At 56.3% G+C, this 57,671-nt stretch carries 47 protein-coding genes and 8 pseudogenes (1 of these 55 running past the window's edge); 22 read left to right on the top strand and 33 right to left on the bottom strand.

What is annotated here, in order from left to right; genetic code table 11:
* Positions 1–288: 288 nt before the first annotated feature.
* Positions 289–1,587, top strand: a complete 1,299-nt coding sequence (repC, locus tag RTCIAT899_RS20705; RefSeq protein WP_004125935.1) for a plasmid replication protein RepC — start codon at positions 289–291, stop codon at positions 1,585–1,587.
* Between the two features lie 265 nt (positions 1,588–1,852).
* Here the strand turns inward: repC and RTCIAT899_RS20700 are convergent, their stop codons facing one another.
* A complete protein-coding gene (locus tag RTCIAT899_RS20700; protein WP_004125932.1) occupies positions 1,853–2,320 on the bottom strand; it encodes a helix-turn-helix transcriptional regulator in 468 nt (155 codons plus the stop codon).
* Between the two features lie 905 nt (positions 2,321–3,225).
* On the opposite strand from RTCIAT899_RS20700, the gene RTCIAT899_RS33230 reads away from it, so the two are divergent.
* Complete coding sequence (locus tag RTCIAT899_RS33230; RefSeq protein WP_135488301.1) at positions 3,226–3,534, top strand: hypothetical protein; 309 nt, start codon at positions 3,226–3,228, stop codon at positions 3,532–3,534.
* A gap of 284 nt (positions 3,535–3,818) precedes the next feature.
* On the opposite strand, the gene RTCIAT899_RS20690 is transcribed toward RTCIAT899_RS33230, so the two are convergent.
* The 5 genes and pseudogenes from RTCIAT899_RS20690 to RTCIAT899_RS20670 form a co-directional block, all read right to left on the bottom strand.
* Positions 3,819–4,478, bottom strand: a complete 660-nt coding sequence (locus tag RTCIAT899_RS20690) for a helix-turn-helix domain-containing protein (protein WP_004125929.1) — start codon at positions 4,476–4,478, stop codon at positions 3,819–3,821.
* 364 nt (positions 4,479–4,842) lie between these two features.
* On the bottom strand, positions 4,843–5,577 hold the full coding sequence (istB, locus tag RTCIAT899_RS20685) for an IS21-like element helper ATPase IstB (protein WP_015341995.1): 735 nt from the start codon (positions 5,575–5,577) through the stop codon (positions 4,843–4,845).
* Positions 5,510–7,078: pseudogene (gene istA / locus RTCIAT899_RS20680) on the bottom strand (IS21 family transposase). Before istA ends, istB begins: the two are co-directional and overlap by 68 nt.
* Positions 7,079–7,397: 319 nt before the next feature.
* Positions 7,398–8,018, bottom strand: coding sequence for a response regulator FixJ (gene fixJ / locus RTCIAT899_RS20675; RefSeq protein WP_004125927.1), 621 nt, complete (start codon positions 8,016–8,018; stop codon positions 7,398–7,400).
* Positions 8,005–9,501, bottom strand: coding sequence for a PAS domain-containing sensor histidine kinase (locus tag RTCIAT899_RS20670; protein WP_184462165.1), 1,497 nt, complete (start codon positions 9,499–9,501; stop codon positions 8,005–8,007). Before RTCIAT899_RS20670 ends, fixJ begins: the two co-directional genes overlap by 14 nt.
* A 234-nt stretch (positions 9,502–9,735) precedes the next feature.
* On the opposite strand from RTCIAT899_RS20670, the gene hemN reads away from it, so the two are divergent.
* On the top strand, positions 9,736–11,088 hold the full coding sequence (hemN, locus tag RTCIAT899_RS20665) for an oxygen-independent coproporphyrinogen III oxidase (protein ID WP_004125924.1): 1,353 nt from the start codon (positions 9,736–9,738) through the stop codon (positions 11,086–11,088).
* A 153-nt stretch (positions 11,089–11,241) separates the two neighbouring features.
* Here the strand turns inward: hemN and RTCIAT899_RS20660 are convergent, their stop codons facing one another.
* Positions 11,242–11,466 carry a hypothetical protein gene (locus tag RTCIAT899_RS20660; RefSeq protein WP_004125917.1) on the bottom strand — a complete coding sequence of 75 codons (225 nt, stop codon included), beginning with the start codon at positions 11,464–11,466 and terminating at the stop codon, positions 11,242–11,244.
* A gap of 133 nt (positions 11,467–11,599) precedes the next feature.
* Between RTCIAT899_RS20660 and RTCIAT899_RS20655 the strand changes: the two genes are divergently transcribed.
* Positions 11,600–12,796 (top strand): IS256 family transposase, encoded by a 1,197-nt coding sequence (locus RTCIAT899_RS20655; protein WP_004110519.1) that lies wholly within the window; start codon positions 11,600–11,602, stop codon positions 12,794–12,796.
* A 561-nt stretch (positions 12,797–13,357) separates the two neighbouring features.
* On the opposite strand, the gene thiS is transcribed toward RTCIAT899_RS20655, so the two are convergent.
* The 11 genes and pseudogenes from thiS to ccoN all read right to left on the bottom strand — a co-directional run bounded on the left by thiS (position 13,358) and on the right by ccoN (position 24,157).
* Positions 13,358–13,555, bottom strand: a complete 198-nt coding sequence (gene thiS, locus RTCIAT899_RS20650) for a sulfur carrier protein ThiS (protein WP_004125916.1) — start codon at positions 13,553–13,555, stop codon at positions 13,358–13,360.
* Entirely contained in the window at positions 13,546–14,526 is a 981-nt protein-coding gene (thiO, locus tag RTCIAT899_RS20645; RefSeq protein ID WP_004125914.1) for a glycine oxidase ThiO, read from the bottom strand. Before thiO ends, thiS begins: the two co-directional genes overlap by 10 nt.
* 359 nt (positions 14,527–14,885) lie before the next feature.
* Positions 14,886–15,566, bottom strand: a complete 681-nt coding sequence (locus tag RTCIAT899_RS20640; RefSeq protein WP_004125911.1) for an OmpW/AlkL family protein — start codon at positions 15,564–15,566, stop codon at positions 14,886–14,888.
* A gap of 347 nt (positions 15,567–15,913) precedes the next feature.
* Positions 15,914–16,054, bottom strand: a pseudogene (gene ccoS / locus RTCIAT899_RS34185) (cbb3-type cytochrome oxidase assembly protein CcoS); the annotation flags it as partial.
* A complete protein-coding gene (locus RTCIAT899_RS20630; RefSeq protein ID WP_004125906.1) occupies positions 16,051–18,336 on the bottom strand; it encodes a cation-translocating P-type ATPase in 2,286 nt (761 codons plus the stop codon). The pseudogene ccoS and the gene RTCIAT899_RS20630, both read right to left, overlap by 4 nt.
* Positions 18,333–18,827, bottom strand: a complete 495-nt coding sequence (locus tag RTCIAT899_RS20625; protein WP_004125905.1) for a FixH family protein — start codon at positions 18,825–18,827, stop codon at positions 18,333–18,335. Before RTCIAT899_RS20625 ends, RTCIAT899_RS20630 begins: the two co-directional genes overlap by 4 nt.
* Positions 18,824–20,398 (bottom strand): cytochrome c oxidase accessory protein CcoG, encoded by a 1,575-nt coding sequence (gene ccoG / locus RTCIAT899_RS20620; RefSeq protein WP_004125904.1) that lies wholly within the window; start codon positions 20,396–20,398, stop codon positions 18,824–18,826. Before ccoG ends, RTCIAT899_RS20625 begins: the two co-directional genes overlap by 4 nt.
* A gap of 376 nt (positions 20,399–20,774) precedes the next feature.
* Positions 20,775–21,638, bottom strand: a complete 864-nt coding sequence (gene ccoP, locus RTCIAT899_RS20615) for a cytochrome-c oxidase, cbb3-type subunit III (protein ID WP_004125903.1) — start codon at positions 21,636–21,638, stop codon at positions 20,775–20,777.
* 1 nt (position 21,639) lies between these two features.
* A complete protein-coding gene (locus tag RTCIAT899_RS20610; RefSeq protein WP_028755102.1) occupies positions 21,640–21,792 on the bottom strand; it encodes a CcoQ/FixQ family Cbb3-type cytochrome c oxidase assembly chaperone in 153 nt (50 codons plus the stop codon).
* Positions 21,793–21,801: 9 nt separating this feature from the next.
* A complete protein-coding gene (gene ccoO / locus RTCIAT899_RS20605) occupies positions 21,802–22,533 on the bottom strand; it encodes a cytochrome-c oxidase, cbb3-type subunit II (protein WP_004125901.1) in 732 nt (243 codons plus the stop codon).
* 7 nt (positions 22,534–22,540) lie between these two features.
* The gene (gene ccoN, locus RTCIAT899_RS20600) at positions 22,541–24,157 is read right to left on the bottom strand and encodes a cytochrome-c oxidase, cbb3-type subunit I (RefSeq protein WP_004125900.1); all 1,617 of its coding nucleotides are present in this window, start codon (positions 24,155–24,157) and stop codon (positions 22,541–22,543) included.
* A gap of 344 nt (positions 24,158–24,501) precedes the next feature.
* Here ccoN and RTCIAT899_RS20595 point away from each other — a divergent pair, with 344 nt between their 5' ends.
* The 7 genes and pseudogenes from RTCIAT899_RS20595 (at position 24,502) to RTCIAT899_RS20570 (ending at position 31,145) form a co-directional block, all read left to right on the top strand.
* Positions 24,502–24,945, top strand: a complete 444-nt coding sequence (locus RTCIAT899_RS20595) for a pseudoazurin (protein ID WP_004125898.1) — start codon at positions 24,502–24,504, stop codon at positions 24,943–24,945.
* 23 nt (positions 24,946–24,968) lie between these two features.
* Entirely contained in the window at positions 24,969–26,321 is a 1,353-nt protein-coding gene (locus RTCIAT899_RS20590) for an STM4012 family radical SAM protein (RefSeq protein WP_004125896.1), read from the top strand.
* A complete protein-coding gene (locus tag RTCIAT899_RS20585; RefSeq protein WP_004125894.1) occupies positions 26,318–27,286 on the top strand; it encodes a class I SAM-dependent methyltransferase in 969 nt (322 codons plus the stop codon). The genes RTCIAT899_RS20590 and RTCIAT899_RS20585 overlap by 4 nt, the downstream gene beginning before the upstream one ends.
* A 92-nt stretch (positions 27,287–27,378) precedes the next feature.
* A pseudogene (locus tag RTCIAT899_RS34615) lies at positions 27,379–27,837 on the top strand (MFS transporter); the annotation flags it as partial.
* 151 nt (positions 27,838–27,988) lie between these two features.
* Positions 27,989–28,357 (top strand): MFS transporter, encoded by a 369-nt coding sequence (locus RTCIAT899_RS34180; protein WP_240535516.1) that lies wholly within the window; start codon positions 27,989–27,991, stop codon positions 28,355–28,357.
* 549 nt (positions 28,358–28,906) lie between these two features.
* Positions 28,907–29,599: a carbonic anhydrase gene (locus tag RTCIAT899_RS20575; protein WP_004125890.1), complete on the top strand. Its 693-nt coding sequence runs from the start codon at positions 28,907–28,909 to the stop codon at positions 29,597–29,599.
* 4 nt (positions 29,600–29,603) lie between these two features.
* Entirely contained in the window at positions 29,604–31,145 is a 1,542-nt protein-coding gene (locus RTCIAT899_RS20570; RefSeq protein WP_004125887.1) for a SulP family inorganic anion transporter, read from the top strand.
* 465 nt (positions 31,146–31,610) lie between these two features.
* On the opposite strand, the gene RTCIAT899_RS20565 is transcribed toward RTCIAT899_RS20570, so the two are convergent.
* The 5 genes from RTCIAT899_RS20565 to RTCIAT899_RS20545 form a co-directional block, all read right to left on the bottom strand.
* Positions 31,611–33,050, bottom strand: a complete 1,440-nt coding sequence (locus tag RTCIAT899_RS20565) for an amino acid permease (protein ID WP_004125885.1) — start codon at positions 33,048–33,050, stop codon at positions 31,611–31,613.
* 174 nt (positions 33,051–33,224) lie between these two features.
* Positions 33,225–34,433, bottom strand: a complete 1,209-nt coding sequence (locus RTCIAT899_RS20560; protein ID WP_004125883.1) for a beta-ketoacyl-[acyl-carrier-protein] synthase family protein — start codon at positions 34,431–34,433, stop codon at positions 33,225–33,227.
* The gene (locus RTCIAT899_RS20555; protein WP_004125878.1) at positions 34,434–34,715 is read right to left on the bottom strand and encodes an acyl carrier protein; all 282 of its coding nucleotides are present in this window, start codon (positions 34,713–34,715) and stop codon (positions 34,434–34,436) included.
* Positions 34,716–34,810: 95 nt separating this feature from the next.
* Positions 34,811–36,736: an acyltransferase family protein gene (locus tag RTCIAT899_RS20550; protein ID WP_004125873.1), complete on the bottom strand. Its 1,926-nt coding sequence runs from the start codon at positions 36,734–36,736 to the stop codon at positions 34,811–34,813.
* Between the two features lie 172 nt (positions 36,737–36,908).
* Positions 36,909–37,499: a NodA family N-acyltransferase gene (locus RTCIAT899_RS20545; protein ID WP_004125869.1), complete on the bottom strand. Its 591-nt coding sequence runs from the start codon at positions 37,497–37,499 to the stop codon at positions 36,909–36,911.
* A gap of 491 nt (positions 37,500–37,990) precedes the next feature.
* Here RTCIAT899_RS20545 and RTCIAT899_RS20540 point away from each other — a divergent pair.
* Positions 37,991–38,210, top strand: a pseudogene (locus tag RTCIAT899_RS20540) (hypothetical protein).
* Between the two features lie 603 nt (positions 38,211–38,813).
* Here the strand turns inward: RTCIAT899_RS20540 and RTCIAT899_RS20535 are convergent.
* Both RTCIAT899_RS20535 and RTCIAT899_RS20530 read right to left on the bottom strand, forming a co-directional pair.
* The gene (locus RTCIAT899_RS20535; RefSeq protein ID WP_004112928.1) at positions 38,814–39,863 is read right to left on the bottom strand and encodes an AraC family transcriptional regulator; all 1,050 of its coding nucleotides are present in this window, start codon (positions 39,861–39,863) and stop codon (positions 38,814–38,816) included.
* A 205-nt stretch (positions 39,864–40,068) separates the two neighbouring features.
* Positions 40,069–41,007: a LysR family transcriptional regulator gene (locus RTCIAT899_RS20530; protein ID WP_004112925.1), complete on the bottom strand. Its 939-nt coding sequence runs from the start codon at positions 41,005–41,007 to the stop codon at positions 40,069–40,071.
* 1,179 nt (positions 41,008–42,186) lie between these two features.
* Here RTCIAT899_RS20530 and RTCIAT899_RS20525 point away from each other — a divergent pair.
* Both RTCIAT899_RS20525 and RTCIAT899_RS20520 read left to right on the top strand, forming a co-directional pair.
* A complete protein-coding gene (locus RTCIAT899_RS20525; protein WP_004112919.1) occupies positions 42,187–42,639 on the top strand; it encodes an SgcJ/EcaC family oxidoreductase in 453 nt (150 codons plus the stop codon).
* Positions 42,640–43,553: 914 nt separating this feature from the next.
* Positions 43,554–44,570 (top strand): annotated as a pseudogene (locus RTCIAT899_RS20520) (radical SAM protein); the annotation flags it as partial.
* A 97-nt stretch (positions 44,571–44,667) separates the two neighbouring features.
* On the opposite strand, the pseudogene RTCIAT899_RS32275 reads toward RTCIAT899_RS20520, so the two are convergent.
* Positions 44,668–44,856: pseudogene (locus RTCIAT899_RS32275) on the bottom strand (transposase domain-containing protein); the annotation flags it as partial.
* Positions 44,857–44,933: 77 nt separating this feature from the next.
* On the opposite strand from RTCIAT899_RS32275, the pseudogene RTCIAT899_RS34175 reads away from it, so the two are divergent.
* The 3 genes and pseudogenes from RTCIAT899_RS34175 to RTCIAT899_RS20510 form a co-directional block, all read left to right on the top strand.
* Positions 44,934–45,050 (top strand): annotated as a pseudogene (locus RTCIAT899_RS34175) (hypothetical protein); the annotation flags it as partial.
* Between the two features lie 106 nt (positions 45,051–45,156).
* The gene (locus tag RTCIAT899_RS34170) at positions 45,157–45,333 is read left to right on the top strand and encodes a hypothetical protein (RefSeq protein ID WP_240535395.1); all 177 of its coding nucleotides are present in this window, start codon (positions 45,157–45,159) and stop codon (positions 45,331–45,333) included.
* Entirely contained in the window at positions 45,326–47,281 is a 1,956-nt protein-coding gene (locus RTCIAT899_RS20510) for a recombinase family protein (RefSeq protein WP_004112912.1), read from the top strand. Before RTCIAT899_RS34170 ends, RTCIAT899_RS20510 begins: the two co-directional genes overlap by 8 nt.
* Here RTCIAT899_RS20510 and tnpC read toward each other — a convergent pair.
* A pseudogene (gene tnpC, locus RTCIAT899_RS20505) lies at positions 47,172–48,004 on the bottom strand (IS66 family transposase). The gene RTCIAT899_RS20510 and the pseudogene tnpC overlap by 110 nt on opposite strands.
* Before the next feature lie 304 nt (positions 48,005–48,308).
* Here tnpC and RTCIAT899_RS20500 point away from each other — a divergent pair.
* The 3 genes from RTCIAT899_RS20500 (at position 48,309) to RTCIAT899_RS20490 (ending at position 51,162) form a co-directional block, all read left to right on the top strand.
* Entirely contained in the window at positions 48,309–48,770 is a 462-nt protein-coding gene (locus tag RTCIAT899_RS20500; protein ID WP_004112894.1) for a helix-turn-helix domain-containing protein, read from the top strand.
* A gap of 53 nt (positions 48,771–48,823) precedes the next feature.
* On the top strand, positions 48,824–49,060 hold the full coding sequence (locus tag RTCIAT899_RS20495) for a hypothetical protein (RefSeq protein WP_028754843.1): 237 nt from the start codon (positions 48,824–48,826) through the stop codon (positions 49,058–49,060).
* A 107-nt stretch (positions 49,061–49,167) separates the two neighbouring features.
* Positions 49,168–51,162: a recombinase family protein gene (locus tag RTCIAT899_RS20490; RefSeq protein ID WP_244441508.1), complete on the top strand. Its 1,995-nt coding sequence runs from the start codon at positions 49,168–49,170 to the stop codon at positions 51,160–51,162.
* On the opposite strand, the gene tnpB is transcribed toward RTCIAT899_RS20490, so the two are convergent.
* The 5 genes from tnpB to RTCIAT899_RS20470 all read right to left on the bottom strand — a co-directional run bounded on the left by tnpB (position 51,070) and on the right by RTCIAT899_RS20470 (position 54,405).
* The gene (tnpB, locus tag RTCIAT899_RS32265) at positions 51,070–51,402 is read right to left on the bottom strand and encodes an IS66 family insertion sequence element accessory protein TnpB (protein WP_081598427.1); all 333 of its coding nucleotides are present in this window, start codon (positions 51,400–51,402) and stop codon (positions 51,070–51,072) included. The two genes, RTCIAT899_RS20490 and tnpB, sit on opposite strands and share 93 nt — an antisense overlap.
* Complete coding sequence (gene tnpA / locus RTCIAT899_RS32260; RefSeq protein WP_015341991.1) at positions 51,399–51,842, bottom strand: IS66-like element accessory protein TnpA; 444 nt, start codon at positions 51,840–51,842, stop codon at positions 51,399–51,401. Before tnpA ends, tnpB begins: the two co-directional genes overlap by 4 nt.
* Positions 51,764–52,456, bottom strand: coding sequence for a porin (locus tag RTCIAT899_RS20480; RefSeq protein ID WP_004112883.1), 693 nt, complete (start codon positions 52,454–52,456; stop codon positions 51,764–51,766). Before RTCIAT899_RS20480 ends, tnpA begins: the two co-directional genes overlap by 79 nt.
* A gap of 517 nt (positions 52,457–52,973) precedes the next feature.
* Positions 52,974–53,192 carry a ferredoxin gene (locus tag RTCIAT899_RS20475; RefSeq protein ID WP_004112880.1) on the bottom strand — a complete coding sequence of 73 codons (219 nt, stop codon included), beginning with the start codon at positions 53,190–53,192 and terminating at the stop codon, positions 52,974–52,976.
* A 34-nt stretch (positions 53,193–53,226) separates the two neighbouring features.
* Complete coding sequence (locus RTCIAT899_RS20470) at positions 53,227–54,405, bottom strand: cytochrome P450 (protein ID WP_051043313.1); 1,179 nt, start codon at positions 54,403–54,405, stop codon at positions 53,227–53,229.
* 754 nt (positions 54,406–55,159) lie between these two features.
* Between RTCIAT899_RS20470 and RTCIAT899_RS20465 the strand changes: the two genes are divergently transcribed.
* Positions 55,160–56,182 (top strand): L-histidine N(alpha)-methyltransferase, encoded by a 1,023-nt coding sequence (locus tag RTCIAT899_RS20465; RefSeq protein WP_240535393.1) that lies wholly within the window; start codon positions 55,160–55,162, stop codon positions 56,180–56,182.
* Between the two features lie 606 nt (positions 56,183–56,788).
* Here RTCIAT899_RS20465 and RTCIAT899_RS33535 read toward each other — a convergent pair.
* Positions 56,789–56,962 carry a hypothetical protein gene (locus RTCIAT899_RS33535; RefSeq protein ID WP_154660802.1) on the bottom strand — a complete coding sequence of 58 codons (174 nt, stop codon included), beginning with the start codon at positions 56,960–56,962 and terminating at the stop codon, positions 56,789–56,791.
* A 17-nt stretch (positions 56,963–56,979) separates the two neighbouring features.
* On the opposite strand from RTCIAT899_RS33535, the gene RTCIAT899_RS20460 reads away from it, so the two are divergent.
* On the top strand, positions 56,980–57,671 hold the 5' end (the start) of the coding sequence (locus RTCIAT899_RS20460) for a flavin-containing monooxygenase (RefSeq protein WP_004112870.1). 1,252 nt of this gene lie beyond the right edge of the window; only the first 692 of its 1,944 coding nucleotides appear in the window; its start codon is at positions 56,980–56,982; the stop codon falls past the right edge of the window.

The following is a 57,671-nucleotide window of genomic DNA, read 5'->3' as shown; positions in this document are numbered from 1 at the left end:
CGACCTCAAGTAGCAGCTCAAACTCGTACATATCTTGCGCCAAATTGATTTGTTGGGATATGCTTTTCGCGTATCGACCGCAAACATCCCGACGCGTGCGTCGGGTCTGAAATGGAGAGAAAAAACCGGCCAGAAAAAGAAAAACCGCTCCCGAAGCAATCCGGAAGCGGGTCTGTAAGAGAATAAATTAGCCAAAACCTTTGTCGCAGACCCTTCCTTCCTTGTCAACAAAAAACATCACTTTGGTGAACGGCGGAGCTTTGCCTGGTCCCGAACGGAGACGAGGACATGGAAGATATGACCACCTGCCAACGGCCGGTCGGCCGTAAGATAACGCCCCAAAGGGCTGAATTCCGGCGCTGGGCAAAATCGGCAGAAATCGGAATGGTGACGCGTGCCCAATTGGCTGTGCTTGCTCAAAATCTGACCTGCACAGGCCTGATAAATGGAACGGAAAGCCATCTGTTGCTAATATTGATCAACACCGCCCCCGCCGATACTTTCGATACGTCGGGGCGGCCAATCGTGTTCAAATCGAACCGACAATTGGCATTTGAGGTCGGGCGTTCGGCCGGCCGGGTCAGTCGAATGCTTTCCAAGCTTTTCGATCTGGGTTTGATCACGATGCAGGACAGTGGAAACTATAAGCGATATCCCGTCAGAAACAGCGATGGCGTCATAACGGATGGATGCGGGGTCGATCTTCGAATATTGGTCCTGCGATATGGCGAGCTTACTCGCCTCGTAAAAGACATCCGAGCGGAGAAGAGGGCGACCGAAGCTGCCTTGCGACGGTACCGAGGCGCCTTGCGCAATATCCGTTGTGCCCTCGCTGCTGTCGCTGATGTAAGTGCAACAATGCGCCAACGCATTGCCGACCGGGTCGAGCGCATCAGCAATTATATCGGAATTGCTGCCAAAGCATCCAACCGGATGCTGCGTCGTGCGACTGTCCTTCTTGAATGGTCTATGGACCGACTGATGCGGCTTGACCCGCGACCTCAAGACCAACTCGGCGCAGGGAAAACGACATGCGTGCCTGTCGAAAACGACATGCAGAAACAGACTACACCTCCTTATCAATCAAAACGTAGTAGTAATGTTCGAGAGGGTTCGGCTCATGTCGGACAATACAGTTTTCCAAAAGCCAGCGCCGCCAGCAGCTCGGCTTTTGAAGAAACCGCGACCCTTTGGCGAGGCTCAGTCAGCGAGCGAGAACCTCAGCGGCAGGCTCTAATCGCGCTTAAGGATGTCTTGCGGGCGGCCCCGGCCCTCGCGGAGCTTGGATGCACTCCCAAGAGCTTCCAGGAGTTTGTTCGGCTGACTCCGATGCTGTGCCGCTTCGTCGGGATCTCAGAGGATGCCCGCCGTGGCGCCGTGGAGGCAATGGGCGAACAGCAAGCAGCGGTGGCGGTGGCAGTTATTCTGGAAAAAGCAAATCGGCAGGAGGTCAGTTCGCCCGGCGGATATCTGCGCGCAATGGCCGAGCGCGCAGCCGCGGGCAGATTGTATCTTACCCGCTCGGTCTTCGGTCTGGCGGCTCGCCGCGACCTTGAGCAAAGCACTCGAATGGCCGGGCAAACTTAACTGGTGGGTCACGCTCTTAAGCGGTGCAGCGTTCTAGTCGACACTGTTCATGCGCCACGATCAAAGTGAGCGACGATGTCGGCGCATGCGGTGACCGACCGGAAAACGAGTGAGTGTGAGGTCCAGGATTCTATAGTTGTGGCGCTGGTTCCTTTAAAAAGATGATCATGAAAACCACTTTGCGGCGAGATCGCGGTGAAGACCGACGCTTTCCGTTGCCGGAGTGCCTACCAGACAGCCAAGCTTACCTGCGATTGATGTCTCATTAGCTCCCGTTATCTTGAGGCACCATACGCTTCAGCAGCCGAACGAGATCGCGCTTTGCCTCGCTCGGAAGGGTTCTGATAATTCGGTCCAGAGTGAGACGATCCTCGGCTTCCTCAGGCGTGCGCCCCCAAAGATGGGGCGCCGCTTCAAAGAGCATATCTATGGGCATAAAGCCGAGAATTTCACAGAGATGGATCATTCGGGTGACCGTCATCCTTGAAAACGCCCGCTCGTAACGTCCGTACACGGGTGTCGACAGACCGAGCATTGGCGCAAGATCCGCGCGAGCGAGGCCCTCGGCCTCGCGCGTTTTTTTTAAAAATGCGCTGATCAGTTCTTCCATATCTCCTAGCGTCGCAACTTTCCCGTCAAAACCGGGCTTGCGGTAGATCGGCTTGTCGACTTCCGGATCGGTGGTATCTACGAGGCCTCTCGCACTTTTGTAACTTTCTAGATCTTGCGTCACCGCCTGTCCCTACTTTTCAACAATCGCCGGTCAGCGTGGATCGCCGTGGACGGACTTGAACTGCTTGCCTTTGCCCCTTTGAGGTCGTCTTCTGTCCGTTCCGAGGGGAACATTGTCAGGTTATAACAACTTTAGAGAGCTTAGCCAATTTGCTTCAGTAATCCGATGCACGATGAAGTCAAATCACGGCTGCGAGATCGGCGATCTAATTTAATCAGCGACAAACGATTGCTCGCTGGGACCATTTTCAAACCACCACGATCCCCTTGAAATTCAGCGAGAATTCGCGAATACATCCTTCAAGCTCCTTTATGAAGTCAGCGGCAATCGTCATTGGTTCCGATGTGAACGGCCGAGCCAAGGGTCGGCGCATCTTCGTGTCCGCTTATATCCCATTTGGTTAGCAGGAAAAGTAGGACCGTACCCTGGTGATGATTTTCCCAGAGAGCCTTATCGGCTATCCCTCTCCGGTTGTTGCGTAAAACCAAGCGATTTGTGATGGCCGGCTTGCTCGCGCGAAGCGGACGGGATAGTGCCTGTCTTTAAATGACGGAACCGGTCGTCGAGCGCATCGTAAAGCTCGCAGAGCGTCAAAGCGAAAGGCTTACTGCGGCTTTCTGGGGGCTGGGCGGCAATCAGGGAAGCGCTCGTCTTCTCTGGTAGGTCTCGGCCATGCGGTGCCCGATTGACGCGTCAAGAATGCCCGGATTGAATCGGGGCTCGGCCTTGAACCCGACTGAATCGCGCGCCGGATCGGCATCCCCGCGCCACTGGCTTGACGATGCCGAGACGCTCAGCGGACGTGCGGCGAAGGCCGCTGAGGCTGCCGTTGAGGGCTGCGGCATCGTTCGTAACGACACCGCGCTGACCCTGCTCGCACACCGCATCGGCCTTCGAAATAGCAGGTGCGATCGATCTTGCCGGGACATGTTCCGGCTTCCGCTACGCTCGCGGACGGCGCTGTTCGCAGGCAGGGACGACAGGCCATGGTGGCGGCCAATAATCTCAGCCACCGGATCAATCCAGCCGAAGGGCGACCTCTTTTCTTTTCCAGACGCCGCCGGCGCCGGCGTCTTGAGGCCATTAGGCAATACGGAGAAGCCATTCTCGGTTTGGATCTCGCGGTGGACGACAGCCGCTACGATCTGATCTCCTTCCTGTTGGGGGCAGCACCTGGCCCCTCGCTCCAGGCATGGTGGCGGAGGGTTTCCTGATGATGATGCGGGACGGTCGTGCCGTTCAGGCCAATGCCCGAATGTCCGATGTCGTTACCAACGGGATCGGCATCGATCCACAAAACTCCTGCTGACAGGCTCTGAAGCGCGCCTGACGGAAGGTGACCGTCGTTTACGGGCCACGCCATCAGTTCCAGACAAGGACCTGAAACAAGTTGACGTGGGCCCGCAAGACAATGTCCCAGATGAAATGACACGCGGGCGCAAATCGCGATTTTCCGCCCGAAGGCCGCAACGTCCTGCATTGCACAGGTCGCGCCGAGCTAAGATAGTCCGGCAACATGGCCACAGAGCGAACGAAGTGCATCAGGCTTCCGAATGTCGACCATTCGCGCATGTCGCAGGCTGATTATGCTTTGTTCCTTCAACTCGCTCATGGCACGCGATACCGTCTCGATCGTCAAGGCGAGATAGTCCGCAATGTCCTGCCGCGACATGGCCAATCTAAACTGCCGAGTGCCTCCCAGGCGCTCGCAGAGATCCAACAAAAATGTGGCCACCCGTTCAATCGCAGACTGCCGTCCGATAAGCAGAAGGTGTTCCTGAGCACGTTCCATAGCTTCAAGAGCAAGTGCAAGGAGTTCCGGCAAATGCCGCTGCTGAGCAAGGCCCTGTTCAAACGCCACTATTCTTGTCAGGGCGAGCGCTTCGGCAAAGTAACGATGCTGAGAGCCAGCTTCGAAGCCGAACATTTCCCCCGCGACATGGAAGGAGACGACCTGCCTCCCCCCGTTGGAAAGGATGCGACATACCCGAACAGCTCCGGTAGAAACCCGATAGCACTTATCGGCGCTCCCGCCCTGGGCGTATATCTCTTGGCCGCGCTCATATGTGACGGCGATGTGCGCTCCCCCAATTTGCGGCCCCACAATTTTCGTCGGCGAGGTCCAAGGCTGTGCTGCGGGCATGAATTTCGACTGCATCTGGTATTCCCCATGTTCCGGGGCAAGATTGCCGGTTCTTATGGGAGCGATAAATTCGGTTTTATCACTAAGGGTAAACACTTAACCGGCATCTCGTGCGAATTGCCGGCGATTTATTCCGATCCCTTTCGAAGGGTGTTCATCACTAGAGGCAGCAGCTTGTCGTCGTCATAAGAAATCGTGGCGCCGCCCGGTCAGAAAATAATGCGGGCGAGTCTTTGTGTCAATCGGCGTTGTAACGGGACCCCTTATCGGCTCCCAAAAGGGACCCCTGCCTCTGGTTGCATAGGGTCAGCGCGCGTAGGCCCGGAGCATTCCATTTAGCGCAGGGGCCTGCGGGCGCGGATTGTTTGTCTTTTCGGCTTTAGCTTTGAGAGCGGTTTTTGAAGCGCCAGGATTCATTTCCGGTCTCAACGATCTCGCAATGATGAGTGAGTCTGTCGAGCAGAGCGGCGGTCATCTTGGCGTCGSCGAACACGGCCGGCCACTCGCCGAACGCCAGGTTCGTCGTGACGATGATTGAGGTCCGCTCGTAGAGCCTGCTGATCAGATGGAAGAGGAGCTGCCCGCCGGCCTGGGCGAATGGGAGGTAGCCGAGCTCGTCCATGATGACGAAGTCGAGCCTGGTGATGAAGTCGGCCAGCCGCCCTTGCTTTCCGCCACGTGCCTCTGTCTCAAGCCGATTGACAAGGTCAACGACATTGAAGAAGCGCCCGCGTGCTCCGTTGCGGATCAGAGCACGAGCAAGCGCGATGGACAGGTGGGACTTTCCTGTGCCGGTCCCGCCGACCAGAACGATGTTGTGCTGCTCGGCAAGGAAGGCTCCGGTCGCGAGCTGGCGCACCAGCCCTTCATTGACCGGTGTGTCGGTAAAGTCGAAGTCGTCGATGTCTTTGGCCAGCGGCAGCTTGGCAACAGCGATCTGGTATTTGATGGAGCGAGACTGCTTCTCGGCGATCTCTGACTGCAGTAGGTCGCCCACGATGCGCGGCGGTTCGTGCTGGCGCTTTATGCCGGAGGCCATGATCTCGTCATAGGCGCTGCGCATGCCGAACAGCTTCAGCGTGCCCATCATGTCGAGGATTTGGGGTCGTTCCATATCAGCTTGCCCTCCTGAGGCTGTCGTAACGGGCGCAATCGGCCAGAGGCTCATGAGTCAGGCGAAGCGCATCGGGAATGGAAAGGATGGCAGCCGGCTGCGGGTCACGCTTGCGGGCCAGAATGTTGATGATGACGGCGGCCGAGAACACGCCCTGATCGAGCGCCTCCTGGCAGGCCGCCTCGACGGCAGGGAGCCCGTCCAGACCGACACATTCGAGGATCGACACCATCTGCCGGTCGCCGTCATGCATGCCCTTCAGCCGGCGTCGCACTTTCTCCATGGCGGCAGGCAAAACCCAATCGTGGAACGGCGCACCATTGCGCAATGCTCCCGGCTTTCGAGTCAGGACCGGCACATAATGCCATGGATTATAGACCGTCTCGCCGCGGCCGTAGCTGCGGTCGTGCCGGCCTATCTCGACGCCGTCCTGACGGATGATGATGCGGTCGGCATAGGCATGTATCTCGGCCGGGCGACCGACCGAGGTCGACAGCACAGAATATTTGTTGTTATCGAAGCGCACGAGGCAGGTCTTGCCGATCGAGGCCTGCACAGCATGGAAGCCATCGAACGGACCGGGATAACTGACTAGATGCGGCTTCTCCGTTTCGAACACCTCCCAGATCGTGCGCTCTGTCTGGTCGACATGCTTATGGGCGCGGGCGTAGCTGATGCATTTGTCCAGCAGCCAGCCATTCAGCTCGTCGTAGGATTTGAAGCGCAGTCGGGGGGTGAAGAAGCGTTCCCGCACCAGATTGACCTGGTTCTCGACCTGGCCTTTCTCCCATCCTGACGCCGGAGTGCAGGCCACCGGCTCGATCAGGTAGTGGCTGCACATCTGCAGGAAGCGGCGATTGTATTGCCGTTGCTTGCCGACGAAGACCGTTTCCACCGCGGTCTTCATATTATCATAAATGCCGCGCGTGCAGGCCCCGCCGAAGAACGCGAACGCCCGGTCATGGGCATCGAAGACCATCTCCTGCGTCTCGCGCGGATAGGCTCTCACATACATCATCCGGCTATGGCAGAGCCGGACATGCGCCACCTTCACCGTCGTCGTCACGCCATTCAGCACGACGATCTCGTGGCTCCAGTCAAACTGGTAAGCCTCGCCCGGCGCATAATAGAGCGGCACATAGGCTTCCGCCGTCACCGAGCCGCGCTCCTTCGCCCAGGTTCGGGCATAGCGCCGGACGGTGTCGTAACCGCCCTGGTAGCCGAGTTCGCGCAAATCCTCGAACAGCCGGATCAGCGTCAGCCGTTCCCGAGAGGATTTGGCCTCATTGGCAAACAGCATTCCATCGAGCTGATTGCGCCAAGGACCGAGCTTCGGCTGAGGTTGGCGGGCCCGCTCGTATTTGAACTCCGTCTCATCGCTGCGCAGAACCTTCCGCACCACCTTGCGCGATATACCAAGCTCCCGGCAGATCGCCTTAATCGACTTGCCCTGCACGCGGGAAAGTCGCCGTATCTTCAGAATTGTCTCCACAACAAGCATCCAAATAAAAAGCCTCCGATTAAACCGGAGGCTGTTGTAACCCCATCGCAAATGGGGGTCCCGTTTGGATGCCGATCACCCCAAATGCGGGGTCCTTATTCCATGCCTAATCACAGTCTTTCGGCAAAGACGTCTCGACGCGCAGGATGGGCCCGCTAAGTCCGCGAAAGCGCCTCCAAAGTTGCCTTCGATTATATAATCCCGTCATCGAGCAATGACGATCAATTTAGAGTTTTTGGGAAAACAGATGCCATGACGACCCTTCCCGTTCGCAAGGTTACGGCAGGACCCCGAATGCGGCGAGATCAACACTACGAAGCTAGAAGGGCCCCATCTCCACCGCAACAGCCATACGAACCAGATGCGGGATGCTTTTTGCTCTCATTTTCGACATGACGCGGGCGCGATGAACCTCCACCGTGCGGCGGCTAATATTCAGATCATGTGCAATCGACTTGTTCGGAAGGCCGACCACGACGGCAAGAAGCACTTGGCGCTCCCTCTCGCTCAAGGTTTCGATGCGCGCTTGAATGGCAAGGCTCTCGTCGACGTTAGCGCCATTAACATGTAAATGGTCCGACGCTCGTTCGATCGCCTCAATGATAACGGCGTCTTCGCAGGGTTTCTCTATGAAGTCGACCGCACCGGCTTTCATCGCCTCAACTGCCACCGGCACATCGCCATGTCCGCTGATCACGATTGACGGAATTGAGATCTTTTTCACGCTAAGCTGACGGATGAGATCTATACCTGACATCTCTGGCATTCTGAGATCCGTAACAAGAATTCCGTTGTGGATGCCCGGCGCAAAGGAAAGAAACAAGGCTCCCGATTGATGCACCTTGACGGCATAGCCGTTCATGGTCAGCATGAAGGCAAACGATTTGCGCGCCGGCTCTTCATCATCGACAATATGGATCGTATAGTCAGTCGGTTTCACACGTTTGTCCTTCCGTATAGGCGGGAAGCGTGAACTGGAAAGTAGCTCCGCCAGCCGCGTTTCTTGAGACCGTCATTTCACCTCCATGGGCCTCGACAATACGTTTCGAGATCGCAAGGCCGACACCCATTCCACTTGGCTTTGTCGTGACGAATGGCTCGAAGAGCTCCGCGGCAATTTCTTCCGGAATGCCTTTGCCGGTGTCTTCCACGATAACGGCGACTTCATCCTCCTGCGTGGGCATCGTGCGGATCGTAAGCTCACGATGCTCGACGTGGCGCATAGCTTCTATGGCGTTTCGCATCAAATTAATGATGACCTGTTCGACCTGAACACGATCGACCATCACCATCTCGGCGCCGGGCACGTATTCGAAGACAGTCCTGACGCCTTTTTCTCGGGAACCTACAAGCGCAAGGACGCCTGCTTCCTCCACCAGCGTGCGGATATTTTCGAGGCCCTTTTCCGTTTCACCTGTCGTGACGAACTCTCTGAGATGTTTGATAATTTTTGCCGCTCTAAGGGACTGACGTTCAATCTCCTGCAAAGCGTTTCTCATGACCGTTGGGACATTGTTGTCCATGTCGCTCAAGAGCTTCGTACACCCGAAAGCGTAATTTGCGATCGCCGACAGCGGTTCGTTCAGCTCATGCGCAAGGGCGGATGCCATTTCGCCCATTTCGCTCAGGCGGGCCAATCTTGCCAATTCCGCCTGGATCCGCTGCTGGTGAGCAGCAGCCTCTTCCCGCTCCGTAAGGTCTCTTAGGAAGCCGATGAAAAATAAGCCACCACCCGATTCCAGCTGGCTCGCGGTTAACTTGAGGGGAAACGTCGATCCGTTCTTCCTGCGTCCGACAACTGCTTGATCTGCGAGAACGCGCTTTTCGCCCCTTCCAAGTTGCCGTTGCATATGGCTGCCGTGGACGGCGCGAAAAGGATCAGGCATCAGCAGTCGCAGGTTCGCGCCAACGAGCTCTTGTTCTGCATACCCGAACTGCCGCAAGACGGCGGCGTTGAAGGACACAATTTTACCGTCGCGGGTCGTGATCACCATCGCATCGGGCACTTTGTCCAATATCGATGTCAGATGCGCAGTGGGGGCAATCTCACTCTCGATGATGGCATGTCTCGTCGCCTGCAACACCTCTCCCAGACAAGCAATCAGAAGCACCGCAACGCCAAAGGAAACCAGTTCAAAGACCGTCGCGTAAGCCGCATCGCTCAGCCGCTGAACAAGGACATCAGCGCCAAGCGACATGCCCGCCGCTAGAGAAATCGGCTTTCCGCCGCCGATGATTGCGACCACGAGAATAGCGGGAATGAACGGCAATAGGGTAAGATCGTCGCTGGTGAACTGCGACAGGGCCAATCTCAGTGCGAGGACGCCGAATGGAGCAGCGGCGGCGACACTATAGGCGACGATCGGTCTGCCCCGCCACCGGACAAGCATCCAAGCGAGCCCGCCAGCGCCTTGTGAATGCATTTTGTGATCCACCAGGGAAAAAGGTACTGTCATCATGCCGAGCATCTCGCTGGCAGATCAAAACTAAGCTGAACTCTTTTCATCGAGTATGCTGCGCCTCCTTTGCCTCGGCGCCGCGATTTTGAAAATAATTCAAAGAAATCCGTCGCGCTCTTTGTTGAAGATCAAAGAGCCATGCAAAGCGTGTGCCTAGAATGGCCGCATTCTAGCCAGTACTCCGTAGAAGGATTTCGCATGCAATCGGCACTTATTGAAAAATACGGCGATGAGCGCCTACCCCGCTACACTAGCTATCCGACATCGCCGTGTTTCTCCCCCAACGTTGACGATAGCACTTATGAGAATTGGCTTAGCGCTGTCTCGCTGGAGAAAGCGGCATCGCTTTACGTGCACATCCCGTTTTGTCCGTCGATATGCTGGTATTGCGGATGTCACACCACGAATGCGCGCAATAGCCGACCGATCGTCGACTACCTGCGAATGCTGCGCGAGGAAGTACGCCTCGTGTCCGCAAGGACCGGGGCGCCGGTTAGGATCGACCATCTGCATTTTGGTGGAGGAACGCCAACGACCATCGGGCCGAAGAAAATGTTTGAGCTTATTGAGCTTCTGCACAAGCAGTTCGAGTTCACCGGTTCGGCCCAAATCGCGTTGGAGATCGATCCGAGGACGCTAGATCAGGAGATGGCGACGGTTCTCGGGGAAGTAGGGGTGCACCGTGCTAGTATCGGGGTACAGACCTTTGATCCGACGGTCCAAAGGGCGATCAACCGCACCCAAAGTAAAGAACAGACAATGGAGGCGGTTTTTAAGCTGCGCCGGGCGCGCATCGCCAGCATCAATTTCGATCTTATGTATGGCCTGCCAAACCAGACGGTTCAATCCTGCATCGAAACGGCCAAGGCAGCGATCGAGATGCGGCCGGACCGTTTCGCAGTCTTCGGTTATGCGCATGTACCTTCCTTCAAGAAGCATCAACGGCTAATCGACGAAGCCGCTCTCGCCAATGCGCAAAGCCGTATTTCCCAGGCAAAGGCAATTTCGGAACACCTTGTTGCGGCAGGCTACCGCCGCATCGGGATCGATCATTTCGCCAGGCCGCACGACAGTTTAGCAACCGCGCAGACAGACGGGCAATTGCATCGCAACTTTCAGGGCTATACGACCGATGCTTGTGAGGCACTTATCGGCTTGGGTTCGTCAGCTATTGGCCGCATGCCAGGCGGCTATGTTCAAAACGAGGTACTTCCCAATCGTTACGGAAAGCGGATCGCATCCGGCCGCTTGGCCACAACGAAAGGCTGGCGCTTGTCGGCCGAAGATCGCCTGCGGGCAAGTATCATCGAACGCCTGATGTGCGACTTGCAGGTCGACGTCCCGGCGTTGGCCGTCACATACGGTTTTGACCCACACGCGCTTCTTAACGGCAACCCCAGGCTCTCGATGCTCGAGAGCGACGGAATAATCGAAAACGCGGGCGGCATCATTCGTTTGCGAGAAGACGGGCGCTTCCTGATCCGCGCCGTTGCAGCAGCTTTCGATGCCTATGTGAGGGAATCGGGGCGCCATTATAGCAAGACGGCCTGAGGTTTCTCTTTGCAACAATGCAACGGGAGCCCTTCGGCATGTTATACCGCCGGCAAACCATCTCGTCTTAAGCGACTTGCCGGCCGGCTGGATGAAGAGTTGTTAACAGCCATCTTGCGGGATACCACAGATGAACGCAGATGGAACTCAATACTAATTGGCCGCAGCTCTTCGAGCGAGAGCCATAACGTAGTCATCTGCGATGTCGGCCAAGGTCAAAGCGACCTCCGGCTCCTTCCAACCGGCAGCGACGGCCGTCAGCACGAATTCACGGAATGCCACGGAAAGCACCTCCTCGCCCTCGATGACGCGATATGGATTATTCGCGGCATGTTGAGGGGCGCTGATCTGTATTGTTGTGGGTAGATGAGGTTCCATGAGACGTCCCCTGAAGGTTGACTTGTTGTAGACCTGTGATCGTGTCCCATGGAGTGGTGTAGCTTGATTTCATAGCCATCGGTGATTTCCGGTAGGGTCGGGTTGCTTAGAGCCAACCTGAGGGACACCACCGATGACCGACGACATGATGAACCTGCGCTCACTCGTTGAGAAGAGCGCTGATGCCGATTTGCTGCGGGAGATGATCGGCTTTGCTGCCGAGAAGCTGATGGCGCTGGAGGTCGGCACGAAGACCGGCGCGGCCTATGGCGAGAAGAATGGCTTCCGGCTGGCCCAGCGTAACGGCTATCGCGACCGGGATTGGGAGACACGGGCGGGCACCGTCGAGCTGCGCATTCCCAAGCTTCGCACCGGCAGCTACTTCCCGAGCTTCCTGGAGCCGCGCCGCATGGCCGAGAAGGCTCTGACGGCGGTCATCCAGGAGGCTTATATCCAGGGTGTTTCGACCCGCTCTGTTGATGACCTCGTCAAGGCCATGGGCATGTCGGGCATCTCCAAAAGTCAGGTGTCCCGGCTCTGCGAGGAGATCGATGAGAAGGTGAAGGCCTTCCTCGACAGGCCCATCGAAGGAGAATGGCCCTACCTGTGGATCGATGCGACCTACCTCAAGGTTCGGCGCGGTGGTCGTATTGTCTCCGTCGCCGTAATCATCGCCGTCGGCGTCAACACCGATGGCCGACGCGAAGTGCTCGGCATGGAGATCGGCACGTCCGAGGCCGAGGCGATCTGGACCGAGTTTCTTCGAAAGCTGATCAGGCGGGGGCTGCGCGGCGTCAAGCTCGTCGTCTCCGATGCCCATGAGGGCATCAAGGCCGCAGTATCGAAAGTGCTTTCCGCCACCTGGCAGCGCTGCAGGGTGCACTTTATGCGCAATGCCTTGGCCCATGCTGGAAAGAGCGGACGCCGGGTTGTCTCCGCGTTCATTGCAACGGCCTTCGCTCAGGACACGCCGGAGGCCGCAAGCACTCAGTGGCGCAACGTCGCCGACCAGATCAGGCCAAAGGTACCGAAGCTCGCCAGTCTCATGGACAGTGCCGAGCAAGACGTGCTCGCCTACATGACCTTTCCCAAGCAGCATTGGGCCAAACTTCACTCGACCAACCCCATTGAGCGATTGAACGGTGAGATCAAGCGGCGCACAGAGGTCGTCGGCATTTTCCCCAACGACGACGCCATCGTGCGCCTGGTCGGTGCGCTGCTGCTCGAACAGAACGATGAATGGGCCGTCCAGCGATCCCGCTACATGACACTTGAGACAATCGCCACAATGAGCGATGATCCGCTCATCAGCCTGCCAGCAGCAAGCTGATACTCATCCGACCCTCTGGGATGAGCCGTGGTCGTCTAAGCTACACCACGTCCTGGGACATGATCTAGACCTGTCCTGCATTTCTCTCTTAACTGCACTGCGATTATGCTTATTTTCTAAAAGATTAACCGTGACGTGTCGTTAGCCACGCATCCCGAATTTTGCCGCAGCGTCCATTTTGTTTGCTGGTTCAAAATTTTTTCGTTTCAGGCATGGGTGCAGTGTCTCGGCGCTTCGGCTCCCAATGCGCGATGTTGTTTAGGGCACCTCTAGGCCTCTTTACTCCGATCCATCGCCTGGTTCAGCTTAGGATTCGCATGCAATAGAGTATCCCTCACCACTGCAGCACTATCCGCCCCGTTCTCGAAGACCGGCGACGCGTTCCACAGTCAGCCGACGATCACCACAAGCGCTATGCTGCCGATTCGCGCCTTCGATCCCCGATGCGATCAAGACTCTGCGGCGCGCGTGACCGCATGGGCTAGGACGGCTGGCGAGGGATAGCGGGCGGTGCCGAGCAGCAGGGTGACCCAATCTGGCTTCCATAGAGATCGAGCACGATCAGCCTCCTTGCATGGGTGTCAGTATCTCGATCCTGTCATAGTCGGCGAAAATATGTTCGTCGCGATCTTCGCGATGAACCAGTTCGCCGTTGGCGGCTGTTGCCAGCCAGTCGCCTTCATGGTCGAGTGCGGCCAAAAGCTGCGAAAGCGTCTTAGCGGCGATGGACTGCGTTTCGCCATTGATGATCAGGTGCATTGGAAACTCCTTTGCTTCGTCCGATCGGAAAAGACGAGATCGGCCGCTTCGGCCGCCATTGTGGGCGCCAGCAGAAAACCGTGGCGATAAAGGCCGTTCACGTGGATGACTCTGCCGTCCCGCATCACGCGCGGAAAATTGTCGGGAAAGGCCGGGCGGATGCCGGCGCCAGTTTCGACCACGGTGGCGTCCGCAAAGGCCGGATGCAGTGTATAGGCTGCGTTCAGCAGTTCCATCGTCGAGCGTGCGGTGATCGCCCCGTCGAATTCCGTCTCGATCATCGTCGCCCCGACCATAAACAGGCCTTCGCCGCGAGGGACGACATAGACGGGAAAGCGAGGATGCAGCAGGCGGATAGGCCTGGCGAGCATGACCTCCTCTGTATGCAGATAGAGCATTTCGCCGCGCACGCCGCGCAGATCGCGACTTTGCCCGATGCGGGCAGCACCGGTGCAATCAACGATATCTGGGAAATCGTCTTCGCTCACATCATCGCTAGTAAAGACGACGCCTGCTGCCGACAGCAGCTCTTTCAACGTCCGTAGCGCCTGACGGGGGTTCAGATGAGCTTCATGTTGGAAGAACAGACCCCTGCGAAAACGCTGTGCAAGGGCGGGATCCAGCTCGGCTATGCCATCTTCGTCCAACCATTCATACCCAGACGTACGGGCCGCAAAGCGGCCGAGTTCGCCCGAATCCCGCTGAGGTGCGGCGACCAGTGTCCCTTTATGAATGACTTGGCCGGGCAGGACGGCATCCCACCATTCCACGGCCATTTTCCCCAACGTCATTACTCTCTCGTCGGCGTTTACCCGCTCGCACCAGGGCGCCAGCATGCCGCCGGCGAGCCAGGATGCAGAGCGCCCGAATCCAAGATGCGGGTCGGAGACTGTTACGTGAGCGCCGCGCGCGCACAGTTGACGTGCTACTGTTAGGCCGGCAATTCCGGCGCCCTTAACGAGAACCCGCAATGTCATGCTCCCATAGGCATATAGAGATCGCCCCCTTACGGGCATTTGCGACTACGTAATCCAGCCCCTCCTTTTGCGCCTCGGCGTCGATGTCGTGCGATATTCGTACGAGCAGAATTCGGGCCGCACCTGGATACGAGGCTCAAGTGAACTCTTTGGGTGCTCGGCGGTGCTGTGACTTGCTTGCGAATTTGTCCATTTCTCAAGTTACTCCACTTCGAGTTGACCTTGATCTTCTCATAAAGTTGATGACCAAGTCGGCATGCACGTACCCAGCATCACTAACGCCAACGCCATCCAAACGCTGGTCGAGCCTTGGATGACGCAAGTCGCTAAACACCAAGCGATTTTATGAGGGCCTAGAAACGATAGGTTACGCCCGCGCCAAGCAGCCATGGATCGAGCCTGGCCTTGCCGCTGACGTTGGCCCCGCCGACGTTGGCGTCGAAATCAGGCCTTAGGAAGATCTTTTTGGCGTCGACGTTCACACCCCAGTGATCGTCGATCATATAGTCGAAGCCGGCCTGGAGCGCGACACCGAAGGAGTTCTTGACATCAAGGCTGCGAGCACTTTTTCCCGACTGGTTGTAAAACAGCGTATAGTTGAGGCCGGCGCCGACATATGGCCGAAAAGCGCCAAGGTCGGTGAAATGGTATTGTAGGGTGAGCGTTGGCGGCAGCAGCCAAGTCTTGCCGATCTCGCCGAGCGCTGAAATCGAGCCGCCGCCATGCACCTTAGCGTAGGTTGTGCCCAGGATGAGTTCAGCGGCGATATTCTCGGTGAAGAAATACGAGATGTCGAATTCCGGCACGACCGTGTCCGAAAAGGAAAGATCCGAACCCGGCAAGCCGTCGACGCGCCCAGAGTCAGTAGTGATCACACCAAGCGCGCGCAGCCGCATCTGCCATGGGTTTCTGTTGGCTGCCGCGGGAATGGGAGCCCTACTTGGTGGTGTCGTCAGATCGGCAGCGTGCGCGGTGCTCACGATACCCAATATTGCAGTAGCGATGATGACCCGTATGATGTCCTTGGAAGTCATTCTTGTCTCCTTCGATCTGAAATTCGTGAATCGAGGAGCAGTAACATCGGCTGGCACGTCAGGATTTGAGGCGGCTCAACTAAAGAAAATTGGACTGCCTGTCGCAGACAAACCCTGGCCTTGTGTGGCAATTTCGCAACGTTTCAGTCACTTGAATGACGTTTGGCATGAGACGTGTTGGATTATCCGGGCAGAAAGCCTCGCGCAATTCAACGCGGTTTCGAATCATCATTTCGGAAAAACCTCTTCGTGTAAGACCGTCTGTGGATTCCAGGCAGTTGGGAATTTAGCAGTTTCGTCGGGTCATCTGCACTGGCGCTTGTCGATTGTTGCGCCCCCTCGGGCGCATTATCCTCACTCACTAAGATGCGCCACGAAGCCCCTTCCAAATCATCATACTGTCCGCTCTTTAGCGACCACAGAAAGCCTCCCAGCCCGAGCGTACCCATGAACAATGCCAGCGGGATCAAATAGATCAGCATATTCATATGGACCCTCCTGCTGAGGCTGCATGTTTGCCATCATGCCTAAGTTGCTCCCGCCGATTCCAGTGGTTGAGTCGCAATGCATTCGTCACGACGATCAGCGAAGACGACGACATGGCGACGGCGGCGATAAGCGGCGTCGCATAGCCCGCGATAGCGATGGGAACAGCGAGCACATTGTAACCGATGGCAAGGGCGAAGTTCTGACGGATCAAAGCTGCCGCGCGCCGCGCGACGCAGATCGCCTCCGGAACCGCGTCGAGACGGTCATTCAGGAAAACCAGGTCTGCCGCCTGTCGGCCAATGTCGGACGCAGTCGCGGGAGCCATCGACACATGCGCCGCCGTAAGTGCCGGCGCATCGTTGATGCCGTCACCAACCATCATGACCTTGTTGCCCGCCTCGGCCAAGCGTGTGCACTCTTCCACTTTCTGTTTCGGATCCAATTCCGCAATCCAGCGATCCACATGCAATAGCCGCGCTGTCGACTCGACGACGGCTTGCCGATCGCCAGACAGGATCATCGTCTGCAGCCCTGCAAGACCGAGCTGACGAATGGCTACGGCTACTCCGGGGCGAAGCGTGTCTTCGAAATAGAATCGGGCAAGTGCGATACCGTTCCTCGACAGAACGACCTCGGAGAGCGAGTCATCCGCTTCTTTTTCTTCTCGGGGCGGGATCGAACAAGCGAACTCCATATGGCCGAGACGATATAGCCCCCTGGCGGTTTCGACTTCCAGGCCCGCGCCCGGTATCTCGACGACGCTGTCGAACCGTTGCCCCTTGCCGCCGGCACTCCGCAGCAACGCCTGAGAGAGCGGATGGCGGGAATGCGCAGCAATTCCGGCCGCGATCGCCCTTTCCTCCGACCCCACATCCACCATCTCGACGAGCCGCGGCTGGCCCATCGTCAACGTGCCGGTCTTGTCAAACGCGACGGCATCGATTTCCGCGAGACGCTCCAAAGCGGAGCCGTCCTTGATCATGATGCCGCGGCGAAACAGGTTGCCTGCGGCAACAACCTGGACGACCGGCACTGCTAGACCAAGCGCGCAAGGACAAGTGATGATCAGCACCGCGACGGCGACAAGCATGGCATGCTTCCAATCTCCACCAAGGGAGCCCCAGGCAAGAAAGGAAAGCAGCGCAAGTAAATGAACCGCCGGAGCGTAAAGGCCGGCTGCACGATCCGCGACCCTGCGATAGCGCGCCCTGCCTCCTTCTGCTGCCTCCATAAGGTTGATGGTTTCCGCAAGCAGCGAGTTTTGCGCCGTCTTCGTCGCGCGAATGGTCAATGACGCCATGAGGTTCATCGCACCAGATCTCACCTCCGCGCTGTTCGCGACAGCAACTGGTATACTTTCGCCCGTGACAATAGAGAGATCCAGCTCGCTCGTACCTGCGGTCACGGCGCCGTCGACGGGGATGCGTTCGCCGGCAGCGATGAAAACATGATCACCGATGCTGATATCTTCAATCGCGGTGTAGCGCTTGCTCCCATCGGCAGCTATCACCAGCGCGCCGCGTGGCGCAAGTCTCGCCAGGCTGTTGACCGCGGCTCGCGCCTTTTGCCGCATGATGTGGTCGAGCGTGCGGCCAATGAGCAGGAAGAACAGCAGCGACACGGAGGCGTCAAACCATGCATGCTCTCCGTGATGGATCGTCTCCCACAACGATACGGCATAGGAGAGCGTGACAGCGAGCGAAATCGGCACATCCATGTTGGTGCGCCCATTCTTCAAGGCATTCCAAGCCGATCGAAAAAAGAAACGGCCGCCATAAATTAGGGCCGGCGCTGTAATCATCGCGGAAATCCAATGAAACAGGTCTCGCGTTGCTGCATCTGCACCGGACCAGACCGATACCGAGAGCAGCATGATATTGGCTGCGGCAAAGCCGCAGACACCAACGGCCAAGAGCAATTGATTGCGCAGACTATTCGTCTGGGGCGCGGCGGGAGTGAAAATATGCGCCCGGTACCCGGCTTCGGTGATCGCGGACAGAATACCCGACGGATCGACGACAGCATTATCAAGGTGCTCGACATAGGTGCAACTGACCCGCCGCGCAGTCAGGTTGACCCGGGCGCGCGTTACATAGGGTAACCTGCATAAGGACCGTTCAATGGTCGAAATGCAAGCGCCACAGTGCATATCGGGAACGCTGAGGTCCAATTGACGAAGGCCCTCCCCCAGCGGATGGCTGGCGAGGACGATCTCCTCGGCACTGGCGCAGCTATTGCTCGTTGTCATGACGCTTTCCGCGTCCATCGTGCAGCAGGTCATTGTCCAAACTCCGCCGTGTCGATGCGCCTAGCCTCATGCATTACCGTGACACCGTCTCTGCGCGAGACGGTTTCCACGATCCAGTCGCCTCCCTCAATGCGATGTTTCGCTTCGAAATGGCCTTCGCTTGTCTTCGTCAGTGCAAGCGCGAAGTCCTCCCGGTCGCCCACGGGCCTTCTGAACGTCAGCGTCACGTCGTCAACCACCGCCGGCGACCCGTCACGGTTATGAATATCGTACTGAATGACATCGCGGCGCAGTAACAGATCGCCCGAAATGCCGCTGCTCGCCATAGCACGCATGGCGGCGGCCTTGCCGTTGAATTCCTGGCTTGCCACATAGGTATTTTCCACCACAAGCCCGCTCCAGCTCGTGGAAGCGAGAACTGCCATCGTCACGTTCACTCCGATCACCACGGCGAAGAACGCAACAATGACGATCAGCATATGGCGGCCGGTGAAGGGACCTCCGGTGATAACTTGGCTTCTCATTTCGGCGCTCCCGGCACGTTGAAGGCGGCCCGGTGCGTAGCCCGATCCGCATGATTTTCGTCCTCTATGACGAACAGGAATTCCTTGATTGTTTCCGGCTTGGCCTTTTGCGTGACGAACACTTTGAGCGAGGTGGCCGCGTCCGGATCCACATCGACAGTGAAGTGCCGGCCTTCCTCCTTCGAGAGTTCGGGGATCTTCATCGTCGCTCCCTCCGCGCCGTCCAGTCGGATATCGATTCTCCTCGGCATCGGCACCATATTGAGCACGCGAAGCGTATAGCCGTTGCGGATCGATCCATCGGACTCCAGGACATATTGCGGATTGCGGTCGTGAACCACGTTCAGTTCCAGCCGCTCCCGGAGCGCCAAATGCACGAGCATCGCCACCCCGATCGCTGCCCAAACAGCCGCATAGAAAAGAACGCGCGGCCTGAAGATCACGCGCCAGTTGAAGTGCTGGATATTCTCGATGAAGTCGCCATCGGCGTTTCGCACGAGATGCGGTTGCACAGGGCTCGCGCCACCATTCGTCGCCAGGTTCATGTTCGCGGCATACTCGCTTAGCGTCGCATAGGAGATCACGCCGCGTGGCTTATCGAGCTTATTCATCACACCGTCGCAGGCGTCGATGCACAAGGCGCAGGTGATGCATTCCATTTGCTGACCGTCGCGGATATCTATCCCCATCGGACAGACGGCAACGCAAGCGTTGCAGTCCACGCAATCGCCGGTAGCCAGGCCCGCCGCTTGGGCTTTTTTGGCGTGACGGGAGCGCGGCTCACCGCGCCAGTCGTTGTAGGTCACGACGAGGGAATTTTCGTCCAGCATCGCGCCCTGGATGCGGGGCCACGGACACATGTAGGTGCAGACCTGTTCCCTCATCAGCCCGCCAAGAATGTAAGTGGTCGAGGTGAGAAGGGCGACCGTGGCATAGGCGACGGCCGGCGCCTGGCCCTTGAATAAGGCAACAGCAAGGGATGGCGCATCCGCGAAATAGAAGATCCATACGCCGCCTGTGAGGACGCCGATAAGAACCCATATGCCATGTATGGCGACCCGCTTTGCAATCTTGTCCGGTGTCCAGGGACTCGCATCGAGTTTCATGCGCGCGTTGCGATCACCTTCGATCGCGCGTTCCACGACAAGGAAGACATCGACCCATACCGTCTGTGGACAGGCATAACCACACCATGCCCGCCCCACCGCCGACGTTACGAGAAACAGGCCAAAGCCAGCCATGACAAGCAGACCGGCCACATAGAAGAACTCCTGTGGCCATATCTCGATGAAAAAGAAGAAGAAGCGACGAGAGGCGAGGTCGATGAGAATCGCCTGGTCGGGCGCATATGGACCTCGGTCCCAGCGAATCCACGGAGAAAGATGGTAGATGCCGAGCGTGATCAGCATGATGATCCATTTGAATCGCCGGAACCGACCCTGCGCTCGCTTTGGAAACACTTTCTTTCGCGCGGCATAAAGCGGCTGACGGTTGCGCCGGACACCAACGTCGTCGGCGCCTGTCCGTTCGATGCGATCGTCACCTGTCATGGGAGCTATGGTGAGGATCATCGCATACCATCCTGTTGATGATCCTCATCCTGCATTTGACGAACCAAGCGTTCTCGACGCAAGTCCGGGAGAGAAAAAGCAAGCCTATCGGCTCAATCAAAAGGAGAGCCACACTCCGGGAGGGGGGTGTGGCCCGGAGGAACTACGAGCCACAGCACGAAGGGACGTCCTCCAGGCCCGGAGAATAGCAGCTTGCTAGCTTGCGATCGTTGAGTGAAATCAAAACGCTGCTAACTTTTTCAGTTCTACGAGCAAGTTTTCTGGCTGTCCGAACGCAACCGCATTGCGTAGAGAGACAAGATCGTGATCGACTGCTGACCGTATCGCCATCAGGCCATAAAGATTGTGATGCACGTGAATTCGTGATTTTTCTTTTCTATTTTCCACCGCCCAAGGAATGAACAAACACCGTCAACTCCTTCACGGTGGTTTCGCCCAGCCGGGCAGACCAAGCTGGCATAACGCCGTGTTTGGGCAGGGTCACCTGGCGGATGATCGCTTGCTCCCCTCGCCCCTTAAGCCAGATCGCGTCGGCGAGATTTGGTGCGCCAAACTCCTGTTTTCCCCTGTCGTCTTCGCCATGACAGACGGCGCAATTGTCGAGGAATACCTGCTTGCCGGCGTCGGCCGCTGCCGGATCGGAAACTGTGTTGGTCAAGGCCCAAATGTAAGCGGCTACCTGGCGTATCTGGGTGCGTTCGAGTACATCACCGAAGGCGGGCATCTCAGAGACATGCGTCTCGGGATCGGCATCGAAGCGGATGCCATGAGCGATTGTCTGTTGAATGGCGGGAAGACTGCCGCCCCATAGCCAATCGTCGTCGTTTAGATTGGGAAACCCCGGAGCGCCGGTGGCACCGGAGCCATGACACGGCGCGCAATTGACCTTGAAGGCCGAGGCGCCGCCTGCAATTGCAAACTCACGCAGCGTTGGGTCGGCATCGATTTCTTCAACGGATTTCGCGGCGATCAGAACATCGAGGCGAGCCTGCTCAATCTTGGCGTTGTTCATTTCGTGCTGCAGTTCAGCCCGGCTTGAGAACCCGATCAGTCCTTTGGTGGTATCCCTGATCAGGGGTATGGAGGGATAGGCGATGGCATAGCCGACGGCCCAGAGGATCGTGGCATAGAATGTCCACACCCACCATCGGGGCATGGGATTGTTGAGTTCGCGGATGCCGTCCCACTCATGGCCCGTTGTTTCGACGCCGCTGAGTTCGTCTATAGGTTTGTCCGACATCTCAATCGTCCTTTAAAGGTATGTCAGCGGCTTCGTTGGCGCCTTTTTTGCTGCCTGGCCGGAGCGTGAAGGCTATAGCCCCCACGAAAAACAAGGCCAGTGCGAGGAGCCCCCAACTGTCGGCGAAGTGACGCATTGCAGTGTATGTTTCCACGGAGGCACCTCAGCGATAGCCGGTGGCATCGTCGTAAGTCGAGAAATCAACCAGCGTTCCGAGCATTTGCAGATATGCGACGAGCGCGTCCACCTCGGTCAGCCTGGCGGCATCGCCATCGAAATCGCCGACCTTCGCTTTCGGATATCGCGCCAGCAGATCCGTCGTATTTGCGTTTGGATCGGCTTGCGCCCGCATGTCGGCTTCCGCATTCGCCAGCATGTCTTGGCTATAGGGTACGCCGACATCCTCGTTCGCCTTGAGATCCATGCCGATATCCTTAACCGTGACCTCCCTCTCCTTGAGAAAGGCGTAAGTAGGCATGATCGACTCCGGCACCACCTCGCGCGGGTTGGACAGATGCTGGACGTGCCACTCATTGGAATAACGACCGCCGACACGCGCCAGATCCGGTCCCGTGCGCTTCGAGCCCCACTGGAACGGATGGTCATACATGGACTCGGCGGCGAGCGAATAATGGCCGTAACGCTCCACTTCGTCGCGGAACGGTCGGATCATCTGGCTATGGCAGAGATAGCAGCCTTCGCGGATGTAGATATTGCGCCCGGCCAGCTCGAGAGGCGTGTACGGGCGCATGCCTTCCACCTTCTCGATCGTGTTCTGGAGATAGAACAGCGGCGCGATCTCGACGATGCCGCCAATGCTGACCACCAACAGCGACCCGACAAGCAGAAGGGTAGCATTTTTCTCGATGATCTGGTGTTTGGCGAGTATTGACATGTTTCTCTCACTCGGCGGCCTTGGCGATGAAAGCGCTGGGGATCGCGGCTTCGTCGCGCTGGCGGCCCCGGATGGTCATTGCGACGTTCCAGGCCATGATCACTCCCCCTGCCAGATAGAGAGCACCACCGACGGCGCGCAGAAGATAATAGGGGAACATCGCAGCCACGGTCTCTGCGAAGGAATAGACGAGGAAACCCTGACTATTGTATTCGCGCCACATCAGGCCTTGCTGGATGCCGGCGACCCACAGCACCGCGGCGTAGATAACGATGCCCAGCGTGGCGAGCCAGAAATGCCAGTTGACCATACGGAGGCTGTAAAGCCGCTCGCGCCCCCAGAGCTTTGGCGTCAGGTAGTAGATGGCGCCGAACGTGATCATGCCGACCCAGCCGAGCGCGCCGGAATGAACGTGACCGATGGTCCATTCGGTATAGTGACTGAGCGAGTTGACCGTCTTGACCGACATCATCGGGCCTTCGAAGGTCGACATGCCATAAAAGGCGATCGCGACGATCATCATGCGGATGATCGGGTCGGTACGGATCTTGTCCCAGGCGCCCGAAAGAGTCATCAGACCGTTGATCATGCCGCCCCAGGAAGGCATCCACAGCATCACCGAGAAGACCATGCCCAAAGTCTGCGCCCAATCGGGCAATGCCGTGTAATGCAGATGATGCGGACCAGCCCAGATGTACATGAAGATCAGGGCCCAGAAATGGATGATCGACAGGCGATAGGAATAGATTGGGCGGTTCGCCTGCTTCGGTACGAAATAGTACATCATGCCAAGGAAGCCGGCGGTCAGGAAAAAGCCGACGGCGTTGTGGCCGTACCACCATTGTGTCAGGGCACCCTGCACGCCCGAAAATAGCGAATAGCTCTTTGAGCCAAGGAAAGACACCGGCATCGCGAGATTGTTGACGACATGCAGCACGGCGATGGTGACGATGAAACTCAGATAGAACCAGTTCGCGACATAGATGTGCGGCTCCTTGCGCTTCAGGATCGTTCCCAAAAAGGTGACAAGATAGGCGACCCAGACAATGGTGAGCCAGATGTCGACATACCATTCGGGCTCGGCATATTCGCGAGCCTGCGTGATCCCGAGAACATAGCCGGTCGCGGCCATGACGATGAAAAGTTGATATCCCCAGAACACGAACCAACCGAGATTGCCGCCGAAGAGCCGGGCTCGGCAGGTGCGCTGGACGACGTAAAAGGAGGTCATTATCAACCCGTTGCCGCCGAAGGCGAAGATGACGGCAGAGGTATGAAGTGGGCGCAAGCGACCAAAATTGAAATACGGCGCGACGTTCAGATCCGGATAGGCAAGTTGCAGGGCGATCACGACACCGATCAGGAAGCCGATCACCCCCCAAAAGACGGTGGCAATCAATCCATAGCGGATGACCTCGTCAAAATAGGCTCCGTTTTTGGGTTTGGCGCTCACTGTCACGGGGGAAAAATCAATTCGCCGCAGAAGCAGTACCGTGCCCGCTAGCAAACAGAAGAACAGTATCCCCATGTGGGTTGCAAAAAGCTGGTCATGAGCGACCCCCGCGCCGACCAGTGCCAAAAAAGCCCCGACCGCAACCAGCATGGTTTCAGCGGTGTAATTCATGTCATGCTTCCCGATGTACAGACGACCACGCCAAAGGCGGCCGCCTTTCTCGCCACTTTTGGGAACTATTCGCACGTGACGGGCACTCAGTCCTTGATCTCTCTCAACGAACGCCGCGATTTTGTTTGATGATCACCTGATTGCATCCAACTGCGCTTTGATCACCCGCGGATGAGGCGCCCCTCGAGTGCCGCAGCGACTTCGTCCGCGCGCGGATGGACACCGGCGCGCGGGCTTGACGTAGAAATTGATCAAAGATTGCTCGATCTCAAGGAATGTCAGCCCGTTCGCGCCTAAAGCTTCGGGCGGACAATTAATCGGGCTATCGCGAAAGGAGATCAGAAATGGGTTTGAAAATCTGTCCGATCGTCGCAACGGCGATGCTGACCGCATCAGCGATGCCACTGATGGCGGCGGACCACCAAATCCGGATGTTGAACAGGGGCACGGACGGCGCAATGGTTTTTGAGCCAGGTTTCACGAAGATCGCACCAGGCGACACGGTGACGTTTATTCCGGTTGATAAGGGACACAATGTCGAAACGTTCAAAGGTTTGATCCCAAAAGGCGCACCGGAGTTCAAATCTAAAGCGAACGAGGAATATCGCGCAAAACTCGATATGCCCGGGGCCTATGTGGTGAAATGCACGCCGCATATGAGCTTGGGCATGGTGGCCCTCATTCAAGTTGGCGACAGCCCCACCAATCTCGATGCCATCAAGACTGCAACCGTTCCAAATCTCGTGCGCAAGCGCCTTGACGCCGACCTCGCGCAGATTGCCGAATAGTGCCGGCCGCAGGAGAAAGGAGCATGCAATCATTTGCAAATTCCTTGAGGGAAGCCATCGGCAAAGGCGACCTCAAGGCGTATGTATACAGCTACCCCCCAAAACGGACATATAAAGAGCTTGAAAACATTCGATTGAGCGATGTGTGGGATTCAAACGACCAGGCGCCGGTAGCGTTATACATACATGTGCCATTTTGCCGATATAGGTGCACCTATTGCACGCTCTTTCTGACCACGCGGCACACGGAGGATCTTATTCGACGTTATGTCGAAAAGATCTGCTGGCAGATAAGCCTTTATGCAACATTTGCCGGTCACAGATCTGTCGCATCGGTCTATATCGGCGGCGGAACCCCAACTCTCCTGCCCATCGATCGGCTGGCCCAGATTTTCTCTTCCGTTCGAGATGGCTTTCCAAATATCGACCGTTCGACCGAGGTGTGCGTCGAAGGATCTCCCGACACTGTGTCGGGGGAACTGCTGGATTTTTTGAAGAACCAAGGCGTGAACCGGATCAGCATGGGAATCCAAACGATGGATTCCGTCGAACTGAGAGCGTCCGGCCGCCCATATCAGGTTTCTGTGTCGATTTCGTCCATTGAAGCAGTTCGCAAGCGTTTCGATAACTTCAATCTCGACTTGATCTACGGCCTCTTCCGTCAAACGCCGGAAAGTTGGAAGCGCTCGCTGGAGCAGATTTTGTCCTTTCGGCCAACAACCGTTTCGCTTTATCCGGCGATCAGCCGGCCGCTCACTGCTATGCAAAAGCAGCAGCGATCTCGACCGCAAGAATATGTGGAAGACCGCCTCAAATATGAGATCTACGACAGCAATGTCGATTTTATGCAGGACAATGAGTATCGACAGGAATCTTTCACCCGTTTTACCTGCCTTCCAGAAGGCACCAGCGCCTACGGCCAGGAAACCTCTGACTTCCTCGGTGTTCCGATGATAGGCATCGGAGCAGGCGCGCGAAGTTATAACGGGAAATATCACTACAGCCTCGACTATGCCGTCGCGCTGAAGAATGTCGGCAAAGCCATCGACGATTATATACATCTCGAGATGACTAGTCGGAATTTGCTGAAATACGGAGTTATATTAGACGAATCCGAAGAACGGTTGAGATATTTTATACTTAACCTTACGCTCAACCAGCTTTCAGAAGCAGATTATTCACGACGATTCGGACGGGACCTCCGCGCCGATTTTTTGGAGGTGATAGATGCTCTGGAAGTCGAAGGCTGCATCGATTTGCGGGGCGATGGCGCCATTGCTCTGACCCGGAAAGGTTACAAGTACAGCAACCTGATAGCGCATCATCTCTTCTCGGACCACGTGAAAATCCGTGAAGAAAGGTACGTTCCTAAATGAAAAACAGCGAGCGGTTTTGGGAACGAGGCTATTCGGATCCCAACGTCTGGACGATGGGCGGGCCAAGCGTCGAAGTCTATGAGATAGAACAGCAACTGCCAAGAAACGCAATGGTCGTCGACCTAGGATGCGGCGAAGGCAGGAACGCTCTCTTTCTTGCATTCAGGGGGCATGCGGTAACTGCATTGGAACCGTCATCGAGCGCGGTCAGAAAACTGCGATCGGTTGCAGACGAACATTCGTTGAATATCGATGTGATCGAAGGGAGAATCGAGGATTTCGTCCCTGATGAGAGATACGACCTGGCTTTGGCACACTCGTCGTTGCACTTTGTGACCAAGGATGTGTGGGTTCCGTTGATCAACGAGTTGAGACAACGGACCAACGAGGGTGGATTTCACAATTTTACATCGATCATCGGGACTTCCCGGTATCCGGTCCCGTACGAGTGCCGGCACGCGAATTCATTTGATCGGGGCGATCTCGACTCACTCTATGCAGACTGGCAGGTACTACGCTCTGATTTTTACGCGAAATGGGATTCCCATCCCGGGATTGCGACGCATGTCCACGCCGTAGAAAAGTTCCTCTCTAGAAAGGCAGGACCCGACGGCCCTTTGCCATTCACCAAAGTCGACCTGTCGAACAGCGACGCTCTGCCTGGCGATTTGTTCGAAAAGATCCCGCTCGGGATCCACGTTGAGGACCTCAGACTGTTATGCAACCGGCCGACGACGGTCAATCGGATCGAAATGCCCGGACTGAACCTTACCTCGCCAATCGAACTGACCCGCGGCTATGCTGTTGAAGAGTGGTTCTTTGGCAAGCATGCGCTTCAATTCACGCAAGGCGTGCTGACGGGCAAGTACGAGTACTTTACGCAGCCGATCTCGTTGCAAACTGTTCCCAGGGCGTCCAATCGGTATGAGGCAGGAGCCCATCTCGGCCCGCAAAAAACTGATTGAAGTCAGGGCATACGAGGACTGATGAGAGCATCGGGCAGAGCTGGTGGAAAAGAGACCGCGCAAGCGCCGGCCAATCCAGCGCAGTTGGCGGTATGAATCGAATTCTCGTACTCACTACTGCTGTGTTTATCACCGGATTGGCCGAGAACGTTTTCATCGGGGTGCTGCCGAATGTAGCCGGCAGCCTTGGAGTAGGCGAGTCCGAAGCAAGTATCCTCATTTCAGTGTTCTCGGTCACCTACGCGTTCTTCGCGCCGATAGCTACACTGATTTCCTATCGCTTCGATGTAAAACCGACGCTCCTCGCGGCCATGTCAATCTTTGCAGGGAGCAATGTGCCGGTTGTGATCGGTGGATCGGGGCTGCTCCCAATAAGCGCCTCGAGGATCATCACGGCTATGGCTTGCGCGCAGATATCGGTATGCGCCGTCGGTTGTGCAGTTCAGATCGTCTCGGAAAGATATCGAGCTCGTGCCATAGCCTCCGTGTACCTTGGAATAAGCGGCTCGCTTTTTTTGGGGGTACCTCTGGGCGTGTGGATTACACATTTGATTGGTTGGCGCCGCCGTAGGCCTTGCAATGATTGGCCTATCTGTCGTCGCTATATGGCTTGTAATCGTCGTGCTACCGAATGTCGGGTCGCCGAGCAAGCGCTCGCCTTTTGGCAAACTGTATCTAGCTCATTTCCGGGATCGCAATCAGATGATGGCGCAGCGTGTTTCTATTTTGTTCATTGCAGGTCATTTCACCCTCTTCAGTTATTTGACCTCTTACGCCGCGAGCAAGGGGTTCTTCGGGCCACACTGGGAGGCCTTTCTTTACGCCGTTTTCGGGTCGTCGGGCATGGCGGGGGGCGTGCTGGCCGGTATTCTTTCTGACCTCGCAGGTCGTCGGCTCGCGCTGGTCGCGAGCCCTGCAATCTATCTCGTCACAACGTTGCTGCTATGCGTGTCAGAAAGCAGCATCTTTTTTTCGCCAGCCTTTCAATTTGGGGATGCGCGAGCTGGTCGATTTCGCCGATCGTCCAGAGCGATATTGCGGATCTCGGCCGAAGCCCGAGCGACATTATAATCGGTGCGAATGTCACCGCAATGCACGTGGGCGTTGCCGGCGGTACCGTAGTCGGCGGCAGGCTTATTGCAAATTATGACTTGTCGGTGCTGCCGATCGGGGCGGCAGGCCTAGCTGCGATGGCTTTGGCCGCGGCGATCTTGTCGGTCAGAACCTCGCATTGATACTGCGGTGCTGGTCCGTAGTCGCGCGCCCCTACTCGTCGTTATTCTTACGAGCGGGCGTAGAACCATGGCTCCCAGACTCGGCATTGCGCCTCAATCCGAGCAAGCAAGGAACTATGAAGTTCTAAAATTTTGCATTGCAGCATCACATTGATCTGGGGACCTACGATCAAGCGCTCGCGCTCACTGGATGTCTGGAATGACTACAGCGACAAGCTGTCGTCAATGACTGAGCATGCTCGTATTAGTGCGAAATAAACGAGGCGATCGACGTCTTGGCATCCTCTTTGCGTATCACACTTCCATCTCGCAGTTGCGAAATGATTGCGGATTCCGACGATCGCGCGCGCCCTGCTTCCATCCACCCCGACAATGAGGACTTGCTATGGGTGATCTACTAAAAGGAATCTCGAACTTCCGCGGTGCCGTGTTCCCGAACTACCAGGCACTTTACCGCAAGCTTGCGCAAGAGGGACAGCAGCCGCACGCCTTGATGATTTCGTGCGCCGACAGTCGAGTCTTGCCCGAAACCATTACCCAGTCAGGACCAGGTGAGCTGTTCGTATGCCGCAATGCCGGAAATATCGTTCCACCATTTTCAACCGCAAACGGTGGCGTTTCGTCAGCAATAGAATATGCCGTCGTAGCTCTCGCGGTTCGAGACATCATCGTTTGTGGCCATTCCGATTGTGGCGCGATGAAAGGGCTCTGCCGTCCCGAATTGCTAAAGTCCATGCCCAACGTCGCCGCTTGGCTAAAGCATGGTTACGCTGCGCATTCGATCGTTTGCCAAGCCTATCCGGCCGACCTTTCCGAACGTCAAAAGGTCCGCGCTATCGCTATGGAGAACGTCATTGTTCAGCTTGACCACCTGCGCACACATCCTTCCGTTGCAGCAAGGCTTGCGACCAATGACATGACGCTGCACGGGTGGTTTTTCGATATCGAAACGGGAGAGGTGGAGGTTTACGACGGGTCGGCCGCCCGCTTCACAAAGATACGCGAGGACGGGCCGTTACCGGTCGCCGTTACCGGTCGCGATCGGCCGCAAGTCCTAGCCGCAGTTGCAGCGGAGTAGTGCCATGACCAATAACAGCTTCGCTTTTTCGCGCGATTTCGCCTCGTCGCTTGTCGTCTTTTTCGTTGCTATCCCGCTTTGCCTTGGAATTGCAGTTGCCTCTGGCGTGCCTGTTGCCATGGGCCTGATATCAGGCATCGTCGGCGGCATTGTCGTGGGCTTGCTGGCGGGTTCGCCCCTGCAAGTATCGGGCCCTGCCGCTGGTCTGGCGGTCATCGTCTTCGGCTTTGTCGAACAATATGGAGTGGCCATGCTCGGGCCGGTCCTGATCGTTGCTGGGCTTTTGCAGATCCTTGCCGCGTTCCTGAAGATCGGATCATGGTTTCGGGCAATCTCGCCCGCTGTCGTTCACGGTATGCTCGCCGGTATCGGCATTCTGATCATCCTCGGACAAATACACGTTTTGATGGGGGCCAAACCGGCTGCGGGGGGCATTGAAAACGTCGTGGCGATGGAACGAACATTCGGACATCTTTGGGGAGGCGGCATGACGAGCGAATCCGTCGACTTGCTTATAGGGCTGATTTCCTTGCTCGCGATGATCGGCTGGGAAAAATTCAGGCCCAACCGGCTGAGGCTGGTCCCGAGTGCGCTGGTAGGCGTTGCCATCGGAACTACATTAACGGCTGCATTGCGGCTACCGATTGCCAGGGTCGAGGTTCCTGCATCTCTAGCAAACAGCATTTCATTGCCGACAGTGGAAAGTTTCGCGAATATGGCTCAGCCTGGAATCGTCGTCACATCGCTGGTGATTGCGGTCATCGCCAGTGCGGAATCATTGCTGTCGTCTGCGGCTGTCGACCGGATGCATGACGGCGCCAGCACACGCTTCAACAAGGAGCTTTTTGCACAAGGTATTGGCAACGGGCTCTGCGGACTGCTCGGTGGTCTGCCGATCACTGGTGTTATCGTACGCTCCTCGGCAAATATCCAAGCCGGGGCGCGTACACGGGCATCGGCTGTCCTGCATGGCGTCTGGATTCTTGGCCTTACGGTGTTGCTGCCGCAATTGCTTTCCATGGTGCCGCTGACGGCCCTGGCCGCAATACTGCTCGTGACGGGTTGGCGGCTGATCAGCCTTCATCACGTGCGCGATCTCTTCGATCATCATGGTTGGCTTCCCGTGGGCATCTGGATTGCGACTGTTGCGATGGTCGTACTGCAAGACCTGCTCGTGGGTGTTGCTCTAGGTTTGACGCTCTCGATTTTCGAGATCCTTCCTTATCTGCGGCGCAAGCTTGCTATCGATCGAATGGAAGATGCTGAGACGGTTCATCTGACGCTTGGTGGCGTTGCGACTTGCAGGGATGTTCCCGCGCTCCTTAATACTTTGGAATCGCTTCCAGCTGGTTGCACAGTCCGGATCGCCAGCAGCGATTTGCACTATGTGGACCATATCTGCGCAGAGACCTTACGCGACTGGCTTAAGCGGCAGAAAAAATTAGGTCGCACGGTCGATATTCAGCATCCACCCGCCGGCCGCCATCCGCGGCTGGTGCCAATCTTCAAGCGATTGACCGCCGAGACCGCCGACCCGACAGGATAAGTGGCAGGGACTGCTGAACAGCGGATGGGCGAAGACATTCTCAGCCATCCGGACCTTCTGCCGTGATCAACCGCCTCGCAAATTATAATTTAGAGAACCTTGCATGTTTCTCCTTAGATTTTGAGGTCCGTCCGCTGGCCAGCTTAAAAGGAGCGACCGTCGTGTCTGGCTTCGAAATGGCGTGCTGAACGTCGCATTGTTAGGCCGGCCCGCGGTTCGTTTTTGAGCCTTTGCAAGATAGCGAAGGAACAGCTCCGGTGCTTGATTGGCAGCCGGCCGTGTGGTGTTTCTGACAATTCGTGGTTCTTCCTACAAACTCGCCAATACGAACCAGGAACCCGGTGGCGCATCTGCCACTTTCTTGAGTTACACGAGCAGGTCTTCGGAAAAGGCGATCAGGGGACGACGCATCGGCAGCATGGCGCACTGGCGTCTCGCAGCTTCTTATCCGGCGGAAACTCTTCATCATATTTGATCAAGACCATTTACGCCCTCGCCGGGCAATCGCGAGCGCCGTGCCTTTTTGACTACTACATAGGCGATTGCGAGCAATACGAACCACAGCGGCGTAACCTTCAAGGCGATAGCCGTGTCCGGCTTCTGCGCCAAAGCCCACAAGATAAAGGTGAAGAAGCCGAAGACCATCGCGACAGCGGCACGTCCGCCGGGCATTTTGAAGGTCGATTTTTCGTGTAAGTCAGGCCGCTTGCGGCGATATTGCAGGTAAGATGCAAGGATGATCGACCAAATAAAGATGATAAGCACTGCAGAAACCGTCGTGACGATCGTGAAAGCCTCGATGACATTGTCTCCGGAATAAAGCAGGCCGATCCCCGCCAGCAGAAAGACGCACGAGAAGAACAAGGCATTTACCGGGACCTTCCTTCGGTTCAACTTGCCGAATAAGCCCGGCGCCAGCCGGAGGGTCGCAAGTCCGTAGACCATGCGCGATGTTGAATATATGCCTGAGTTGGCACTTGATGCCGCCGAGGTCAGTACGACGAAATTCACCACATGGGCGGCAATACCGAGGCCGGCAAGCGAAAACATAGCGACAAAGGGGCTCGAATTCGGATCGACTTGATTCCATGGAATGACCGTGAGGATGACGAACAGGGCACCGAGATAGAAGAGTGCCACACGGACCGGAATCGAGTTGATTGCCTTCGGCAGGTTGCGGGTCGAGTCTTTGGTCTCTGCCGCGGTCATTCCAACGAGTTCGATACCCGCAAAGGCAAACACAGCAATTTGGAAACCGGCAACGAAGCCGTGGAAGCCGTTCGGAAAGAAGCCGCCATGCAGCCATAGATGCGAGACCGATGCCCTGCTTCCATCGGGCAGTGTGAGGCCTGTGGAAAGCATGTAAGCACCGGTAACGATAAGCGACACGATGGTGACGATCTTGATGAGCGCAAACCAGAATTCGATTTCACCGAAATTGCGTACGGTCGGCAGGTTGAGGGCGAGAAGCGTGAATATAAGACCAAGCGCCGGTATCCAGAGCGCCATATCTGGGATCCAAAATGACACGTAGCTGGAGACGGCCACGACGTCGGCCACCCCGGTCACAATCCAGGAGAGCCAGTAGGTCCAGCCGGTGAAAAATTGCGCCCAGGGGCCGAGATAATCCCCGGCGAAATCCGCAAACGAACGATAGTCCGGATTGGATAGCAGGATTTCTCCAAGCGCACGCATGACGAAGAACAGCATGAAGCCGATGATCGCATAGACGAGCAAAATCGAGGGCCCGGCGAGCGAAATGGTCTTTCCTGATCCCATGAAAAGACCGGTTCCAATTGCGCCTCCGATGGCTATAAGCTGGAGGTGCCGGTTGGACAGATGACGTGCAAGATGATCATCCTCTTTTCGATGAGAATCTACGGAGTTCCGTGGTGCTACATTCATTGACTACCTCTCGTCCTTCATGATCGACGCGCCGATGATCGGCCAAACCTCACGGGCGCCAGCAGACAACATCATCCAAGTCAGAGAGCCACTGGCACAGCTCGCGCCAAGACGACTAAGATCCGACGTTCAGCACGGAATCATTAACAGGCAAGGCGAGGAAAACGCCCGGTTCTATACCCGCTTGAATGCCACGACGGCATTCGTGCCACCCATGGCGAAGGCGTTGCTCAGCGCTACGTGTACCTTCCGCTCGCGCGGCACATTGGGAGTAAAGTCGAGATCGCAAGCGGGATCCGGCTCGCGGTGATTGGCGGTCGGCGGCACGACGCCCTCGCGCAGAGCCATCACACAGGCGATCATCTCGAGCGCGCTCGACGCGCCGAGGCAATGCCCATGCACGGATTTGGTTGAAGAGACGGACATTGAGTGGGCATGATGCCGGAAGACACGTTTGATCGCTTCAGTTTCGATCTGATCGTTGGCTCTGGTACCAGTGCCATGCGCATTTACATAATCCACGTCCTCAGCATTCAGCTCAGCATCTAAAAGGCAGGCTCGCATCGCTGCCACTGGCCCTTCGACGGAAGGCGCAACGATGTCGAACGCATCGGCGGAATGACCAGCGCCGGCGATTTCAGCAAGAATTGGGGCACCGCGCCGTGCGGCATGTTGATAGCTTTCCAATACCGCGATGGCCGCACCCTCGCCTAATACCACGCCTCTTCTGTCGGCCGAGAAGGGGCGGCAGGTATCGGGTGCAAGTATACGCAGTGCTTCCCAAGACTTCAGCACGCCCCACACAAGCGGGGCATCGCTGCCGCCAGCAAGCATGACGTCGGCGCGGCCAGGTCTAATCTGATCCACCGCCGAGGCGATGGCATGGTTGGCCGAGGCACAGGCTGACGTGACGCCGAAAACCGGCCCCCTCAAGCCAAGGCTCATGCTGACGTGAGCGGCGGCAGCACTCGGCATAACCTTGGGTGCAGTAAGGATGGCAGCCCGGCGAGCGCCATCTAAAAGAAGAGCACGATAGTTTGCTTCGACCGCTTCCCAGCCGCAGACGCCGACACCTACTGTCGCACCGATGCGATAGGTATTTCCTTCGTCGATGGAGAGTTCGGCATGTCTTGCGGCTTCGCGTGCGGCAATCACGGCAAGCAAGCTGAAGCGGTCCATTGAATTGGATTGCTTCGAATTTAGGCCATGCTCCGGTAGCGTCTTGATCTCGGCGCCGATCATGCCCTTCAACTCGTGAAGTTCTGAATTGGCAATTGGGCCGATAGCTGAACGCCCTTCGCGCATTGCGTCCCAGATGGAGGCGTGGTTGGTTCCGAGCCCGCATAGGCCGCCTATTCCAGTGATAACGACGCGCCTGTCCATTCAAGCCTCCCTTGCTATCAAAGCGCGGACGGCTTCAATGAGATCGCCAACACTTTTAAGATTTGCCCAAGCTTCGGCGGTGTTAAACTCGATGCCGATGTCATAGGCTTGCTCTAGATCCCAGAGGATATCCGCCAGTGTTATCGAATCGATATCGAGCGAGCTCAGTTCGGTCTCAGTCGTTATTTCGTCGTCGCTCAAGGAGGGATCTTTGTCGGTGCCGTGCGCAGCAGCGTTTTTCTTGATCATGGCGATGACGTTATCTGCGATTTGATCTGGCATATTGTCTCCTATCGATTTTTGTTACGACGCATAGGTGGCACCAGGGCGCCTGCCTCTTCCCTCGAAATGGAAGGAGTGCATTGGCCAAACACGCTCTAACGAGCGGCCCTGATCAGCCTCTCAGCAAGATTTGTCTGGCGAGCGATGATCTCAGATCCTTCATAGGAAAGGTGACCGCTATCTCGGTAAAGGAATTTGCCGTCAATCTCGGTTTTGCATGTTGTGCCGTCGCAGAGAAAGTCGTGGTAGGAAACGACTTCTACGTCGGCCTTGAGCGCCACTTCGTTTAACAGCTCGAGGGTACGGGCGCGTCTGCGACGGTATTCACTGACATCTATTTTGCAGTCGCTGTAGCGCCCAAGCATAATGCTTCCCCTCGCCTTCCTCTCCAGGCAATCGCCAATGTCGAAGTTTCCGACTGGCGGAGGAGCAACCACAACCACGCGCTTGCCTAACGCGCGAACACCTTCGACGAGGGCCTTAATCCCCTCAATGGTTATATATTGCGAGACCTTGGCATCGGTGAAAGTCTCACCGTTCCTCTTAAGCACCATATATTCATTCGATACAGGCGTATCGAAAGGGCTTGAAATAGCCACCGTACTGATCTCCGGCCGATTTTTCAAAACGGCCAAAACACGGTCATTGAAGTCAATGCAATCCTCGCCGAAGGCACGAGAAAAGGGTGACGCTAACTCCTTTGAAACCGCAGCAACGCCGATGGCCGGGAAGCATCCGCTCATTGTGAGCTGAGCTAGTCCGCCTTCGCCGATTGTTTTGGCTAAGCCGGGAACCAGCGCCATGGCAAATGAATCGCCCCAGACCAGCAATTCTGGTCTGTTTGTGGTCTGGCAGCTCTTGGGGACGTCCTGAGGAGGCGGACCGGGTTTGAAATCACACGCTCTCGCGAGACCGTAGTTGATCCGCCGGATGGTGGCAAAATCAAACTTGTTCTCGGTTGTGGCTATGGCAACGGAGGGCGAGAAGGCGAGAAGGACCGATGCGGCCGCCAATCCTGAGACCAGCCGGAGACGAGACATGACGTACCCCCGTCGGAATGGCTCCTCCACGAACGAGTAAAGCGCCCAGCTTCCAACAAATGAGAAAGCAACGGCCGCATAGATCGCAAGCGCCGGAGGCTCCGCCAGCCAAACAGCTCTCATATAGACAAGCACGGGCCAGTGGATCAAATAGAGCGAGTAAGAGATGTCGCCAATCCTCGCCATGCCTCGCACGACAATGTTGTCCCGGGTGCGCGCAAGCAGGAAGGTCAGAGTTGCCAAGCAAATCAAAGCGGCATCCACGACTGGATGAGCGAAACCCATCGGGGCAAGGAGGAGAAGCGCGAGTGCTGGGAAACGTAACTTCACAAGCACGGCAGACACCACTGGCATCGTTGGAAGCAATGCGCCAAGTGAACCAATGGACATTTCCCAAGATCGGGTCGGCAGAAGATAAAACACAGCAGATGGGTTCTGGGCGACCAGATAAAAACATAGCGCAAGGCTAGCGACAAGGAACGCCGCTATTCCGATGAGCCACCATCTCCTCGGCGCCAAAGCCAAGAAGAGAGGCAGCAGCAGGTAGTACTGTTCTTCGACGGAGAGCGACCAAAAATGCAGGAGGGGCATCGTTTCGGCGGCGGGGCCGAAATAGTCCACTTGGTACCAAGGAACGATGTTACTGGAAAATGTGAGGGCCCCTATGACCTGATTGCGGAACTCCTGCAGCCCCACGTCCGAAAGCAAAAACGGCGAGGCGACCGTCGTAAGCGCAATGACGATGTAGGCCGCCGGCAATAGACGCTTCGCACGTCGGTAATAGAACTCCGAAAAGCTGAAGCGCGATTGCTCAAGCTGCGTCCGGACCAGCTTGGTGATCAGAAAGCCGGAAATTACGAAAAATACGTCAACGCCAAGATAGCCAGCTGTAAACGGCCCAATACGTGCATGATAGAGGACGACCAGCAAAACAGCCAAGCCACGCAACGCTTGGATATCGGTTCGAATTTCACGCGGCATTGGAGGGACCTGATGTAATTCTCTACTAATTAGATTCGCGATCGTTTGGCCGCAGGGTGGCTTTTAGGTTTCCCCAAGCAAGCCCGCGCTTGGATCAACTCTGATGTTGACCATGAACGCGCTGCTGCCTAGGTGCACTCGACGTATGCGGCGCATTGGCAACCCAGAAGCGTCATAGCTCCGGTCCATTGCGATCGATCATCGAACCAGAAGGCCAATCGGACATTGATCGTCCAATCGGTAGAACGACGACAAGTGCGTCATCGATGCGTGTGGGCGGCTTATCGAGGCGCGGCTCTTGTAAGGTGGACCGCACGCGAACGTGCGGAAAAACCGTCACAGGACCGTAACGGCCGAACCTCCGGATATGTCTTTGCAACTCCGGCCGAACCGTGCCGAATGCAAACGGAACGGCGAGATCCTGGAGTGTTGGAAGCATGGCTCGGATTGAATGGCTTATTCCGAGTCTTTCAAGATCGGTGCGTATCCCGTACAATCCCAACTCAGCCACCGGCAGGTCTATTCCGTCAACTTTAATGAAGCGGCGTAGCAGTCCCAGATGAGCGGCGATCCCGTCAACGTCATAGCCGATGAGGCGAAGTTCGGGTCTCGCTCCGGCCCAGCTTCGACTTCCCTCGAATGGTTTTGCATTAAAGGCCCCGGTTGGTCCATAGGTCGCTCGAAAGAACTTGGCGAGTTCGACATGATCGGCGAGTTCCAGCTCGTTTTCCCAGCATAGTCTCCACCGCATTTGAGAGCACATGCAAAGATCTCCTCTTCCGAGTGTTTTTTGAAGCAGCTGTGCGATGAAAGGCACCGGGTTGAGGGCGCCTAAAAGGCATTCGTCTGCCGCCGGCTGTAGCCCTCATGCCCATAGGATCGCTCGTGGCGCTGGGTTCCTTACTGTTCGGCTTTGCAACCAAATACTTGTCCATTCGCGAACCGCTTGCGATAGCCATCAATGTATTTGATAGTAATCAAACGATGTTCCTTTTTAATGGATCATAACGCTTAATTCGTAAAATCGATTATTTGGATGTGGCGCATCCATGCGATGAATGGATTGCATCCGATAAGTGCGACTAAAGTCCTTATTGAACTCAATGGGCCAACAACGGAGCGTCCGCTTGCACTGTGAGAAAGACTGCTCACACTTATTCGAATCATCATAGTGCTGGATGGCGATGGCCAGCAGTGCCGGCCATTTCGGGAATGGAGGTGTAAAGCGCTCTGCATAAATGGATAGGACGAAAAATGGAAGAAAGCATTGGGATCGACAACCGGGGTGACTTTGGTATCTGGGCTATTGAAGTTGCCAAGCAGATTGTCGGCGAACAGGGTTTTGATCTCGCCAAAGGCTGCGCGTGATGGAACTGAAGACGCAGTCCGGCAAGCAGGCAATGCTCTCGGGCAGGCTATCACCACTGCGCTCATGGACGTCTACGACGGCCTCCTTGAAGGCGCGCGAGACTAAGCCCTCGCAACATTGACGGTGTAGCAATTCGCTCCGGAATGCCCCGTCCGAGCACAGCTGCCTTCACGAATCATCTTCAGCAACGCTGATTAAGAAATTAAGAACGTCGTCGGCTTGGTTCTCTTGTCCCGGGATGAGCTTCGGTCGGCAGCACAGGACGGGCGAACAATGGGATCGAAAGCGGCATACGGCTCGCGATGCAGGCTGTGATCCACTCTGGTGTTCGCCGGCTGCGGCGTGGTTGATACCATGACACCGATTGCTGATGGGTCGGCCGAGGGAATTGCCCCCCTGCATTCTTGCCAATCATTGCGCTCGATCGACAGGCGCCCTGTCATTCCACGTGGCAAGCAATGACGGGGCGGGTGCGCTGACGCGGGTGGCAGTGGTGCGCCAGCGACAGGGCGCCCGGTCTATACCAGACAATCGGTCCGGGAGGAATCCTGTTCGCGAAAAATGAAGATGGTCATAGAGGAGGCATGCAATGATCCGAAAAGACATCGATATCGCTCAATGACACGGGAGAGCGGGGCAGTTAAGGAGACTGCCTGAGGCGCGCACGGCAAGCCGCCACACGCATCCAATCATCTGTCGCGCGAGAGATCATCTGCGCAAGATTGAATGGCCCACCACAGTTTGTGGTTGCCGGCGAGAGCGGGGCTGCATACCCCTGACGCGCTTTCTCGTGTGAGAAGGGCTTTCCCCGTAACTTGCCTTGTACATCGCCGAGAACCGTCCGAAGTGAAGAAATCCCCATTTCAAGCAAATTTCCCTCGTTGTATGCCCGTTCGCCGGATCAAGTAACTCCACCCGCGCCGCCCGCAAACGAAGCATGGCCAAATACGCGGCCGGCGTGGTCTCCCGGAAGGCACGGAACCCGAGTTGCAATGCGCGTGTCGACACCCCCGCGGCTTTCGCGACCATCGGCATTCTGATCGGCTGGCTGATATTGGCTTCCATATATTCAATCGCGCGCCGGACATGCCTGGGGGCTATCATGTAGGGCTTCCTGTCGAGCAGGTGCGAAAGCTTGTGCGGGACAAAGCGTACTATCAGGTCGGCCAAAGCTTGAGTGACGTGCGCCATTGCGATTGGGGATCGAACTGAGGGATCGCGCAACCCACGAATGACGGTCTCCGCGAGAGAGCCGATCATTTGACCGGCCGACGTCGACGTTTCCAATTCCGGCAGAAGGTCCAATGATCCACTGAATGGCGTCTCGAACGTTTGATCAAGCGTCTGCAGAATCACATTCCAGTCGAGCAAAAGCTCGTCAATGACGTTCGATCGGCCATACATCACAACGCTCTCTGGCTCAAGATTGTTGTATAGGAGCAACTTACCGGGTCGAGCGGTGGCTTCGCGCGAGGCGTAGGTCACTCCCATGCCTCCGCTACGCGGTAGCACAATCGACAAATGCTGCACAGCGTTGATGGTAGGCTGGATTTGAAACTCAAACTCGTGTTGATGAAAACCCTTGATCACGGTGGCATAGTCACAGGTCGAAAAATCCAGACTCCACTGGAAGTCATCGACAGGGCTGACCAGCGCGGCTTTATACTCACCAAAGGCAGTACCGAGTGTTTCGATCATGCCATCAAATGACGATCCACCACGCTTAAATGTCAAATGGGGGCTGCTGCTTTGAAACATCCGATACGCCTGTTCGTGGTTGCAATTGGGATACTACACTCTTGGCGAGCCTATTTGCGGTTAGTCGCCGCGGTAACGAATTCAGCTCATAGTCCCATGAAGCCCTGGAAGTCCATCCGCACCTCGTCGTCGTAATAGGCCCAAATCCGCCCAGTAATCTTGTGGGCGGCACCCACTCAAAGACGTTCAGTTTCATTTCGGTCTCCTAAATGTCACTTTCGCGACACATCGAAGGACTTGCTACGCGGCCCGCCTCCTGCAGAATTATCTCACGCATCCAGGTGCTCGCCGGATCGTTTTCATGCGAGGCTGGCCACTGGATGCCCTCGGTGAACGCCGGAAGAGGTATTGGACTTTCCACAATTCGCAAGGGCATAGATGGTGCGAGATGCTTCACCAGTCGCAGAGGCAGAATTGCGAGCCTGTCGGTGCCCAATAGCGCTGCGGGCACCATCCCGAAGCTCTGAACGGCAACTTCGACACGCCTTTTGACACCTCGTTCCGATAAATAAAAGTCCTCAAGCGACTGCTGTTGACCAACCCCAGACTTAGCTGTGACGTGGCCCATCGCCATATACTCTCTGACCGTAAGTTGACCAGATAGTTTCGTATTCGTCGTACAGCCAACGGACACGAACTTTTCGTCGAACAGCTTCGCTCTGGGATGTGCGCTTGACATAAACAATTCCGGAAGAATTAGAAAATCGGCTTTGCCCCGCCGCAGAAGCTGGTCCGGATTATCTGGGAGCGGAATTAACTCGAAACTGACAGCGGGAGCTTCCCTTGCCAGACGCTTTATGATTTTCCGGAAGAATACTGTCGTCATGAAATCACAAAGCGCGATCGTAAAGTGTCGCTCCGGTTCGTCTAATGCGAAGCTATCTGCAGAAATAATGTTGAGTTGAATGTGCTGTAGTGTCTCTCGGACCGCGGAGGCGAGGCTTTCCGCACGTGGCGTCAGGATAAGTTTCCGGTTCTGCATCGTAAACAGGTCATCGCCGAAATAGTCGCGCAGCCGGCGGACGGCGGCACTCATTGCAGGCTGACTGAGATTGATGCTGCGCGCCGCTGCCGAAACGTTGCGTTCCGTCATCAAAGCGTCAAATGCGACGAGAAGATTAAGATCAAGACCCTTGAAACGCATACCGATTTAGCCCCAGAATTATCGTGAGGGTTGAAAAGAACAGTAGTGTTCCGATGTTTGCGGGCAGATCTGACGTCGTGACCTTTCAAAGCAAGATCAATCATTATCGCAAAGACTATTGAGTGCGTAATACGGATATCTTAGGATTGAATTGACCAGTTTTGATTGTAGGCAACCTCACATTCTGGACATTATGGCCTACTGCCTGCCGTTGCATTTTTCACAGTCTCCAGGGTGTTGAGTTTGGCTTCGTCCAGTTTTTTCTGACGGCACTTTGATGGTGCCGCATGGTTTCAACGCCCAACTTCTTGCGTGTCAGATGCTGGACAGGACGGGACCGAACTGGCACATCGTTAATTTCAGTGGGCGAACTTGCCTGGAACGCGGCTTCGAACGAGCTACTGGAAGACATGTCGACACCGTGCTTCAAAAGGGATTCGGGCACGCCGTGCCTCCTGACTGCGACGTGTCTGCCCGGTCGGGTTCAGCTTGCGTTCCAGCAAAATCGCGCAGCAACACCCGGAAGCGCCGAGAGCCCGATCGCTCATCGTCGCTAAATTGTCAGTTGTTTAAAGAAAAGCTCAATTGGCTTGCTCTTCCCTCCAGGCGGTCACAATTTTGCAAAGCCAAATTGCACTCCGCGAACATGTGGGAAGAAGCCCGCGGCGGCCTCCAGAACTCGCTTGAGGAATTCGACATATCAGAGTGCCGGGCACGAAAAATATTCGGTTGCTTGAGTGGAATCACCAACCGCAAAAGTCCAATCGAAGGGCTGCGAGCGGCGACCCTCCCGGACAGGCAAAACCATGTATCCGATAAGGGGCAAAGCGTCGTGGCAAATCATCCTATCTTTTGCATTTGCCGCGACTTGTCATGAAGAAGCTCGTTGATCGAGAGCAGCCCCTAACTTCAGATTGCTGAGATGCGCCGCGGCAGGAGCTTGGCCGGCTCGGCGATTCCTAACGAGGGATGCGCTGTTTAGCGTGTAAATTGATGCCGTGGATGTGTGCTATTCAAACAATCGATTTTGCGAATTGATGGCGGTGCTGCATCAGGCGGACCATTGATTGCAGAGAACCTGGGGCGTCGACGGCACAAGAGTGACGCTGAAAGCAATCAAAAGCAGTCAGGAGAAGCCCTGCCGAGAACTATCGCGCAATCAAAAACCGGAGATGAAGCATGCGTCTTACACTTGCCGCCGCGGCGGTACTTTCCACTTTATCTTTGCAGCAAGCCGTCGCTGGCACTGTAAACTGCGCTCCGATCACCGAGCAGCAGGTAGCAGAATTGTTCGATCGCTGGAATGCGTCGCTCAGAACACTCGACTCCGAAAAAGTTGCCGCGAATTATGCGGAAAATGCGATCCTGCTGCCGACGCTGTCGAACACACCGCGCCTGACACACGAGCAGCGAGCCGCTTATTTCGAGCACTTTCTCAAAAAGCGGCCGAAAGGATCGATCGATCTGCGCGTGATCAGGATCGGATGTAACATGGCAACGGACAGCGGCATTTATACTTTTTCATTCGCCGATGGCACCAAAATTCCCGCACGTTACACCTACACCTATGAATTCATGGACGGAAAATGGATGATTACAGCCCATCACTCCTCATCGATGCCTGAGACATAGGGATGGCTCGAGCACGCGTGCTGGCGATATGCCAGCACACGCTTGCGGTGAACTCCAGCTCATCACTCCAAGCCAGAACTTTCGCCAGCAACACTTGCCTCACTGTTCTTTCTTCCCAACGAAAATCGCTGGATCGTATGACGGGCCATAACGTGAGCTTGAAACCGCCGAAAGGGTCATGGCATGAAGGTCTATGCCGGCGTCATCTTTGAAAAAGCGGCTTCCGGCGGCCTCGTCGACACGTCGTCTCCGTCGTTCTTGCAAAAGCACTGGTCGAAATTGCCGGCGAGGAAGAGGCTGCCGCGGCCCGTCACCTTTTGAGGCCGTTTCTGTCAACCGGCGCCAGGGGCCGAACAGATTCTCCGCCCTTAGCCGGCGCAGCGATCAATCAGAGTACAAATTCAAAGCGTTCGACCAGAGCCCACTCTCAGCAACGGTGCCCGCCTCCTCGGAGAGGCCGATCGCGGGACGGCTCCTCCTCCTTGACGCAGTGCATTGTGGAGCTACGCATCCATCATGCCAAGCGACAAATGGGATTCAAAACATCGAGATGATTGGGCGGCGCGCTTGTCCTATGTCGGACATTGTCGAAAGGACAACGTTGCATTTGGCTTCAAGGCGTTGGGTCATCGTCACAATCCGAATTTAAGCACAAACGTCTTTCGGCATTCGAACTAAGGACAGCTCATTTCAGCGACGTCGATGATACGCAAGTCCTGGATCGTTCACTCGACTGGAATGACCTTTGCGTTTGCGATTTAAGGGCGGCGGGAACGGGCGACCGGCATTGGAAGACGGGAAGCCATGATGCCTGGCGGCGAAAAAGCACCCCTCGAGCGCAGAATCCCATCTGATCGAAAGGAAGACGACGCGTGAAATCTGGACATGATAAGCCGGACTGGAGACGAAAGTCATTGCGCGCCTCATCATCAACTTTCATCTCGAAAAAACATAGCGAGGCGCATTTACCTTGGTATACCATCTATCCAACGATACAGGAGTTTTCCTCTGCAATCGGCGCCCATACGTATGAGGAATGGCTGCGGAGCCTGCCAACCGATGACGCTGTTTCGCTCTATCTGCACATTCCATTTTGCCGCTCGATGTGCTGGTATTGTGGTTTTCCAACGAGCATCACTCGTCTGGATAATTTGATCATCCACTATCTAGCAATGCTCCGTGAGGAGATCCGCTTGGTCGCCGAGCAAGCGCCGAAGGCACTTGGCGTGAGCGACGTGCACTTCGGGGGCGGATCCCCGACCATCATGCCGCCAGCAGACTTCCTGTCGCTAATGGAACTTTTGCGCGGCCACTTCGCGTTCGAGAAAGCGGCTAACATCGCTATCGAGGTCGACCCGCGCACCTTCACCACCGATATGGCCGAAGCCTTGGAGAAAGCCGGTGTGAACCGCGCAAGCGTTGGTGTGCAGAGCTTTGATCCCATCGTACAAAAGGCGATCAACCGGGTTCAGAGCGAGGCGCAGGTGATGACTGCCGTCCAGAACCTTCGCCTGCATGGAATAGGGCGCATCAATTTCGACCTGATGTTTGGATTGCCCTATCAAACAGTCCAGTCCTGTCGCCAGAGCGCGAAGTTAGCTATTGAGATGCGTCCCGACCGTCTCGCGGTCTTCGGTTATTCGCACGATCTATCCTATAGAAAAAATCAGCTCCTGATTGACCGGGCAGCATTGCCCGATATAGCCGGGCGCGCTGAGCAGGCCTCGGTCATGGCCGAAACGTTAGCCGCTGCCGGCTATCTGCAAATCGGGCTCGACCATTTCGCGCTGCCGGATGATGAGCTTGCATTAGCGGAGAGAACTGGTCGTCTGCGGCGCAATTTGCTTGGTTACTCGGCCGAAACACGCCCAACTGTGATCGGCTTCGGCGCGTCGGCCATCGGTCGTTGCGGCGAAGGCTACGTTCAAAACGTATGCGGCGTCCACGCCCCATCGATTTTTCAGTTGCAGTGATCTGAGGTTGATCTACGGCCCGTCAAATGAGCTCACCGAAGAGTACCTGACGAGCTCATTGTGAGGCCTTGATGCGGGCGGCGTAGGCCCAGGGCATGAGGGCATCGATGTCTTTTGCTAGGTGGCCGTTTGCGAGGCTGACGAAGAGATCGCACAGATAGGCGTAGGGTTCAACGCTGTTCATTTTACAAGTGCCGATCAGGCTGGCAAACCGGGCCCAGTTGCGGCCCCCTCCCTCGAAGCCGGGTTCATAATGCCGGGTTTCTGGCATTCGAGTCCACGGTCACTTATCCCTTCCATCCACTGGTTGACCAAACCGTATTGGTAACCGGCAGCCATGAGCACGAAGGTGTTCATTATCTGCTGATTCGACAAGCCCATGGTGGCTCATTTCAAATCCCCGCATGGATGTTTGATCCTGCGGCAAGTTCGATCGAGATTGTAGCCGAGCCGCGCCTTTCGGCAGCCAAGCTTATTGAACTGCGCGCATTCATTGATTCTCACGTACCTTTTCGCTCGGTTCAAGAAGCCGAAGGGATAAGCCATGAGAAAGCAATTTCGCATGCAATTGGATCTGTTCGTGACAGCCCGGCCGGTAGACCTGAGCGACACCCAGCGCCGGGAAGCCTTAACACTCCTTCAATTACTGTTGACGGAAGCGGCGGCAAAGCTGGCCGGCAAGCGGTTCGCCGACGGCGGAAAGGAGGCGGGCAATGAGTAAGATTACCGCCGACCATCTTAGCCTTAGCGCCTTCGTCTACGTCCGGCAGTCGACAGCCTACCAGGTTGCCAATAACCTGGAAAGCCAACGACGGCAGTACGGCTTAGTCGAGCGTGCTCGACAGTTGGGTTGGGAGACCGTCGAGATCGTCGACGATGACCTTGGACGATCCGGAGGTGGCATCGCCCGCCCAGGATTCGAGAAGCTGTTGGCGGCGATATGTGAAGGTCGGGTGGGAGCAGTCGTATCGCTTGAGGCCTCACGTCTGGCGCGCAATGGCCGTGATTGGCATACGTTGCTGGAATTTTGTGGTCTGGTCGGCACTCTGATCGTTGACGAAGAGGCTATTTACGATCCGCGCTCGCCTAACGATCGTCTCCTTCTTGGCATGAAGGGTACGATGAGCGAGATGGAGTTATCCGTGTTTCGGCAACGATCCGTCGAGGCCATGCGCCAAAAAGCGCGGCGCGGCGAACTTCATCTGACTGTTGCCGTCGGATATGTGAAGACGGATGATGCCCGTGTCGAGAAAGATCCTGATCGGCGCGTTCAGGAGAGCATTCTGCTCGTCTTTCGTAAATTCGCCGAACTGCAGACCGTCCGCCAGGTGTTGCTCTGGTTCAGGCAAGAGAATGTCTTGGTTCCGTCTGTCAATCAAGGGCGCGGCAAACCGCCGATCGAGTGGAAAGCTCCGGTTTATCATACCCTTCATCACATACTGACAAACCCCGTCTACGCTGGCTCGTACGCCTACGGCCGGCGTGGGACACGGGTGATGATCAAGGATGGGCGCAAACGGGTCATCCGTGATACGTTGCGGCGTAATTCGAAGGACTGGGAAGTTTTGATCCACGACCATCATGAAGGCTATATTAGCTGGGCCGAGTTTGAAAGGAATCAGCATCTGATCGCCGAGAATGCGAATGGAAAAAGCTACATAGGGCGGGGTTCGATAAGGCGTGGCGAAGCTTTGTTGCCTGGACTATTTCGTTGCGGTCGCTGCGGTCGTCGACTGCATATTCAATATTCTGGGAAAGGCGGCAACACGCAGCGATACGTTTGTCGCGGCACATTCGGCGACATGGCGGCTGCAAACTGCATCGGGTTCGGTGGCATGCGCGTCGATCGGGCCGTCGCGCAGGAAGTTCTCGAACGACTGCAACCCCTCGGGATCGAGGCGGCGTTGCAGGCAATGGAGGCGCACACGCAGCGTCATAGCGATAAGCGTCAGCAACTCGAGAACTCAATCAAGCAAGCACAATATGAGGCTGCTCGAGCGCGGCGCCAGTATGACGCTGTCGATCCCGACAATCGGTTGGTCGCGGGCGAGTTGGAAAGACGCTGGAATGAGAAACTGATCCAATTGCGTGACCTGGAGATCGAGCTTGAGACGCTCTCGACCGACCGCGACATGCCCGCGCTATCGGCAGATGACCGTGCAAGACTGATGAAGCTCGGCAGGGACCTGGGGCAGGCATGGGACAGCCCCAGCGTATCCATTGAGACGCGCAAAAAGATCATTCGGCTACTAATCACGGAAATTGTTGTCGATCTCGTGCGCGCCTTGGCAAGGCAGTTACCTGATTTGTCAATCGCAGCGATCCTGAACCGCTCCGGCAAGCGGACTGGACATGGCGCCAGCTGGACACGAAGCCACGTCTGCAGTCTTCGCAACATCCACGGCATCCCCGTCTATCGGGAAGGCGAACGGGCTGAACGCGGCGAGAGAACCCTCGACGAGACCGCCGACATTCTGAAGGTAAGTCGAGCTACGGCTTATCGGATGGTAAGCAGCGGCGTCCTTCCCGCTCGACAGCTATGTGCTGGAGCGCCTTGGATCATTCAACTTTCCGACCTTCAAGACGACACTGTTCGCCGCGAAGCAGATGCCAGGCGATCAAGACGTCCGATATCTCAGGATCCGGTTCAAAATCCCCTTTTATTTTAAGGACATCGTCAGATGAGCAGTATGTCGCGCCAACGTCGCTACCGGCAAAGAGCGCATTGCGGCGATTCATGGCTGGTCGGCGGATCGCGTTTTCCACCAGGTTGGAGTCGATATCGACGTGGCCGTCGTCCAGAAACAGCCGGAATCCGTCCTGCCGCGTCAGCATATAGGCCAGGGCTTTTCCGAGGTCGGACTTGCGTGAGACGCGCTGGCTTGCGCTGCGAGCCAGGTGAAGAATTCGTCCACCAGCGGGAGGGACAGGTCCTGTCGAACTGCCCGGCGATGTTCGGGATCTGAGCCCCGGATACTGCCTTCGATCTTGTAGAGCGCGGCGATCCGCACCAGCGCCTCGTCGACGATGGGCGATCCACTCTTTGGCGCGGCCTTGATCAGCTTTCTGCGCCCGTGCGCCCAACAGAAAGCCAGCTTCAAGGGATCACCGCCCATCCGGTCCGACGTGGCGAGGTGAGAGTAACCACCGTAGGCATCCACCTGGATTGTCCCGTTGAACCCGTCGAGGATTTCAGCGGCATATTCGCCTTTACGCCCGGGCCGATAATGGAACACCACGCCCGGCGGCGCAGAACCGTTCCAGCCGCGGTCGTCACGCAACACGGCCCAGAGATAACCGGTCTTCGTCTTGCCTCGCCCCGGATCCAACACCGGAGCCGTGGTCTCGTCGACATAGAGCCGCGTGCTTTCAAACAGCAGCCGTTTTGCCATGTAGTCGACCAATCTTGTGAGCGTTGATCCGGAAGTTGCCGCGAGCAACGGGCGGGCGCTCTTGCTGGTTTCGAACTTGATGGAATTGGCCAACATGGTGGAACACCTTTGTGACAGGTTGGCAGCGCGGTGGCGAGCGGAGTGTAAGGACAATTATGCCGCTAATGTAAACGAGATTATGCCGCAAGAGGACTCGCTGTATGGCATATTTCCCTAATTTGCTCAGAGAATGTCCTTGATACAAATCAGAAGTGCGGTATAATTAGCATTACATTAATGCTCGATCTCATACCCGGAGCCCGCAATGCCTGCGAAGTACGGCGGCAAGCGATCAAAGATGGATGCCCTCATCGACGAGGGCACCTTCAATCCAAATTCCGAGAAGGTGCGCGACCCGAAGTTCCGCGGCAGCGAGTTCTTCGATCCGCGCGACGCCGTCCAGGTCAAATACGAGATGCTGCGACGCGTCTCCGTCGACAACGTCTCGGTAACGGACGCTTCCGACGAGTATGGTGTTTCCAGACCGACCTACTACCAGGCCAAGGCAAACTTCGACACGAGTGGGATTGCTGGACTGGTGCCGGCAAAGCCGGGTCCCCGCGGGCCCCACAAGGTCGACGACAAAGTCCTGGCATTTCTGCAGGCAAGGCTGGTTCCGGGCGTACCCGTTCATGCACGCGAGCTCGCCAAGATGGTCCGCAACGAACTCGATATCGAGCTTCATCCCAGGACGATCGAGCGGGTGTTAAAAAAAACGATCCGCTAGACGTTGCCACGGGACCGGCATGTTCATTGCCGGCCATCGCGGACCAGTACGAGATGCTGCGCAGTGCAGCTCTCGGCGAAGTTCTGCCGCTCAAGGCCCGTAGCGGCCTCATGCTTTTTCTGCGCCGCGGCATGTGGGGATGGGCCCGTGCACTGCCTGCGGCGGCAAGCCCTGATCAAGACCCGTTTTACCTGTCATTGGCCACCCGACCGGCGCGCGACGACCTCAGCGCCGTCGTTCATGTCCTGGCGACCATCGCCATGAGCATCCACCAACGGAGAGCACCATGAACATGAATGTACACCTCAAAGTCCAGTCCCATCACCGTGAACGCAGCGCCTACCTCTACATCCGCCAATCTTCGATGCGGCAAGTCATCGACAATACCGAGAGCGCCATGCGGCAATATGCGCTTCGCGGGCGCGCTATCGCACTTGGTTGGCGCGAGGAGCAAATTATCGTCATCGATAACGATCAGGGTGAATCCGGCGCATCGGCGGTCTGGCGCGAGGGATTTCAGCGGCTGGTCAGCGATGTCGGCATGGGGCATGCCGGGATCGTCATGGGTCTGGAGGTCTCCCGGCTGGCGCGCAACAATGCCGACTGGCAGCGTCTACTGGAGATCTGCGCCCTTGCTGACACCCTGATCCTCGACGAGGACGGTGTCTATGACCCGGCAAGTTTCAACGACCGCCTCCTGCTCGGCCTCAAGGGAACAATGAGTGAGGCCGAACTGCATGTGATCAAGGCAAGGCTGCGCGGCGGTATTCTCAACAAGGCACGGCGCGGCGAGTTCCGTTGCCCCCTGCCAACCGGACTGGTCTATGACCATTCCGGCAATGTGGCTCTCGATCCGGACATGCAAATTAGAGAGACGATTGCTCATTTCTTTGAGACGTTCTCTCGCGTCGGATCCGCCTCCCAGACCGTCAAGGCCTTTCGTCAGGAAGGTATTCTCTTTCCCTCCCGCCTGCACGATAGCCAGACTGTTTTTCGGCCACTGACGCCTTCGACGGCGATGCGCGTGCTGCATAATCCACGTTACGCCGGAGCCTATGCCTATGGTCGCCGTCGCTATCGACGAACCATCGATGGCAAAAAGCTCGTCCGTGAACAAGGTACCGACGATTGGACGGCGTGTATTCCAGATGCCCATCCCGGCTATATCAGCTGGGAGCAGCACCAAGAGAACCTGAGGATTCTAAAGTCGAACATCTGCCATAAATGGAACGCCGGTGTCGCATCGCCTCCGCGGGAAGGACCGGCGCTGCTGCAGGGACGGGCCGTGTGTGGGCAATGCGGCAGGCATTTTCACATGCGCTACGCTGCCCGACGCGGTCGACAGGAAGCCTGGTACGTTTGTGACCGCGCCCGTAGCAATCGCGGAGAACACGTGTGCCAGGCGATCGCTGCTCCTCCCGTCGACGAAGCCATCGGCATGTTGATCGCGGATCAGATGACGCCGGCAGCCGTCGAACTGGCAATTGAAGTCCGCAAAGAAATCGAAGCGCGACATGAAGAGGCGGACCGGCTGCGCTGTCGCGCAATCGAGCGCGCCCAAACCGAGGCCGATCTCGCCCAGCGCCGTTTCATGCTCGTCGATCCCAATAACCGCCTTGTCGCCGACACGCTCGAAGGGGAATGGAACGAGAAGCTCCGCATCTTGGCTAATGCCCGCGAAGAGCGCGAGCGCGCCCAGGAGCACGATCAATTCATCCTCAATAAGGCCGTCCAAGAGCGGTTGGTCACAATGACGGCGGACTTCAAAAAGCTCTGGACCAATTCAGAGACCCCGAACCGCGAACGAAAGCGCTTGCTTGCCCACATCATTGAGGATGTCACCCTCCTCAAACTACCGAAGAGAGGCACAACCAAGGCTCATATTCGCTTCAAAGGCGGCAAAACCCAGACACTCGTCACCATCAGCCCAAAATCGCCCAGCCAGCAGGTCAAGACGAGCCCCGACGTCATCCAACTGATCGATAAACTCCTCGACGATCATATTTTTTCCGAGATCGCCGACATTCTCAACAATCAGGGATACCGTCCGGGCTCGGTGACGCGCCGTGACCAGCGCAACGCCCGCTTCACAACCAAACGCGTCACCTATCTTGTTCGCGAATACAAGCTGAGATCACGCTATGACCGGCTCCGGGATCGTGGGATGTTGACAAAGAAGGAGGCGGCTGCACACCTCAATATCCATGAGCATACCCTCGCCAGATGGGCTGAACATGGCCTCGTCACCAGCCATGCCTACAACGGACACTATTACCTGTACGAGCTTCCGAAGAGCGATTTACCGCAAAAGCAATGCAGTCGATGGAACCAACTCGTCGATCGCCTCGCCGCCCATAAGGAAAATGCCAGACACGCCAAAACCTTCAACTGAATCCGAAAGAGAGATGCAGTATGAATGCAGATCGTTGTAGGTTAGCACCATTCCGGTGCCATCCCACACCAGGATCTTCAGGCGATCGCCGCGCTTCGACCGGAAGATCACCGTCACCCCGGAATGCGGATCGAGCTTCAATTCGGTCTGCACCATCAGAGCCAGCGCCTGATGCCCACAGCGGAAGTCAACCGGCCGCGTTGCAATCAGGATCGGCAGGCGTTGGCCCGCGACGATCATGCCGTCCCTCGCATGGCTCGCACCAGAGCCGCCACACGTTCAACCGGCACATCGCCGGGAACCCGCATCACAACGTCCGGGCCGATCTCCAATGTCAAGACCGACGAAACCGTCGCCGGCAGCGGCGGCGCCAAAACACTCACAGCCTCGCTCGGCTCTGCCGCAATCGCCAAAGGCACAAATGCAGGCTCGGCATCGCCGCTCTCCGACTGGCCCGACATAGTCTCAAAAGGCAACGCCAGAATGCCCTCGCGCACTTGCCGGCGCCACAAGGAAAGCTGGTGCGCAACAACGTCATGACGGCGCGCGACATCAACAACACGAACGCCAGGCTCAAGGCTTTCCGCCACGATCCGCGCCTTCACATCGTCCGGCCAACGCCGGTTTCCGCGGCGCGGCTCGACAACTTCGTAACGCCCAACAAATCCATCATCTGCCATGCAAATCTCCAGATAGTCCTGGAAACCTTCTCGCACACCCGGCAAGCCTCAAAATATAGCCAATTCAATGGGGCGGAGACGGCGCTTACGCCGCAATCATAAAAATACGAAAGTTGATTCAATTTGAGAGGGCCATTGCCGATTACATCCGGATTGATGACATTGCCGACATAGCCGATCCAATCATTATATTGAGAGCCGGCGCGGCCGATGAGGAAACCACCAAGCGATATATTCGCCACAGGTAGATCGGCGCCGATCGTGCTACTATCGTCCGTATAATCGAACCGTAGAGTCGTCGTCGTCTTCAGGAGGCCATATTCAGTCTCCGTTGCCGCATTGACATAGATTTCGCTTCGCGTCAGCCAGGTGGTGCCGCTGGGTTCAACTGGGGCGTAAGGATTGTATGACGATGCCTGCGTGCGGACCATACCCCCGACTTGCATGCAGGTTTCAGATCCAGGGATATAGAAATAGCCCTTGCCGTAGGCATCGCAGATGCGGACAAGTTCAGCCGGTTCCGGCTCGACGGCGACGACTTGATCGATAGCGCATACGGAAGGCGCGACTGAAAGTGTTGCAATCCCGCCGAGAAGAATGGGTCTGATATTCACTGAAGCTCCGATGTTTGGGTCAAAGAGAAATTCATCGCCCGCGCTAAACGCGTGCTCAACAATCGTCCTGGAAAGCGAATTTTATGCATGAGATTTGGGATCAGGGATTCATTCCCATCCCTGAGCAAGCAAGGACTATCGTTACGTTTTCAAGAGAAGCAATTCGTCCTGAATATTCCTTGGTGACAAGACCAGATCTCTCCATTACGTCCGGAAATCTGATGGCAGGAGGTAGGCGGCGGCAGAGAGCATTTTGCTGACATTTTCGACATTTCCGCTCAGTTGACTTTGATCGTGAAGCGTTCGCAAATGGCTCGAAGCAATATGCATGCCGCAGGAAAAACCCTTTGTTTTGCAGTAACTTTCTTAAAGCAGCTCTCCGGCAAGTCCGCCATTGTCGCATGTCAGACAGACCTGAGCGACATCGGCGCATGATGTTTGCAGGTAGCAGCTTTTGAAACACGGGTGGATCGTCGATCAACCGTCTGCTTATCGCTTGCAGGTCTAAAGCCTCAGTTCACGCCGTGACTCCAACTGTATCGAATGAGCGGGTGATTTCCAGCGCACGTTCGGGGCATGATCGAGCACCCCGGGATGCGCGAAATTCGTTCCCTGCAGCAACGTCGATATTGCCGGGCAGGATATAACCATCCTCATCCAACTTGAAGATCTCCGGCGCTTGGAACCAGCATCGCGCGTGTCCCTGGCATTTGGCAGTGTGGACGATGATGTGCATGCCGCACCTCCGAAGCTGCATAGCGGCGCTCGAGTTATGACCATTCCAGGACCAGATTTTCGATCCCGAACACATGGCCGCCATGGGTTATGGGGGCCGTACCTTCTTTGATACGGAAATGAGGAATATGAGACAGCCATTCCTCCAAGCCGATGATGATCTCCCGCCGGGCAAGGTGCGAACCAAGACAACGATGGGGACCTGCGGCGAACGCGGTGTGGCAGTTGTCCTCGCGTGCCAGGTCAATCACGTTGGGATCCTCGAACTCCGCCGGATCACGATTGGCAATCATCGTAGCGCAGCAAACATAATCCCCTTTGCGAATCGGCGCGCCTTCGAAATCGATATCTTTCGTTGCCACACGAATCATCTGTACGGTCGAATATGCCCGCAACAATTCTTCGGTTGCGAGCACGATCCGTTCCGGTTCACTGCGCAACAAATTTTGGTCTTTTGGATTGCGTGCCAGATGGGCCAAGTCAAAGCCGATCGCGGCTGCGACCGTATCGAGCCCCGCGACGAACAATAGTACGCCGATGCCACGGACTTCGTTTTCGGCCAGCAGGCGGCTATCGATCTGTGCCTGCACGACGAAGGTCATGAAGTCGCCTGCAGGCTCTTTCCGGCGCAAGGCCGCAAGTTCATCGATAAACTCCAGAATAGACCGAGCGGCTGCCGATCGTTGGACCTTATCTCCGTGGAGCAAGGCCTTCGCCCAGCCGACAAATACGTCGAGCCGCTCGTTCGGTAATCCCAAAAACTGAAGAAAGACGCCAACTGTGAATGGAATGGCAAAATCTTTCATCACCTCGCAGCTTTTACCCGACACGGAGATCTTTTCGACAATGGTGATCGCTTGCGCACGGATAGACGCTTCCAGCGCCATCACTCGTTTTGGCGAGAACAGGGGGTTAAGCAGGGAGCGAAAGATGCCGTGGGCCGGTGGATCAAGCTCGAGTGGGATCAACGGCCAGTCGTCACCGAGCGCAGAGGCGAAAATGCTGCGATTGCTGGAAAAAGTATCAGGGTCCTGCAGCACTTTGCGTTGGTCTTTGGCCCGGGTTCTGAGCCACGTGCCACGACCATCACGCGTATTGTGGAGTGAATAAAACACTGGTGGTCCGGCGTGAACACGAGCGGCGGCTCCATGAGGATCTCCATTGGAGACGCGTTGCATGCCGGGTGACGTGAACAAGCTGAAGTCGCTCACCATTTCGCGCGGAACATGATCTGGAATTGGGTCACCCACGAATTGATTTCTCCTGAACGGCGGCTGGCTGCATTAGCCCGTCATGTTCTTTGACGGCTGAAGTCCCATTGCCGCTCTTCATCTGCCGATCGAAAAGCCAAGAGGGCGAGTGGCGATACTCGGCAACTCCGGCTATTGACCGTCGCGATCTGGTTGTCCGGTCGATCGCGACCCGACATCCCCCGATTATGAGGCCACTCAAGGTGCCGGCAGCGCTGATCGCCTCGCAGAGAGAGTTCAAAATTCATGCCAGTTCCCTTTGGTCGGCCGAAAAGCGATCTTCCCGTTGCTCTTCGGCTATTTGATCCCGAGCAAGCTGAAAAAGCTTGTGTCGAGGAGCTAACAAAAACCGGTGAAACGCGATCGCGCTCGCGCAAGCAACTTGGCGTAGAGGTCGACGAGCAAACACGCGACATTACGGTGTCGCGCTTCCGACAATGCCGGACACGGTCAAAGGCGCATGAGTAGCACTTCATTGTTTTAAAACGATGTTCTGCCTTGGCCTGAATAATGCCTGAACCGCCGCCGACTTGCTGGAGGAGGAAAATCCGACAGTCGGCCCCACACAAAAAGGTGGGTAGCTGCAAAGACACCGCCATACGTATGGCACAGAAAGCCGCCGCCACGATCCGTGCGCTCAATGCGACGGGCAAAAGAATTTTTTGCGCAAAAGTTTCGCCTGTCGCCAATCCATCGCCACCCACAGAGGAGAGCAATTGTGAGCTTTCTTGAAACGAGTTTGAAGCTGTTTCAACAAAAATATGCGCCAGACTTAGGTCCAGAACAATACGCTCACCACACTGGATGTGATCGGGACGGCAATTCGATGAGCGGCTCGCTGTTGTGGGCAAGGGCTGAAACCCAGAGGATGAACAATGCGTTGGATACCGGGACAACCAATATGGTCGACGCCGAGATCAAGTTGGCACGAGACCTTCAGCAGAGAGTAAAAGAGTATGTCCGATGGCCTCAGGGCAAGCGATCTCAAAAAGGGGTGTCAATTCTCGACTTTGGCCCCGGAACAGTGCGAGCATTTCAGCAGAAGACCCTTCCCCTTGCAACGGAGTTGCGCGGAAAAACCTCACGTTGCGTACTGGTTGATCGCTCGAACGAGTTCCTCTCGGATATAGAGCGATCGCCACCATCGTTCGACCTGAAGATCGAGTTCATACGAGATGACATTTTTTCCGGGCGGCGCTTTTTTTCCGATGAGGAAACGGCATTGGTCGTCATGTTCGGGCGGACTTTTGGGAATCTTGCCGCTTCCATAAGTGAGGCTCCTCCGGTTGCGGCGGTTGTCCAGGCGTTGAGGAGGATATCGAACAGCGCTGAGAAGTGCTGGCTTGCGATCTCAATAGGCTCGGATCTGAGGTGGAATGTCGCAAAAGCCTACTACGAAGCGCATCCAGAATTTCAGCTAAACGTATTTTATCGAATGAAGGCAGAATTACCCGTCGACGATAACTTTGATCCAGGAGTGTTTGAGTATGAGGCGGATATAAGAGGTGATGACAGCTTCATGCAGGTGATCCACACCGCGACGGTGAATAGAAATTTGTCGTTTCGACTCAAAGGAAAAAGCATCGAACTTAAAAATGGTGATCGGCTGCATTTGAAGAACTCATTTTCTTTTTCGGAAGAGTTTTTCAGAGAATGCGCGAACCTGGCAGGGCTTGTGTCGGTTGATGTGCTTTCAGATGCCGCCGGCTCAGACATTCACGTGCTGGAAAAGGCGACCTAAGAACAAGTCCTGCCGCCGCTGCCGGCGAAGAGCCAATCCTTCGCATGCTATTGGCAATAACCAGCCATTCCACCCATGTCTGGCAACGATTTGTCGTGCCCTTTCGGCCAAAGCGCGAGGGAATATCGGGCATAACGGATTGGGCAACATTCGCGGCCGAGACGCTCGGCCCCGAACTCGATGTCCCGGCGAGGAGGTCGGCAGCAGTCCCTCGCGCTCGTCAGGCGGTTAACGGGTCAAGATCACTTGGCCTTGTCCGATATGCGACAATCGATCGATATGCAACGCCGGGCGGTTTGATCGATTATGTTGAACAAGAAAACATTTTTTCCTTTGGCACGCATATTGCTGCGAAGCATTTGCAGACGCGTCACGGTCCGACGGTACCGCATGGAGATGTCGAAATGTTAGCGCCAAATTATCTGCCGGGACCTATGCCCGGTCATCCGAGAGCAGAAGGCTCCAGATCCCGAAGAAGGAACAGGCCATGTTCGCCGAGGAATATCGAACGGTGGCCACGCAGACGCATCAGGTTGTACCTGGGTGGTCGCGACGAACGCACGAGCAAACCCTCATCGTCGTCATAACCTCTAATCTGACGGCGCCTCAATAGGCGGCTTTTTGTTCGCGGCGATCAATGCCGACCGGTCCGGCGCGTTTTGAATTGATATTTGCCGAATTGCTGCAGAATCTCCCCAAACGCCCGTCGTGGAACCCTCGAACTTGGACAGCAATCGCATCCAGGCGCGAGGCCTTGGACGATTGGTCCAGATCCTTCAACCGCAGGAACCTAATCCATGGCTCACTTTGAAGACATCGACCAGTTTCGTCAGCGTATCGCCGAAGCACTCCCTTCGGCCAATATCCCAACCTTGTTGCTCCTGCTTTATCAGTTCACAGGACGAGAATATTGGCTAGGTCCGCGGTTTATTCCTGCCAAGAGCGGCTGGGACGACAACGACTCCGGTGGTCTGGCAATCGAATTGCAGGCGGAGATTCGCGATGCAGCACTGAGCGCCATCATGGCTTGGCGCCAAGGCGTTCCCATCGCAAGGGCAGACTTATCGGCAGAAGAATTGATCCGCATGCTCTCCATGTCAGAAGCTGAGCCTATTCCGCCGGAATATGCTGACATGATGATCCACAAGCTGCGGAGGTATTCAGGCGCGGTTCCTGATCCGGTGTGTTTGCCGGACAACTTCCGCATACTTGTCATCGGAGCCGGCATGTCCGGCATCGCGGCCGCAGTTCGGCTGCGACAACTGGGCGTTTCTTACATCCAGATTGAAAAGCAGGACCGCACAGGCGGGGTCTGGCATTCACATCGCTATCCTGGCTGCGGGGTCGACACGCCCGGACATCTATACTCCTTCACGTTTGCCAGCGGCGACTGGAGTAAGTTCTTCCCGTTGCAGCAGGAAATTGATGAATATCTCAACCGGGTCGCCTGCGACTTCGGTATTGAAAGCTCAATCCGCTACGGCACGGA

It is taken from the genome of Rhizobium tropici CIAT 899 (genome assembly GCF_000330885.1).
Taxonomy (GTDB): domain Bacteria; phylum Pseudomonadota; class Alphaproteobacteria; order Rhizobiales; family Rhizobiaceae; genus Rhizobium; species Rhizobium tropici.
Note: the sequence above shows the minus strand (reverse complement) of the source record. Positions and strands in the feature narration are given on the sequence as shown.

What these genes read in the sequence shown, in the direction of transcription:
- repC (WP_004125935.1), top strand. Translation starts at nt 289, where the DNA reads ATGGAAGATATGACCACCTGCCAACGGCCGGTCGGCCGTAAGATAACG.
- RTCIAT899_RS20690 (WP_004125929.1), bottom strand. Translation starts at nt 4,478, where the DNA reads ATGCAGTCGAAATTCATGCCCGCAGCACAGCCTTGGACCTCGCCGACG.
- RTCIAT899_RS20670 (WP_184462165.1), bottom strand. Translation starts at nt 9,501, where the DNA reads ATGCATTCACAAGGCGCTGGCGGGCTCGCTTGGATGCTTGTCCGGTGG.
- hemN (WP_004125924.1), top strand. Translation starts at nt 9,736, where the DNA reads ATGCAATCGGCACTTATTGAAAAATACGGCGATGAGCGCCTACCCCGC.
- RTCIAT899_RS20660 (WP_004125917.1), bottom strand. Translation starts at nt 11,466, where the DNA reads ATGGAACCTCATCTACCCACAACAATACAGATCAGCGCCCCTCAACAT.
- RTCIAT899_RS20655 (WP_004110519.1), top strand. Translation starts at nt 11,600, where the DNA reads ATGACCGACGACATGATGAACCTGCGCTCACTCGTTGAGAAGAGCGCT.
- thiS (WP_004125916.1), bottom strand. Translation starts at nt 13,555, where the DNA reads ATGCACCTGATCATCAATGGCGAAACGCAGTCCATCGCCGCTAAGACG.
- RTCIAT899_RS20640 (WP_004125911.1), bottom strand. Translation starts at nt 15,566, where the DNA reads ATGACTTCCAAGGACATCATACGGGTCATCATCGCTACTGCAATATTG.
- RTCIAT899_RS20630 (WP_004125906.1), bottom strand. Translation starts at nt 18,336, where the DNA reads ATGACCTGCTGCACGATGGACGCGGAAAGCGTCATGACAACGAGCAAT.
- RTCIAT899_RS20625 (WP_004125905.1), bottom strand. Translation starts at nt 18,827, where the DNA reads ATGAGAAGCCAAGTTATCACCGGAGGTCCCTTCACCGGCCGCCATATG.
- ccoG (WP_004125904.1), bottom strand. Translation starts at nt 20,398, where the DNA reads ATGATCCTCACCATAGCTCCCATGACAGGTGACGATCGCATCGAACGG.
- ccoP (WP_004125903.1), bottom strand. Translation starts at nt 21,638, where the DNA reads ATGTCGGACAAACCTATAGACGAACTCAGCGGCGTCGAAACAACGGGC.
- ccoO (WP_004125901.1), bottom strand. Translation starts at nt 22,533, where the DNA reads ATGTCAATACTCGCCAAACACCAGATCATCGAGAAAAATGCTACCCTT.
- ccoN (WP_004125900.1), bottom strand. Translation starts at nt 24,157, where the DNA reads ATGAATTACACCGCTGAAACCATGCTGGTTGCGGTCGGGGCTTTTTTG.
- RTCIAT899_RS20595 (WP_004125898.1), top strand. Translation starts at nt 24,502, where the DNA reads ATGGGTTTGAAAATCTGTCCGATCGTCGCAACGGCGATGCTGACCGCA.
- RTCIAT899_RS20590 (WP_004125896.1), top strand. Translation starts at nt 24,969, where the DNA reads ATGCAATCATTTGCAAATTCCTTGAGGGAAGCCATCGGCAAAGGCGAC.
- RTCIAT899_RS20585 (WP_004125894.1), top strand. Translation starts at nt 26,318, where the DNA reads ATGAAAAACAGCGAGCGGTTTTGGGAACGAGGCTATTCGGATCCCAAC.
- RTCIAT899_RS34180 (WP_240535516.1), top strand. Translation starts at nt 27,989, where the DNA reads ATGATGGCGCAGCGTGTTTCTATTTTGTTCATTGCAGGTCATTTCACC.
- RTCIAT899_RS20575 (WP_004125890.1), top strand. Translation starts at nt 28,907, where the DNA reads ATGGGTGATCTACTAAAAGGAATCTCGAACTTCCGCGGTGCCGTGTTC.
- RTCIAT899_RS20570 (WP_004125887.1), top strand. Translation starts at nt 29,604, where the DNA reads ATGACCAATAACAGCTTCGCTTTTTCGCGCGATTTCGCCTCGTCGCTT.
- RTCIAT899_RS20565 (WP_004125885.1), bottom strand. Translation starts at nt 33,050, where the DNA reads ATGAATGTAGCACCACGGAACTCCGTAGATTCTCATCGAAAAGAGGAT.
- RTCIAT899_RS20560 (WP_004125883.1), bottom strand. Translation starts at nt 34,433, where the DNA reads ATGGACAGGCGCGTCGTTATCACTGGAATAGGCGGCCTATGCGGGCTC.
- RTCIAT899_RS20555 (WP_004125878.1), bottom strand. Translation starts at nt 34,715, where the DNA reads ATGCCAGATCAAATCGCAGATAACGTCATCGCCATGATCAAGAAAAAC.
- RTCIAT899_RS20550 (WP_004125873.1), bottom strand. Translation starts at nt 36,736, where the DNA reads ATGCCGCGTGAAATTCGAACCGATATCCAAGCGTTGCGTGGCTTGGCT.
- RTCIAT899_RS20545 (WP_004125869.1), bottom strand. Translation starts at nt 37,499, where the DNA reads ATGTGCTCTCAAATGCGGTGGAGACTATGCTGGGAAAACGAGCTGGAA.
- RTCIAT899_RS20535 (WP_004112928.1), bottom strand. Translation starts at nt 39,863, where the DNA reads ATGTTTCAAAGCAGCAGCCCCCATTTGACATTTAAGCGTGGTGGATCG.
- RTCIAT899_RS20530 (WP_004112925.1), bottom strand. Translation starts at nt 41,007, where the DNA reads ATGCGTTTCAAGGGTCTTGATCTTAATCTTCTCGTCGCATTTGACGCT.
- RTCIAT899_RS20525 (WP_004112919.1), top strand. Translation starts at nt 42,187, where the DNA reads ATGCGTCTTACACTTGCCGCCGCGGCGGTACTTTCCACTTTATCTTTG.
- RTCIAT899_RS34170 (WP_240535395.1), top strand. Translation starts at nt 45,157, where the DNA reads ATGAGAAAGCAATTTCGCATGCAATTGGATCTGTTCGTGACAGCCCGG.
- RTCIAT899_RS20510 (WP_004112912.1), top strand. Translation starts at nt 45,326, where the DNA reads ATGAGTAAGATTACCGCCGACCATCTTAGCCTTAGCGCCTTCGTCTAC.
- RTCIAT899_RS20500 (WP_004112894.1), top strand. Translation starts at nt 48,309, where the DNA reads ATGCCTGCGAAGTACGGCGGCAAGCGATCAAAGATGGATGCCCTCATC.
- RTCIAT899_RS20495 (WP_028754843.1), top strand. Translation starts at nt 48,824, where the DNA reads ATGCTGCGCAGTGCAGCTCTCGGCGAAGTTCTGCCGCTCAAGGCCCGT.
- RTCIAT899_RS20490 (WP_244441508.1), top strand. Translation starts at nt 49,168, where the DNA reads ATGCGGCAATATGCGCTTCGCGGGCGCGCTATCGCACTTGGTTGGCGC.
- tnpB (WP_081598427.1), bottom strand. Translation starts at nt 51,402, where the DNA reads ATGATCGTCGCGGGCCAACGCCTGCCGATCCTGATTGCAACGCGGCCG.
- tnpA (WP_015341991.1), bottom strand. Translation starts at nt 51,842, where the DNA reads ATGGCAGATGATGGATTTGTTGGGCGTTACGAAGTTGTCGAGCCGCGC.
- RTCIAT899_RS20475 (WP_004112880.1), bottom strand. Translation starts at nt 53,192, where the DNA reads ATGCACATCATCGTCCACACTGCCAAATGCCAGGGACACGCGCGATGC.
- RTCIAT899_RS20470 (WP_051043313.1), bottom strand. Translation starts at nt 54,405, where the DNA reads ATGGTGAGCGACTTCAGCTTGTTCACGTCACCCGGCATGCAACGCGTC.